General features: G+C 56.4%; 38 protein-coding genes. 6 read left to right on the top strand and 32 right to left on the bottom strand.

Annotated features, from left to right (window positions below; genetic code table 11):
* A partial coding sequence (locus ACOYNV_RS09835; protein WP_422899588.1) for a TRAP transporter large permease subunit occupies positions 1 to 605 on the top strand: 605 nt, incomplete at its 5' end.
* A 429-nt stretch (positions 606 to 1,034) separates the two neighbouring features.
* Here ACOYNV_RS09835 and ACOYNV_RS09830 read toward each other — a convergent pair.
* A complete protein-coding gene (locus tag ACOYNV_RS09830; protein ID WP_422899587.1) occupies positions 1,035 to 2,114 on the bottom strand; it encodes a TRAP transporter substrate-binding protein in 1,080 nt (359 codons plus the stop codon).
* A gap of 135 nt (positions 2,115 to 2,249) precedes the next feature.
* Between ACOYNV_RS09830 and ACOYNV_RS09825 the strand changes: the two genes are divergently transcribed.
* Entirely contained in the window at positions 2,250 to 3,461 is a 1,212-nt protein-coding gene (locus ACOYNV_RS09825; protein ID WP_422899586.1) for an MFS transporter, read from the top strand.
* A 208-nt stretch (positions 3,462 to 3,669) separates the two neighbouring features.
* Here the strand turns inward: ACOYNV_RS09825 and ACOYNV_RS09820 are convergent, their stop codons facing one another.
* The 5 genes from ACOYNV_RS09820 to hemE all read right to left on the bottom strand — a co-directional run bounded on the left by ACOYNV_RS09820 (position 3,670) and on the right by hemE (position 11,793).
* A complete protein-coding gene (locus ACOYNV_RS09820) occupies positions 3,670 to 5,013 on the bottom strand; it encodes an HD-GYP domain-containing protein (protein ID WP_422899585.1) in 1,344 nt (447 codons plus the stop codon).
* Positions 5,014 to 5,772: 759 nt separating this feature from the next.
* Positions 5,773 to 5,973, bottom strand: a complete 201-nt coding sequence (locus ACOYNV_RS09815) for a hypothetical protein (RefSeq protein ID WP_422899584.1) — start codon at positions 5,971 to 5,973, stop codon at positions 5,773 to 5,775.
* A gap of 239 nt (positions 5,974 to 6,212) precedes the next feature.
* Positions 6,213 to 7,967, bottom strand: coding sequence for a PHA/PHB synthase family protein (locus tag ACOYNV_RS09810; RefSeq protein WP_422899583.1), 1,755 nt, complete (start codon positions 7,965 to 7,967; stop codon positions 6,213 to 6,215).
* A gap of 271 nt (positions 7,968 to 8,238) precedes the next feature.
* Entirely contained in the window at positions 8,239 to 10,248 is a 2,010-nt protein-coding gene (locus tag ACOYNV_RS09805) for a primosomal protein N' (protein ID WP_422899582.1), read from the bottom strand.
* Between the two features lie 471 nt (positions 10,249 to 10,719).
* Positions 10,720 to 11,793, bottom strand: coding sequence for a uroporphyrinogen decarboxylase (gene hemE, locus ACOYNV_RS09800; RefSeq protein ID WP_422899581.1), 1,074 nt, complete (start codon positions 11,791 to 11,793; stop codon positions 10,720 to 10,722).
* Positions 11,794 to 12,334: 541 nt separating this feature from the next.
* Here hemE and ACOYNV_RS09795 point away from each other — a divergent pair.
* Genes ACOYNV_RS09795 through ACOYNV_RS09780 form a run of 4 tightly spaced genes read left to right on the top strand, consistent with a single transcriptional unit; the run spans position 12,335 to position 15,851 of the window.
* On the top strand, positions 12,335 to 12,502 hold the full coding sequence (locus tag ACOYNV_RS09795; RefSeq protein WP_422899580.1) for a symporter small accessory protein: 168 nt from the start codon (positions 12,335 to 12,337) through the stop codon (positions 12,500 to 12,502).
* Positions 12,499 to 14,094, top strand: a complete 1,596-nt coding sequence (locus ACOYNV_RS09790) for a sodium:solute symporter family protein (RefSeq protein ID WP_422899579.1) — start codon at positions 12,499 to 12,501, stop codon at positions 14,092 to 14,094. The genes ACOYNV_RS09795 and ACOYNV_RS09790 overlap by 4 nt, the downstream gene beginning before the upstream one ends.
* A 6-nt stretch (positions 14,095 to 14,100) precedes the next feature.
* The gene (locus tag ACOYNV_RS09785) at positions 14,101 to 15,423 is read left to right on the top strand and encodes a phenylacetate--CoA ligase family protein (protein ID WP_422899578.1); all 1,323 of its coding nucleotides are present in this window, start codon (positions 14,101 to 14,103) and stop codon (positions 15,421 to 15,423) included.
* A complete protein-coding gene (locus ACOYNV_RS09780; protein ID WP_422899577.1) occupies positions 15,420 to 15,851 on the top strand; it encodes a hypothetical protein in 432 nt (143 codons plus the stop codon). Before ACOYNV_RS09785 ends, ACOYNV_RS09780 begins: the two co-directional genes overlap by 4 nt.
* Positions 15,852 to 16,210: 359 nt before the next feature.
* Here ACOYNV_RS09780 and ACOYNV_RS09775 read toward each other — a convergent pair whose 3' ends face one another.
* The 26 genes from ACOYNV_RS09775 to ACOYNV_RS09650 all read right to left on the bottom strand — a co-directional run bounded on the left by ACOYNV_RS09775 (position 16,211) and on the right by ACOYNV_RS09650 (position 41,595).
* A complete protein-coding gene (locus ACOYNV_RS09775) occupies positions 16,211 to 17,260 on the bottom strand; it encodes an NAD(P)-dependent alcohol dehydrogenase (protein WP_422899576.1) in 1,050 nt (349 codons plus the stop codon).
* A gap of 813 nt (positions 17,261 to 18,073) precedes the next feature.
* Entirely contained in the window at positions 18,074 to 18,331 is a 258-nt protein-coding gene (locus ACOYNV_RS09770; RefSeq protein WP_422899590.1) for a type II toxin-antitoxin system RelE/ParE family toxin, read from the bottom strand.
* 26 nt (positions 18,332 to 18,357) lie between these two features.
* Positions 18,358 to 18,630: a CopG family ribbon-helix-helix protein gene (locus ACOYNV_RS09765; RefSeq protein WP_422899575.1), complete on the bottom strand. Its 273-nt coding sequence runs from the start codon at positions 18,628 to 18,630 to the stop codon at positions 18,358 to 18,360.
* 309 nt (positions 18,631 to 18,939) lie between these two features.
* A complete protein-coding gene (gene murA / locus ACOYNV_RS09760; RefSeq protein ID WP_422899574.1) occupies positions 18,940 to 20,193 on the bottom strand; it encodes a UDP-N-acetylglucosamine 1-carboxyvinyltransferase in 1,254 nt (417 codons plus the stop codon).
* Complete coding sequence (locus ACOYNV_RS09755; RefSeq protein ID WP_422899573.1) at positions 20,186 to 20,431, bottom strand: BolA family protein; 246 nt, start codon at positions 20,429 to 20,431, stop codon at positions 20,186 to 20,188. The genes murA and ACOYNV_RS09755 overlap by 8 nt, the downstream gene beginning before the upstream one ends.
* A gap of 3 nt (positions 20,432 to 20,434) precedes the next feature.
* Complete coding sequence (locus tag ACOYNV_RS09750; RefSeq protein ID WP_422899572.1) at positions 20,435 to 21,187, bottom strand: ABC transporter permease; 753 nt, start codon at positions 21,185 to 21,187, stop codon at positions 20,435 to 20,437.
* A complete protein-coding gene (locus ACOYNV_RS09745; RefSeq protein ID WP_422899571.1) occupies positions 21,184 to 22,110 on the bottom strand; it encodes an ABC transporter ATP-binding protein in 927 nt (308 codons plus the stop codon). Before ACOYNV_RS09745 ends, ACOYNV_RS09750 begins: the two co-directional genes overlap by 4 nt.
* Positions 22,111 to 22,266: 156 nt before the next feature.
* The gene (locus ACOYNV_RS09740) at positions 22,267 to 22,599 is read right to left on the bottom strand and encodes an STAS domain-containing protein (protein ID WP_422899570.1); all 333 of its coding nucleotides are present in this window, start codon (positions 22,597 to 22,599) and stop codon (positions 22,267 to 22,269) included.
* A complete protein-coding gene (locus ACOYNV_RS09735) occupies positions 22,596 to 23,210 on the bottom strand; it encodes an MlaC/ttg2D family ABC transporter substrate-binding protein (RefSeq protein WP_422899569.1) in 615 nt (204 codons plus the stop codon). The genes ACOYNV_RS09740 and ACOYNV_RS09735 overlap by 4 nt, the downstream gene beginning before the upstream one ends.
* A gap of 41 nt (positions 23,211 to 23,251) precedes the next feature.
* A complete protein-coding gene (locus ACOYNV_RS09730; RefSeq protein WP_422899568.1) occupies positions 23,252 to 23,962 on the bottom strand; it encodes an MlaA family lipoprotein in 711 nt (236 codons plus the stop codon).
* A gap of 39 nt (positions 23,963 to 24,001) precedes the next feature.
* Complete coding sequence (gene mlaD / locus ACOYNV_RS09725; RefSeq protein WP_422899567.1) at positions 24,002 to 24,472, bottom strand: outer membrane lipid asymmetry maintenance protein MlaD; 471 nt, start codon at positions 24,470 to 24,472, stop codon at positions 24,002 to 24,004.
* On the bottom strand, positions 24,472 to 25,254 hold the full coding sequence (mlaE, locus tag ACOYNV_RS09720) for a lipid asymmetry maintenance ABC transporter permease subunit MlaE (RefSeq protein WP_422899589.1): 783 nt from the start codon (positions 25,252 to 25,254) through the stop codon (positions 24,472 to 24,474). The genes mlaD and mlaE overlap by 1 nt, the downstream gene beginning before the upstream one ends.
* 16 nt (positions 25,255 to 25,270) lie before the next feature.
* Positions 25,271 to 26,068: an ABC transporter ATP-binding protein gene (locus ACOYNV_RS09715; RefSeq protein ID WP_422899566.1), complete on the bottom strand. Its 798-nt coding sequence runs from the start codon at positions 26,066 to 26,068 to the stop codon at positions 25,271 to 25,273.
* A 301-nt stretch (positions 26,069 to 26,369) separates the two neighbouring features.
* Positions 26,370 to 27,053, bottom strand: a complete 684-nt coding sequence (locus ACOYNV_RS09710; protein ID WP_422899565.1) for a prepilin-type N-terminal cleavage/methylation domain-containing protein — start codon at positions 27,051 to 27,053, stop codon at positions 26,370 to 26,372.
* Positions 27,054 to 27,234: 181 nt separating this feature from the next.
* Positions 27,235 to 28,302 carry a sensor histidine kinase gene (locus ACOYNV_RS09705; RefSeq protein WP_422899564.1) on the bottom strand — a complete coding sequence of 356 codons (1,068 nt, stop codon included), beginning with the start codon at positions 28,300 to 28,302 and terminating at the stop codon, positions 27,235 to 27,237.
* The gene (locus ACOYNV_RS09700; RefSeq protein ID WP_422899563.1) at positions 28,295 to 28,909 is read right to left on the bottom strand and encodes a response regulator; all 615 of its coding nucleotides are present in this window, start codon (positions 28,907 to 28,909) and stop codon (positions 28,295 to 28,297) included. Before ACOYNV_RS09700 ends, ACOYNV_RS09705 begins: the two co-directional genes overlap by 8 nt.
* A gap of 16 nt (positions 28,910 to 28,925) precedes the next feature.
* Positions 28,926 to 29,648, bottom strand: coding sequence for a type II secretion system protein (locus ACOYNV_RS09695; RefSeq protein ID WP_422899562.1), 723 nt, complete (start codon positions 29,646 to 29,648; stop codon positions 28,926 to 28,928).
* Between the two features lie 25 nt (positions 29,649 to 29,673).
* Positions 29,674 to 30,951, bottom strand: coding sequence for a hypothetical protein (locus ACOYNV_RS09690; protein WP_422899561.1), 1,278 nt, complete (start codon positions 30,949 to 30,951; stop codon positions 29,674 to 29,676).
* Between the two features lie 14 nt (positions 30,952 to 30,965).
* A complete protein-coding gene (locus ACOYNV_RS09685) occupies positions 30,966 to 31,376 on the bottom strand; it encodes a hypothetical protein (RefSeq protein ID WP_422899560.1) in 411 nt (136 codons plus the stop codon).
* Between the two features lie 10 nt (positions 31,377 to 31,386).
* Positions 31,387 to 32,007 carry a hypothetical protein gene (locus ACOYNV_RS09680; protein WP_422899559.1) on the bottom strand — a complete coding sequence of 207 codons (621 nt, stop codon included), beginning with the start codon at positions 32,005 to 32,007 and terminating at the stop codon, positions 31,387 to 31,389.
* Between the two features lie 98 nt (positions 32,008 to 32,105).
* Positions 32,106 to 33,692 carry a hypothetical protein gene (locus ACOYNV_RS09675; RefSeq protein WP_422899558.1) on the bottom strand — a complete coding sequence of 529 codons (1,587 nt, stop codon included), beginning with the start codon at positions 33,690 to 33,692 and terminating at the stop codon, positions 32,106 to 32,108.
* Positions 33,693 to 33,705: 13 nt separating this feature from the next.
* Entirely contained in the window at positions 33,706 to 34,911 is a 1,206-nt protein-coding gene (locus tag ACOYNV_RS09670) for a type II secretion system F family protein (RefSeq protein WP_422899557.1), read from the bottom strand.
* 9 nt (positions 34,912 to 34,920) lie between these two features.
* Complete coding sequence (locus tag ACOYNV_RS09665; RefSeq protein WP_422899556.1) at positions 34,921 to 36,651, bottom strand: GspE/PulE family protein; 1,731 nt, start codon at positions 36,649 to 36,651, stop codon at positions 34,921 to 34,923.
* A 147-nt stretch (positions 36,652 to 36,798) separates the two neighbouring features.
* Entirely contained in the window at positions 36,799 to 38,247 is a 1,449-nt protein-coding gene (locus ACOYNV_RS09660; RefSeq protein WP_422899555.1) for a tetratricopeptide repeat protein, read from the bottom strand.
* Between the two features lie 8 nt (positions 38,248 to 38,255).
* On the bottom strand, positions 38,256 to 40,088 hold the full coding sequence (gene mshL, locus ACOYNV_RS09655; RefSeq protein WP_422899554.1) for a pilus (MSHA type) biogenesis protein MshL: 1,833 nt from the start codon (positions 40,086 to 40,088) through the stop codon (positions 38,256 to 38,258).
* Positions 40,089 to 40,092: 4 nt separating this feature from the next.
* The gene (locus tag ACOYNV_RS09650; RefSeq protein WP_422899553.1) at positions 40,093 to 41,595 is read right to left on the bottom strand and encodes an ExeA family protein; all 1,503 of its coding nucleotides are present in this window, start codon (positions 41,593 to 41,595) and stop codon (positions 40,093 to 40,095) included.
* Between the last annotated feature and the right edge of the window lie 129 nt (positions 41,596 to 41,724).

The raw sequence follows: 41,724 nt of genomic DNA, 5'->3' as shown, positions 1-41,724 counted from the left end.
TCTTCATCCTGGTCGGCGCCCGGGTTTTCTCACTCACTTTCTACGCGGTCGATGGCCACCGCTGGGTCGAGCATCTTCTGAGCGACCTGCCCGGCGGCCAGATCGGTTTCCTGATCGTGACCAACATCCTGATTTTCCTGCTCGCCTTCTTCCTCGATTTCTTCGAACTGTCGTTCATCGTCGTTCCCTTGCTCGGGCCGGTTGCCGACAAACTGGGCATCGACCTGATCTGGTTCGGCGTGTTGCTCGCGGTGAATATGCAGACTTCGTTCATGCATCCGCCGTTCGGTTTCGCGCTCTTCTACCTGCGTTCGGTGGCACCGCCGACGATCAAGACGACGGACATTTACTGGGGCGCCATTCCCTTCGTCTGCATCCAGATCATCATGATCGGGCTGGTGATCATGTTCCCGCAGATGGTGACGTTTGGCTTGACCAAGGATGTGAAGGTCGATCTCGATTCAGTGCAGATCGAAATGCCGTCCTCGGACTACGGCGGATCTTCGACGGCGCCGGGCCAGGAAAGCACGCCGGCAAGTACGGTAACTGCGGAAGAAGCGGCCAACAAAGCGATCATGGATTCGATGAAGGGTCCGGCGAAATAAGCGGTGAGGGTGGTTAGGCCTTAACACCTACCGCAGAGGCACAGAGGCGCAGAGGAACCCCATTGTTTTTATAGGTTTTCTCTGCGTAACCTCTGCGGCTCTGCATTTCCTTCGGTCACCTTTGCGCCTCTGCGGTGGATTTTGAACTTTGCACAGGATATTCGGGGGCGCTTCCAGCCATTCGTGGCATCTCTGCTTCCGTTTATTCTGGCGCATATGGCTCGCAGCCCTTATGGATAGGCGATCTACAGGTGGTATGCTCGAAGAAGCACGTATTCATTGGCTCTCCTGAACTGCACGTGGTAGATGACCTGTTTGAGCGGCGTCCAGAGGTGCTTGTTGAGTATAACCTCAGCAAAGCAAACGGGAGCAAGTGCTCCCGTTTGCTTTGCTGAGAAGCCGGAAAACCGGCCTCTGATCAATCCGAGTTTATCGCTTGCTAAACATATAGTTTGAATAAGCACCTTCGGCGACTCGGTGCCACAGGTTCTGGTCGTCCATGAATTTCTTGTAGTCGTCGTAGACCTTCTTGAACTCGGCGTTGGTCGCCGAAGTTTCTGCGTAAAGTTCCATGGCCGCCTTGTAACAGGCATCCATGACCTCTTTAGGGAACTGGCGAAGCTGCGTGCCGGAACCGACCAGTTGCTTGAGCGCCGTCGGATTCTTGGCGTCGTATTTTGACATCATGTCGACGTGGGCATCGGCACAGGCGAGTTGCAGAATGGCCTGGTATTCCTTCGGCAGTTCGGCAAACTTCTTGGCGTTGACGTAAGCCGATATCTGCGGGCCACCCTCCCACCAGCCGGGGTAGTAGTAAAACTTGGCCACCTTGTTGAAGCCGAGCTTCTGGTCGTCGTAAGGGCCAACCCATTCGGCGGCGTCGATCGTGCCTTTTTCCAGCGCCGGATAAATGTCGCCGCCGGGAATCTGCTGCGGAACAGCGCCAAGCTTGGAAAGGACAGCGCCAGCAAAGCCGCCAACCCGAATTTTCAGGCCATTCAAATCGGCGACCGTCTTGATTTCCTTGCGGAACCAGCCGCCCATCTGCGTACCGGTGTTGCCACAGGGAATCGGGATGATATTGACTTTGGCGAAAAAATCACCCATCAGCTTGGTGCCATTGCCGTAGCGGAACCAGGCGTCCATCTGCCGGTTGGTCATGCCGAAAGGAATCGCGCAGTCAAAGGCGTACGTCGGATCCTTGCCGAAAAAATAGTAGGAGACGGTGTGCCCCATTTCAACTGTGTTGTCCTTGACCGCATCAAGCACGCCGGGACCCGGAACAATTTCGCCTGCAGCAAACACCTGAATCTGGAACTTGCCGCCAGTGGCCTCGGAAACGCGCTTGGCCATGTGTTCGGCGCCACCATAGATGGTGTCAAGACTCTTCGGGAAACTGGAAGCCAGGCGCCACTTGATGGTCGGGGCATTCTGGGCAATCGCGGGCATCGCAACGGCGCCGGCTGCCAGGCCGACACTTGCTTTTTTCAAAAATGAACGTCTTTCCATGTTTCATCTCCTCTTTTGGTTTGATTGCAGTAAGCCTGCTGATTATATCCTGTGAAATCATTTATGTAATGAAGAACTTATAAGGTACTCTTGGTGTTTCGCTTGTTAGTGCTTCAACTTCATCAATAGGCCACCATGCTCTGGGTCAGACTATTCCTGCCGTTCGCCGGCGCCTATTTCCTCTCTTACCACTTCCGCACTGCCAATGCAGTGATCGGCCCGGTGCTGAGTGCCGAACTTTCGCTTGGAGCGGCCGATCTCGGCCTCCTGACCAGCGCCTATTTTCTGGCCTTCGGCGCTGCCCAGTTGCCGCTTGGCGTGCTGCTCGACCGCTTTGGCGCGCGCCGGGTCGAATCAGTGCTGCTGCTGATCGCCGCCGCCGGTGCCGCCGTCTTTGCCTGTGGCGAGGGAATTGGCACGCTAGCTATTGGCAGAGGATTGATCGGCCTGGGTGTCTCGGCCTGTCTGATGGCTTCGTTCAAGTCTTTTTCGCAGTGGTTTCCGCTGGAAAAACAGGCTTCGCTGACTGGCTGGATCATGACTTCGGGCACGCTCGGTGCCTTGGCTGCCTCGGCTCCGCTCGATGCCGCGCTGCACGTCGCCACCTGGCGCGAGATATTTTTCGTCCTCTCCGGCTTGACCCTGGCAACGGCTGCCTGGGTGTTTTTCAGCGTACCCGACAAGCCGGGTAGCCCTCGCCCCGAGCCACTGTCCGCGCAACTGACTGGCGTCAGTCAGGTGTTGGCCAGCCGGCATTTCTGGCGTTTCGCACCGCTCGGCTTCGCCCTTATCGGCGGCTTCATGGCCGTACAAAGCCTGTGGTCGAGCGCCTGGCTGATTCACGTCAATGGCTATTCACGCTCGCAGGCGGCCAATCATCTGGCGGCCATGAGCACGGCGATGGTGGCGGCCTACCTCCTGATCGGGTTGTTGGCGACTTGGCTCGCCCGTCGCGGTATCGGGCCAAACCATTTACTCAGCGGCGGTATGGCGATGTCCCTGCTGACCATGCTGTTGATCATTACGCAGGCTGCTGAGCAGCACTATCTATTGTGGATAGCCTACGGGGTGTTTTCGAGCTTCGGCACGCTGGCTTACCCGCAGATGTCCGCCGGATTCCCGGTCGCGCTTTCGGGGCGAGCCAACGCGACCTTCAACCTGATGGTATTTATCGGTGCCTTCGGCCTGCAATGGGGAATGGGAGTGCTGATCGATCTGCTCCAGGCCAGCGGGTACAGCATTGAAATTGCGCACCGTGACGCCTTTGCCTTTTTATTTGCCGTGCAGGCGGCGGCCTATGCCTGGCTGCTGATCAGCGGAAGACGGGCAGGCACCAAGACGAGCTAGGGGCGCGAGTCAAGGTAAATTTGTTCTAACGCTAACTCATTGATTTACCGTCATTCCGGGCTTGACCCGGAATCTGACCGAAGGAAATGTGCCCCGCAGGAAATACCCTTGGGGTGCAGAGCCAGTTCGTTTATCAAACAGGTCTTTTAACATCTTGATCAGATGGGCGAATCTGGATACCGGCCTTCGCCGGTATGACGGAGGATGGTTAGAACAAATTTACCCTGGGCCGTGCGTGGAGCACGGCGACAAGATCGGTGACATGCGCCAGATCGCTTACGCACCCGCTCTGCTCCGTGCGCAGGTAGACGTTGCGCGCCAGATTGCGCAGTCGCCAGATGATCTCGTCGAGCATAAGGCTGGTTTTGCCCATGCAGGCCGGGTCGTTTTCCAGTGCCTGAATTTGTGAAAACTCATAGACACCGGTTGCCCGCAGGCTCTTGTCGATGCGGCGTATCGTATTCAGTGCGAATCCGCCAACACTGGCAAGGTGTTTGGTTGGCCCGGTGCTGGACAGTGCCTCGGCCAGCAGGCGAGCCGCCCTGAGCTGTTGCAGGGTCGGCAATACCCGCTCCGCGAAATTGCCGGAAACGGCGGGTGCGCCGACTTGGTCGAGAAGCTCAAGCGCCCGGGTGATGAAGGTAACGGCAGGCAGCGGAAATTCATCGGGAACGATGTGCAGGGCAACTGCCACCCGTTCGCCGAGGCCTGCGGCATACCCAGAGTCACACCCCGAGTCGTTACGCATGACGATGGCCGATACTGAATCGGCAACACCGATCAGCTTGCCCAGCGAACTGATATTCGCTCCGGTCACCTGGAACGGATAACCGCTGCCGTCCTGTCGCTCATGATGCTGCAGAACACAGTCGGTAACGGACTGCGGCAAGTCGGTGAACTCCTTGAGAAAAACCCGTCCGACACAGGGGTGCACGACCCTATGTTTCCATTCGGCCGGTTGCAATACGCGGTTGCCGTCCAGATACTCAGGTGCGGTATATATTTGGCCGAAGTCGTAAACCAGTGCCGAAAGAATCAGCAATTCTGCATCACGATCATTCAGGCCGACACCGTCGGCAAGACCGGAGCAAATGATCATTCCGGCCAAGCGGCTGGTGTAGCTTCTCTTGTCGTGCTCTCTGGCCGCCGTGAGCAGCAACTTGACCGGCCCGGGCAGGGGCAGATTGCCTGCCCCGCGCAAGGCCTTTCTTGCCGCGTTCATCCCCCCCAGTACCTCAAGTGCCGGGTTCGCTTTCATTAACTCGAAGCAATCATCAACGATGCTTTTCAGCGATACCCCGCACAAAACATCCAGGCTGACTTCCAAGGGCTGTTGCAAACGCCGCCCCAGCATCCTCCGCTCAAACAGTCTGGTGGCAGGGACTCCCTTGGCCCACAATGTTTCTCCACTTTGATCAAGAATATCGCTGGAAGCCACCACTTCCATCTCGTCAGACAAGTGAACAATGCTCTCCAGCCAGTGAGGATTCACCGCAAGGAAAGCATTCCTCGCATTCGTGACAATTTCAACACCATCTCTCGTGTCCGACATAGATCGCTCCCTGCTTCCACTGCCATCCGGTATTCCCCCACAGGCTGACACCACGACGCATGCCGAGGAATAAAACCAGATACTCTCAAAATCCGGAGAACAAGGAAATCCGTAGTTTCTGCTGAATACTGCGGATACTACGTAGGCGCTCTGGCACTCTCGTTGGCTACCAGAACGCCTGATCGACCTTCAGTAACGAACCCGAACCGCCGTCTTTACGCAGCAAAACACCTGCCGGGTGGATTCAAACAACAACCCGACCATCGGTTTTGCAAAGCGCAAAAGACGCATCTTTCGCGCCGAGATCAAATTACCAACTACCTTTGTTACGCAAGGATTTCAGGATCAATGCTTCGACACCTGCACAGGTGCCTGCGTCTCATACAGGCCTGAAATCACAGCAAAACATCCATCCAGAGGGCAATTACGTCCCGGCGGACATCCATGCTCAAACGCACACTCCCGTTGCGTTTGATCAGTCAGCACTAACGTGTGTTCAGCTTCGCACCGTCCAATTGGGGAATCAAAGTAGCTCATGATGTACTCCTTTCAAATATCACACTACCAGTATAGGCACCCCAAAAACCATATTCAATGTCATGAAAAAGGGAGGCTGTAAGGCAAATTCCTTTGCGCCTCACACCTCCCAAAAAATACTCAAAAACCATACACCAATCACTAACATCACTGAAAAACAACGAACCAAAACCCTTGCGTCCCCTACAAACAACCCGTCAGCGAACCAAACCCTGAACTCTTTCAATCACGCCTGCGAGCCGAAGCATCAACAGCTTTCGGCTTACGTTCTGACGCATGCATATCGGCAAAATATCCCGCCAATGGACAATAACGACCAACCGGACATTCATGCTCTTCAGCACATTGCTCCTGCGTTTGATCAATCAGAACCATCGCATGAGCCTCTTCACAGCGACCAATCGGGGAATCCAAATAGCTCATGGCAATCTCCTTACAAAATTCCACAAACCCACTATAGACCGTGCTGCAAGAGCATTCAATGTCATCAAAATAGGGGGTGTGAGCAGAGACTTGCTGCTTCTGCCGATACCATGAATCTGCAACAATATCTTCGAAAATCCGAAGTGGCTATCTGCTTATTCCAGGGCGGACAGCGAATCGAGACGTCGCTGCTGCTGCGATTGGTCTCAATCCTTGCGGGTCCTCAAGTGAGAAACTGGCTACTTTTCGAAGACGTAAGTGCCGGGTGCCGGGCCGAGATCAGGATAGGAAGCCGCCTTTGGATCAAGCGGCGACACCATCGGCCCGCATTGCGGCGAGAGCCAGGCCAGCCAGTCCTCCCACCACGACCCCGGCTTTTTCTCGGCACGCACGAACCAGTGTTCGTAATGCTCGTTACGTTCGGGTTCGGCCACCCAGAAACTGCGCTTCGGCGGATTGACGACCGGGTTGACGATGCCAAGAATGTGGCCAGACGTGGACAGAACAAAACGCACCCGTGCCTTGACGTTGATGTACTTGCGGATACGGTAGGACTGGTGCCAGGGCACGATGTGATCGTCTTCGGCGCTCACCGCATAGAGCGGCTGACTGATGCGATCCAGGTCGATCGGCTCGCCGGCGATGGTCAGCGCATCGCGCTTCATCAGGTTGTTGTGCAGGTACATCTGGCGCAGGTAGAACGAGTGCATCGCCGCCGGCATGCGGGTGGTGTCCATATTCCAGAACAGCACGTCAAAAGCCGGCAACGGCTCGCCAAACAGATAACTCTTCTCGAAGTAATGCCAGACCAGGCTGTTCGAGCGCAACAGGCGGAAACTCGATGCCATGTCGTCACCGTCGAGATAGCCGACTTGCGTCATCTTCTCCTCAAGCGCACGAATGGCACCCTCGTCGATGAATACGTCAATGTCGCCGGGTTTGGAGAAATCGGTCAGCGTGGTAAACAGTGTCCAGTGCGCCACCGGCGTTTCGTTCTCGCCATAGTGTCGATTGGCCCAGGCCAGGTAGGTTGCCACCAGCGTACCGCCAATGCAGTAGCCGGCCAGATGCACCTGCTGCACCTGGCACAGATCGCACACTTTATGGACTACCTGATCGACGCCCTCGCTCAGGTAGTCATCGAAACCGATATCGGACATCTCGGCGGTCGGGTTTTTCCAACTGGTGATGAACACGCTGTACCCCTGGTCGGTCAGGTACTTGACCATGCTCTTTTTCGGCGTCAAATCGAGGATGTAGAACTTGTTGATCCACGGCATGATGATGACGATCGGTGTTTTGTGCACCTTGGCAGTGGTCGGTGTGTAGTGGATCAACTCCAGCATGCGGTTGCGAAAAACCACCCGCCCAGGCGTGGTCGCCAAATCAGTGCCGACCTTGAACGCATCGGCTTCGACCATCAGGATGTTTTTCGCATCGACATCGCGCATAAGGTTCTTCCAGCCTTTTGTCAGGCTTTCTCCATTGGTCTCGACGTACTTTTTCAGGGCCAGCGGGTTGGTGAAAAAGAAATTGGTCGGCGCCATCGCATTGAGCCACTCCCGGACCCAGAAAGCAGCGCGCCGGCGCTCCTTCTCGGAAAGACCGGGCGTTTCGAAAAGCATGTCTTCGAGCCGGCGAGTGAAGGCAAGATACGATTCCTTGATGATGTCCCAGGTCGGTTCTACGTTCCAGACCGGATCGGCAAAGCGTGCATCATCAGCATTCGGTTTGATCACATCCTGAGCCGGCATGCCGAAGGCACGGCGCATGAGGTGCGTCTGCAAGGCCAGCGCATCGCCTGACATCCCGCTGATGGCGCGCGACAACTCCTGTGGATGCATCAGCCACGCCACCTGTGCATTGAGTATTGAAGTCGTCACGCCAAAGGGATCGAGACGTTGCTGAAGCTTGGTCATCAAACCCTCATAGGTACTGAAACCCGTCAGGTCTAGACTGGAAGCCCCTTTTTCAGTAGAACCGAAACTGCTCATGACCGACTCCTTGTAAATCACAACTTTTTAAATATAGACCCTGAAATAACGGGATTCAATTTCATGAAGGCGGTGGTTGCAGGAATTGTGGCCTTGAGTCGAGTGCCGTTTGACCGTGCTTACTCTGCCCGATGCCAGGCTTGAAGGGTGGCATCGAGCGCAACGAACGATTTGCCCGACGGCGAATCCGTTCTGCTACAGGCTGCAAGGCCCATCAACCTAACCGGTCTAAAAACCTCACCACAAAGGTGAGCAACTGAGGTTTTCAGGATCAAAATTCGAGTGGATCAACCTCCAGATGCCAGCGCAGGCGAGAGGGCGCCTTGATGGCAGCGAGCGCGACACCCCACTCGCTGAGGAAGGCTTGCAGAGCTCGCCGCGATGGCGACTCGATCAGCAATTGCGCACGCTCCAGGTTGGCGCGGCGCGCCAGACGCATCGGCACCGGATCGTAGAGCATCACTTCGGCATGCGCCGCAAGCGGCGGCCAGGCACGCGCCGCTGCCAGAAAAGCCAGGGAATCGGCAATCTGTGGCGCCTCGGCGCGCAGCATGGCCTGGTAGGTGTAGGGCGGAAAGCCGGCCTGCTCGCGCTCCTTGAGTTGCTCGTTGGCGAAGCCCGGGTAGTCGTGACGAACCAGCGAGGCGAACAGCGGATGGTCGGGAAACTGCGTCTGGATCAACACTTCGCCCGGCAGCTCGGCACGCCCGGCACGCCCGGCCACCTGCATCAACTGGGCGAACAAGCGTTCGGGCGCGCGCCAGTCGGAAGCGAACAGCGCGGCATCGGCACCGAGGGCGCCCACCAGCGTCAGTTTCGGGAAGTCGTGGCCCTTGGCCAGCATCTGGGTGCCGACCAGGATGTCGGCCTCGCCACCGTGAATCTTTTCAACCAGCACTTCCCACTGCTTGCGGCTTTTGGCCGAATCGCGGTCGACGCGCAGGATGCGCGCTTGCGGGAAACGCAGGGCCAGCACTTCTTCGAGCCGCTGGGTGCCGCGCCCGAAAGGCAGGATGTCCTGATTGCCGCAACTTGGACAGGCTTTCGGGACACGGCTTTCAAAGCCGCAGTGGTGGCAGCGCAGGCGGCTATCAGCCAGATGCAGGACGAGATTGGCGGCGCAACGCGTGCAGTGTGAAATCCAGCCGCAGTTAGTGCACGCCAGCACCGGCGCATAGCCGCGACGGTTGAGGAAGACCAGGCTCTGTTCGCCGCGCAGCAGACGCATTTCAATGGCCAGCAGCAGGGCACCGGACAGTCCGTCCTGCAATTTCTCCAGCCGGGTATCGATGCGTTGAACAGTCGGCAGGCGGGCATTTTCGACGGCCCGTTCATGCAGCGTCAGCAGCGTGTAGCGGGCCGGTGTGCGGCGGTCGGTGGCGTTCGCCCAGCTTTCCAGCGACGGCGTGGCCGAGCCGAGCACAATCGGCACGCCGCGTTCGCGGGCGCGGAAGACAGCGACGTCGCGCGCCGAGTAGCGCATTCCGTCCTGTTGCTTGAATGAGGAATCGTGCTCTTCATCGACGACGATCAGGCCAAGGTCCGGCAGCGGCGTAAAGATGGCCAGGCGCGTGCCGAGCACAATGCGCGCCGTGCCTTCCAGCGCTGCTCGCCAGTTGCGCGACCGCGCCGCCTCGGTCAGCTCGCTGTGCAGGCTGACCAGTCCGGCGCCCGGGAAGCGCGCAGCTACGCGGGCTTCAAGTTGTGGCGTCAGGTTGATTTCCGGCACCAATAGCAGCACCTGCTGCTTGGCCAGCAGCGCACGTTCGACCAGGCGCAGGTAGACCTCGGTCTTGCCGCTGCCGGTCACGCCGTGCAGCAGATAGGCACGAAAGCCTGTGCCACCATCGGCTATTGTCGCCAGTGCCACCTGTTGCTCGGCCGTCAGTTCGGGCGGCTCATGCGGCGGTGGCAGTTTCTGGGTGTGCTGGCGGGTGCGCGCCTTGGGCGGATCAATACGGCGCAGGCCGGCCGGTAGCGTTGACAGCATGACTTGGCCGAGCGGCGCCTGATAATAGGCGGAACAGAATTCGTTGAGGCGAAACCAGTCCGCCGGCAAGGCGGGAAGGTCGCGCAGCACGGCTTCGATCGATTTAAGCTGGGCGACGGGGAAATCGCTGGACGGCGGAAGGTCGACGACGATGCCGATTCTCGATTTTGTGCCAAAGGGAACACGAACCCGAAGGCCGACATCGGCCGCCGATAATTGCTCGCCTTCAGGAACGAGGTAGTCAAAAAAACGATGCAGCGGAACATCGAGTGCGACACGGGCTATCTGCATGCTGACCTGTCGATTACCTTTGAAATAAATTCAGCGAACGCTTACGGGCATGGCTTTGAAAGGCGCACCAAATTACGAAAGTCATGCCCGTTCCCCTCACCCCCGACCCCTCTCCCAGAAGGCGAGGGGAGGTTCGAGAGTCGCTAGCGCGACTTCAACGCAAATTTGAAAAAGGTTCAGTTAGCTTGCGAAGCTCGCGTCGGTTCTGTAAAAGCGGCGTAACTCATTAACTTGTTGATGTATTCGTACTTGTGCACATTTTCTGTGGATAAGTCTGTGGATCAATCCACAAGTAGCGGTCCAAAGACCCTCGCTGTAAGGAGTATCTTACTGTGCCACAAAATAAGGCACAAAAATTATTCATATAAATCAATAAGATAAAACTAAGTCCATGATTATGAAAGGACTTGTAACTGTTTGTTACAGCGAGCCAATTTCTGTGCATAAGTCAACACGAATGTTGAAAATAGTTTATTTATTTATACGCAGGATTTTGCTGTAATCATGCACCGTCTCAACCAGTGCGGTTACATGCTCTGGCGGAGTAAATTGCGAAATGCCATGGCCAAGATTAAAAACGTGGCCGGTATTGCCGGGTCCATAGCTGTCGAGGACTTTTTTCGCTTCGCTTGCAATCTTGTCGGGCGAAGCGAAGAGCACGTTGGGGTCGAGGTTGCCCTGCAAGCTTACCTTGTGGCCGACACGGCGGCGCGCTTCGCCAATGTCGATGGTCCAGTCGAGGCCGACGGCGTCGCAGCCGATGTCGGCAATGGACTCCAGCCACAACCCGCCACCCTTGGTGAAAACGATCGACGGAATGCGTTCGCCGTCTTTTTCCTTGATCAGGCCGGCGATGATGCGCTGCATGTACTGTAGCGAAAACTCGGGATACGCCGCCGCCGAAAGGCCGCCGCCCCAGGAGTCGAAAATCATCACGGCCTGGGCGCCTGATTCGATCTGGGCATTCAGGTAAGCAATCACGGCGTCTGCGGTTACCGACAGGATTCGGTGCATCAGATCCGGCCGGTCGTAGATCATCGTCTTGACGTGGCGATAATCACTGCTCGAAGCGCCCTCGACCATGTAACAGGCCAGCGTATAAGGGCTTCCCGAGAAGCCGATCAAGGGCACCGAATTGTCGAGCGCACGGCGGATTTCGGAAACGCCATCCATCACGTAGCGCAAGTGCTCGTAGGGATCGGGCGCGGTCAGGTCGCGAATCGCCCATTCCTCGCGTAGCGGGCGCTCGAATTTCGGTCCTTCGCCCTCGGTGAAATAAAGCCCCAGCCCCATGGCGTCGGGCACGGTCAGGATGTCGGAGAAGAGGATGGCCGCATCAAGGTCGTAGCGGGTGAGCGGTTGCAGCGTTACTTCGCAGGCCATCGAAGGGTTCTTGCACAACTGCAGGAAGCTGCCGGCGCGTTTGCGCGTTTGGCAGTATTCGGGCAGGTAACGACCGGCCTGGCGCATCAGCCAGATCGGCGTGTGGTCGGTGGGCTCTTTGAGCAGGGCACGCAGGAAGTTGTCGTTGCGGGGTCGGGTCACGTTATCTCTGCCAAAGAGTGGAAGAAAGGCGAATAGAAGGCAAATACGCGCCGGAAGCGCCAATTATCCCGTGTTCGCCGCGCCAGCGCCACCGGGGCTTCCCACTATTGGAGTTGGCGGTGTCCGAAGGATGGGCTAAAAGGAACTAAAGGAATGGAAATTTCCAGGACTGAAAATCGCTCAGAGGCTGTGAAAAAATACCTAGCCCCCACCGCAAAGGCGCAAAGGAGCAAAGGTTTCGCAAAGAAAATATTTGTAAACAATGGGGTTACTCTGCCCCACGGGATTTGCTTCGCGGCACGTTTTCTTTGCCACTTTGCGCCTTTGCGGTGGATTTTTTTATTTTTCACGGGCTCTCAGACCTGAAAATTCTGCGCCGAACCAACAATAGCAAGCCCAAGCCCGGCATAATTGCTGCGCGCAATGATTGCCGTAACCACGAAATCAGATCGAAACCACAGAACAAAAAAAATGTGAGTTCGCCACCTATTATTGTTTCAATCGACCGACCTGTAAGTCGGCCATTTTCAGGGAGTGAATAATGTTCGGATTGGGAGATTGGGGGGTTAGCCTGGCTTTTCTGCTGACGCTGGGCTCGACCGCGTTTTGCGTGCTCTATGGCCTGGTCAACTGGAACAAGCCAGGTCACGAGGAAGAGATCAGGGAGATCGCCGAAGAAGAAGAATGGGAAAAGAGGGAAAACCAATGAACCCCACCGTTATCATTGCCACGCTGGTTTTCCTCGGGATTACGGCGGGTCTGGGCTATCTCGGCTATATCCAGACGACGAGTTCGAAGGATTACCTGCTCGCCGGAGGCAAGGCCCACCCGGTCATCATGGCCATTTCCTACGGTTCGACCTTCATCTCGACGGCGGCCATCGTCGGCTTCGGCGGTGCGGCCTCCAAGTTCGGCCTGGGGATTCTCTGGCTGACCGTGCTCAACATTATCATTGGAATTTTCATCGCCTTTGTCGTCTTCGGCAAGCGCACCCGGGGCATGGGGCACAAGCTCGACGCGCATACCTTTCCGGAATTCCTCGGCAAGCGCTTTGAATCGAAATTCCTGCAAGTCGCCTCGGCGGCGCTGATCTTCATTGCCATGCCGCTCTATGCCGGCGCCGTGATGCTCGGCGGCGTCAGTTTCCTGACCGTCGCCCTCGGGCTGTCGCAGTCGATGGCGCTGCTGACCATCGTCATCATCGTCGGCCTCTACGTGATGATGGGCGGCATGAAAGGCGTCTTATATACCGATGCTTTCCAGGGCGGGGTGATGGTTGTCGGCATGGTCATCCTGCTCTGGTTCACCTACAGCGCGCTCGGCGGCGTGGTGCCGGCGCATGAGCAATTGACGGCGCTGGTCGACAAGGTGCCGGCGCCGTGGGTCGAGCAGGGGCATCGCGGCTGGACGTCAATGCCTGCGGCCTTCTCGCCGCTCTGGTGGACGCTGATTTCGACCATCGTACTGGGCGTCGGCATCGGCGTTCTCGCCCAGCCGCAGCTCGTTGTCCGTTTCATGACCGTGAAGAGCGACCGCGACTTGAATCGCGGCGTCGTCATCGGCGCCATTTTCATCATGCTGATGACCGGGGTTTCCTACATCGTCGGCGCGCTATCCAACGTCTTCTTCCTCGCCGCGACCGGCAAGGTGGCGATCGCGGCGGCCGGTTCGCCGGACAACGTCATCCCGCTGTTCATCAAGGACAACCTGCCCGAGTGGTATACGGCCGTGTTCATGATCACTTTGCTGTCGGCGGCGATGTCCACCTTGAGCTCGCAGTTCCACACCATGGGTTCGGCCATCGGTCACGACATCATGGAAAAAGGCATGGGCATCAAGTCGGCGAAGCCGGTTCGCATCATGCGCGTGGCGATGGTCGTGGCCATCCTGATCACCACCCTGACCGCGCATTTCCTGCCCAGTTTCTTCAAGGATGGGGCGACGATCATCGTGAACGGCACTTCGTTGTTCTTCGGCCTGTGCGCGGGCAGCTTCCTGGCCATCTACGGATTGGGGCTGTACTGGAAAGGACTGACCCGGGCCGGCGCGGTCAGCGGCTTCCTGAGCGGGTTGCTGGTCAGTCTGCTAGTGCTGTTCTTTGTCTTCGAGAAAGTTTCCAGGCCGCTGGGCTTGTCCAGCCTGTTCTTCGGCGTTCCCTCGCTGGCCGCCGGAACGCCCTTCAAGGACATCGATCCGCTGGTCTATGCGGTACCGGTATCGCTGCTGTTTACGGTTGTCGTCAGCTTCTTCTCAGAGAAACTGAGCGCCGTGCATCTGGCGACCTGCTTCCCGGAGAAATGACAACTTATGTACTGGGAAAAAGAGTTAGAGATTCTTGAGCGGAAAAGCCTGGAAAAGCTTCAGCTTGAGCGCTTGCAGAAGACGCTGCGCCAGGCCGAAAATTCACCGCACTACGGAAGAATCCCGGAAATCAGCCGCTTCGCTGAATCCGGGATGACGTCGATCGAGCAGATTCGCGAGCTCCCCTTCACCACCAAGGAGGAAATGAGGAACGACTTTCCCTGGGGCTTTCTTGCGGCGGATAAACGGGACGTAGTCCGGTTGCACAGTTCGAGCGGCACCACCGGCAACCCCACCGTCGTCTATCACAACCAGCACGATCTCGACAGCTGGGCGAACCTGATGGCGCGTTCGCTGTTTGCCGCCGGCGTACGCGATAGCGATGTATTCCAGAACATCTGTGGCTATGGATTATTTACCGGCGGCCTCGGCTTCCAGTATGGCGTCGAGAAGCTCGGCTGCCTGAGCATTCCGGCCGGAGCTGGAAACAGCCTGCGCCAGATCAAGCTGATGCGCGATTTCGGAACCAGCGTGGCGCACGCCATTCCCAGCTATCTGGGGCGCTTGCTCGACGTGTTCAAGGAAGAAGGGCTCGATCCGCGCCAGGACACGCAACTGCATACGCTGGTAATAGGCGCCGAACCGCACAGCGAAGAGCACCGGCGGCGCATCGAAGAAATGTTTGGCGTCAAAGCCTACAACTCCTTTGGCCTGTCCGAGATGAATGGACCGGGTGTCGCTTTCGAATGCACCGAACAGAACGGTTTGCACATCTGGGAAGATGCCTTTGTTGTCGAAATCATCGATCCCAAGACGCTGCAGCCGGTTGCCGAAGGCGAAATCGGTGAGCTGGTGATGACCACCCTCGACCGCCAGGCGATGCCGGTCATCCGCTATCGGACACGCGATCTGACGCGCTTCCTGCCCGGCCAATGCAAATGCGGGCGCACTCACCGCCGGATCGACCGGATCAGCGGGCGTTCGGATGATATGTTCATCATCAAGGGATGTAATGTTTTCCCGATGCAGATTGAAGGCGTACTGATGAAGCTGCCCGAAGTCGGCGACGATTACCGGATCACGCTGGATACGATTGACGATCAGGACGAAATGGTTGTCGAAGTTGAAGTGAAAAAGGAGTGGTTCAAGGGCGATCTGGCGTTTCTCGACCGGCTGCAGCGACATCTCACCCGCCTCATTCGCGACGAGGTGCTGGTGCGGCCGCTGATCAAGCTCGTCGAGCCGGGATCAATCCCGAAATCGGAGGGCAAAGCCGTGCGGGTTTTTGATCAGCGTAACAAGCAGGGGTTGCGGGAAGGCCAAAAATGACCTATCAGGTTTCAATTTTTCTCGAAAACAAGCTCGGACACCTCGAAAAGGTGACCGCGGTATTGAAGCAAGCCCAGATCAATATCCGTTCCATCCACCTTAACCACACCGCTAACGGCTGGGGCATCTTGAATCTCGTCGTCTCCAACCCGGAGTTGGCGCAGCAGGTGCTTAATGAAAACGGAATGACGGCGGCGCTGCGCGAGATTGTCGTGGTGCAAATGGCCGACAAACCTGGCGGCCTCGACGAACTGCTGAAAGATATCGTCAAAGCCGGCGTCAATTTCGCCAATGCCTACGGACGGGCAGTCAATGAGGGCGACAGCGCTTACTTCGTGATTGACATTCAGGACATTCCTGAGGCCAGAGAGAAGCTCGGGAAGGTTGGCCTCGAGATTGTTGCGGATGCGCTGGTGTACGGCGCTTAGCCCCCCCCACACCGCAAAGGCGCAAAGGAGCAAAGGTTTCGCAAAGAAATACTTTCCAAACAATGTGGTTCCTCTGCGTTTTCTTTGCCCCTTTGCGCCTTTGCGGTGGATTTTTAATACTTTCACAGGCTATAAGTCGAGCCATTTACACCCCTCAATCGGGCTGGAAGCCGCATGCAACGGTTGTCTTCAGTTGATGCACTGAAGATGCCCGTAAACATTGCCTCCCAGGGCATCGTTTTGTAGACCACCGTTTGACGGGCATTGCAGCCTGATTATTTCACCGTCGGCACAAGCAGTGATCGAGGTCAATCATTGACGGTGTGCGCCAGTATCTTGGTCAAGCGATCCTGCTTGCTTTACTTGAGACTCGCCATATCAATGACGAACCTGTATTTCACATCGCTTCTCAGCATTCGCTCATAGGCTTTATTGATGTAGTCCATGGCGATCATCTCGATGTCTGAGACGATGTCATGCTGGGAGCAAAAATCGAGCATTTCCTGGGTTTCACGGATTCCGCCGATGAGCGAACCGGCTAACTGGCGGCGCTTGAAGATCAGATTGAAGACACCTGGAGAAGGGTGCGGCTCTGCAGGAGCGCCAACCAGTGTCATCGTGCCATCGCGCCTGAGCAGTTGCAGATAGGCATCCAGGTTGTGGGGGGCGGCCACCGTGTTCAGAATGAAATCGAGTCGGTTTACATGAGCCGCCATTTGCTCGGGGTCGGTGGAAATGCAGACCTCATCGGCGCCAAGCCGCTTGCCATCCTCGATTTTGCTGGTGGACGTAGTGAATAACACGACGTGAGCCCCCATCGCATGGGCGATTTTGACACCCATGTGGCCAAGCCCACCCAGCCCGACAATCCCGACTTTCTTGCCCGGTCCTGCACCCCAGTGTCGCAACGGAGAGTAGGTGGTGATTCCAGCGCACAGGAGGGGGGCGACACTCGCCAGGTCCTTTTCGTCGTGCTTGATGTGCAAAACAAAGGATTCCTTGACGACTATCGTCTGGGAATAACCCCCGAAAGTGTTTTCACCGCCAAAAACCGGGCCGTTATACGTTCCGGTGAAACCGCCTTCGCAGTATTGCTCCTCACCTTCATCGCAGGAATGGCAATGCCCGCAACTGTCGACCATACAGCCTACGCCAGCCAGGTCGCCGGCCTTGAAGTTGCGAACCTTGTTACCTACGGCAACCACTCGGCCAACGATTTCGTGACCAGGAACTGAAGGGTACAAGGTGTTATGCCACTCGCCCCTGGCCGTGTGCAAATCCGAATGACAGACGCCGCAATAAAGAATCTCGATCTGCACATCTTCTGCGCCGGGGTTGCGGCGATTTACCTCGAAAGGTGCAAGTTCACTCGTTGGACTTTGTGCTGCGTAGGCTTTGGCTTTGATCATGACTTAATCCTTTGCTTTCATTGCCGGGGGAAAGAACCGGCTGGTGCGATATCCGACAACTGTTCAGCAAACAAGTTTTATCGGCTCTCGGATAACGACAGCGTGAAGCCTTGCCAAAGGCAATTGCCGATCATGCTCCGGCAACTCAGGAAGCATTACGTTCGCGTGGCATAACGATCACCAACGACGTGCAGATCTTTGGCGATTTCTACGTTGGCAGTTTCCTGGACAGCGAAGGCAACAAGCTTTGGTTTTGCTCGCCCGCAAATTCTGGTGAGTCGCCAAGGACTTGACCGCCTTCAATCAAGGCGTGTGGCCCGGTACGCCAAGCCGTTTTCCCGGATGCCTCCGCTGTAACAGGGGGGCCGCGTTCTAATGAATGATTTTTACCAACGTACCGCGCAAGATAAAAGTTCTTGTTGGTGACCTGCGGCAACCCGAACCTCTGAACTCCTTTACTTGCCGGGGCTTGTTCGGCCCCCTTGGTCAGGGATTATTGCGGTTGCTCAAGGTTTGGCAGTAGGGTTGGCAACCATCAGCAAACATGAAGGCTACCCGATCGGACAGAATTGCTGCGCTGTGATGATCGGCACTGACAGAGCGACTCGTTTGGAAAGGTGAATTTTGCCGATAGGGGTAGTCAGCCCAACCCCTCTAAATTTCCCGCCAAAGTCGATTCGATGCTCCACTCAAGGGCGAGGCGCTAGCCCATCGTGCGATTGATGATGGCATGGGCATCGCTGATGCCTGCTGCGGCAAGCTGTTGAATTTGTTGCCCCATCCTCGCGGCCAGTTGGCGGAATTCATTCATGCTCATCCGTAGCCTGCCTCTTTCTGGTGCCGGAATGCCAAGACATATACCACATCGTCAGCCGCTTCATGGCGGTACAGGGCCACATAGCCGGAATCCCCGAAGGCAATCACCAACTCGCGCAGCTCTGGCATTTCAGGGAACGGTCGGGCAATGTCGGGGGCTGCTTCCAGCAGCAGCAATTGCCGCTCGATGGGATGGCCGGCCCGCTTGGCTGCTTCCGGGGCCTTGGCGGCCAGGAACTGCCGGCATCGCTCCAAGCCTAACGCCGCGCCTTCGGTGACAATTACTTGTGGCACAAAGGCACCGCCTTTTCGTCATCGGTTCCCCAGGTGTTCAACCATGCGCGTACTTCCTGGCCGGTCAGGTGCTGACCGGTTTCCTGATAGGCCGCCCAAGATGCCAAGGCTTCCTGCTTGAAGTTCTCGCGTGCTTCCTCGCGCTCGACGTATTGCTGGATGGCTTCGAGCATGATCCAGTGGGCCGAGCGGCGGCGCAGGCTAGCGAGGTGCTGAACGCGACCTTTGAGCGTGTCTTCGATCTTGAGGGATGTTGCCATAGTGGGCCTCTTATCACATGGTAATACCAAGTAATAAAGTAGCCTCTCCGCCCTTGTCCGTCAAACGAACGTCTAACGGTCGCAGCCCAATCGACAATCAAAGAAACAATAGGGAATAGACCACGGTTTTCAGAGCCAATGAAACTGAAAATCGCGGTCTATCACTTGTTGCTTTCCTTTCTCTACTAACCTGAGAGGCCCATGAACAGGCGTTCTTTACATGGCCTGCCATGGAAGCCGCATGAATATTGGCTGCCATGGCATTACATTCACAGACGCCCGTATTCATTGGCTTGCAGACCGATGCTGTCAGCGTACGCGCCTGACGCTGGCACCCAGCCTGGTCAGCTTCTCCTCGATCCGCTCATAACCGCGATCGAGATGGTAAATCCGCTCGATCAGCGTTTCGCCCTGCGCCACCAGACCGGCGATCACCAAGCTGGCCGAGGCGCGCAAGTCGGTGGCCATCACCGTCGCCCCGTCGAGGCGCAGCACGCCGGTGACCAGCGCATTGCTGGCGTCGATCTTGATGTCGGCGCCGAGGCGGATCAGTTCGACGGCGTGCATGAAGCGGTTTTCGAAAATCGTTTCGCGGATTACCGCCGATCCTTCGGCCACGCAGTTGATGGCCATGAACTGCGCCTGCATGTCGGTCGGGAAAGCCGGATAGGGCGCGGTGCGAATGCTGACCGCCTTGAGTCGCGGTGGTGCCTTGATTGAAATCACGTCAGGCTCGGCGGATACGTCACACCCGGCTTCGCGCAGCTTCTGGATCACCGAATCAAGGTAGGCGGCTGAAGTGTTGGTCAGGCGAATGTTGCCGCCAGTCACGGCAGCGGCACAGAGATAAGTGCCGGTCTCGATGCGGTCGGGCATGATCGCATGTGTCGCGCCGTGCAGGCGTTCAACGCCCTCGATGCAAATGCTGTCGGTTCCGGCACCCGATATACGTGCGCCCATGGCGATCAGGCAGTTGGCCAGATCGACCACCTCGGGCTCGCGTGCGGCGTTTTCGATGATCGTTTCACCGTCAGCCAGCACGGCTGCCATCATCAGATTTTCGGTACCGGTCACCGTCACCATGTCGGTCACGATGCGCGTGCCGTGCAGACGCTCAGCCTTGGCCAGGACGTAACCGTTCTCGACGTGGATTTCGGCGCCCATCGCCTGCAAGCCCTTGATGTGCTGATCGACCGGTCGGGCGCCGATGGCGCAGCCGCCGGGCAGCGACACCTTGGCCTCACCACAGCGGGCTAGCAGCGGGCCAAGCACGAGAATCGAGGCGCGCATGGTTTTGACCATGTCGTAAGGCGCGGTCGGATTGTCCAGGCCGTGACTATTGAGGATCAGTCCGTCGTTCCCCTCCATCGTCACTTCGACGCCCATCTGCCCGATCAGGCGCAGCATGGTCGAGATGTCGTTGAGGTGCGGCACGTTGGTGAAGTGCACCGGCTCGGCAGACAGCAGGCTGGCGCAGAGAATCGGCAGCGCGGCATTCTTGGCGCCGGAAATGGCTACTTCTCCGGAGAGCACTGCCCCGCCCTGAATCAGCAGCTTATCCACAGAGTGCGCTCCGTTCTTCGGGGGTCAGCGTTTTCATCGACAGGGCGTGCAGTTCGCCGCTATCGAAATAGGGTCGTAGCAGGACATTGACCAGTTGCTGCCGCTGGACACGGCTCTTGCCGATAAATTCGGAGCTGACAAGGATCGCTTCGAAGTGGTCGCCATCACCCTCGACACTGAGCCCTTCGCAAGGCAAGCCGGCAGCGATGATTTTTTTGATTTGTTCGGGTTGCATCATGATTCAGTACCTCAACTTGTAGCCACTGCGCAGCAACGCGAACGTAGCCAGCGCAACGGCAAGAAAACTTATCGCAACGACGGCCAGACTCGTTCCGGGCGCCACGTCGGAAACCCCGAAGAAGCCGAAACGGAAGCCGTCGATCATATAGAACACGGGATTGAAATGCGACACTTGCTGCCAGAACAACGGCAGCGAGTGGATTGAATAGAACACGCCGGAAAGCATGGTCAGCGGCATGATCAAAAAGTTCTGAAAGGCGGCGAGTTGATCAAACTTGTCCGCCCAGATACCGGCAATCATGCCCAAAGACCCCATGATGCCGCCGCCGATAACAGCAAAGGTCAGAATCCAGAACGGTGCAACGAAAGTCAGCGGTGCAAACCAGCCGGTTACCACCAGCACGCCAAGCCCGACCATCAGGCCGCGCAGCATCGCTGCCACGACATAGGCCAGGAAGAATTCGACATAGGAAATCGGCGGCAACAGAACGAACACTACGCTGCCCGTAACCTTGGACTGGATCAGGCTGGATGAACTATTGGCGAAGGCATTCTGCAGCACCGACATCATCACCAGACCGGGAATCAGGAAGGCGGCGTAACGCACGCCATTGACCTGCACCCCAGCATCCAGAACGTGCGAAAAAATCAGCAGATAAAGCAGGGCGGTCAGCACTGGCGCAGCTACCGTCTGGAAACCGACTTTCCAGAAGCGCAGCACTTCCTTGTAGAGCAGGGTGCGAAAACCGATCATCGTGCTACCGCTCCTTCCCGGAGACCCGCCCCTTGCATGACACCGACAAAGACATCCTCAAGATCGGTCTGCGTCAGCCGCAAATCATCGATAACGCAACCGGCCTGGCGAATGCCCGCCAGCAAGGGCTCGATTTCATCGAATCCGGCCAGGCGGAAAACCCGGTAACCGTCGTTTGTCGTTGCGCGGGCGCGCAGCGCTTCCGGCAACAAATCATCGTTTGCCAGGCGCACGTTCAGCGTATGTCCCGAGAAGCGCGCCAGCAGGTTGCTGGTCGTATCGAGCGCCACCACGCGTCCTTGCTTGAGCATGGCAATGCGTCCGCACAGCGCCTCGGCTTCCTCAAGGTAATGCGTGGTCAGGATGACCGTATGCCCCTCGCGGTTAAGGCGCTGCACGAACTGCCACAACCCCTGGCGCAACTCGACGTCGACGCCGGCCGTCGGCTCGTCAAGCACGATCACCGGCGGCTTGTGCACCAGCGCCTGCGCGACCAGCACGCGCCGCTTCATGCCGCCCGACAGCCGACGCATATTCACGTTGGCCTTTGTCGTGAGATCAAGATTCTCCAGAATCTCGTCGATCCAGGCGTCGTTGTTGCGGATGCCGAAGTAGCCGGACTGGATGCGCAAGGTCTCGCGCACCGAAAAGAAGGGATCGAAAACCAGTTCCTGCGGCACCACGCCCAGACGGCGACGCGCCTCGCGGTAATCGGCCAGCACATCGTAGCCCATCACGCTGAGTTTGCCCTGATCCGGGCGAACCAGTCCGGCCAGACAGGAAATCAGCGTCGTCTTGCCAGCACCGTTCGGCCCCAGCAGGCCAAAGAACTCGCCCTCGGCGATCTCCAGAGAAATGCCATCAAGCGCCCGCAGGCTACCGAAAGACTTTACAACCTGCTGAATGGAAACGGCGACGCCCATGGCATTTCAATACGAAAGTCGCGCAAGCGACTCTAGAATCTCCCCTCGCCCTCGGGGAGAGGGGCCGGGGGTGAGGGAAAAGGGCATGCAAGCAACTTTCATGATGTGAAGCAGGGACAAATTCATGCCCGTGGATTCAACGGAAGCGCACGCCGCTCAGGCGAGCGGAAGCGAATCGGAAACGCCGTAAAGGGCCGCCTGGCTGATCATGCTTGCCGGAGGATAGACGATGCGCAGAGGCACGCCACGTTCACGAGCCGTACGCAGCCAGCCGAAAACAACGCTCAGAGCCGAAGAGTCCGTTTCTTCAACAGCGGAAAGATCGAACACGAGCGGGGTTGCCGCCGCGTTTTGTACCGCGTTTGGCGCCGGGTTTGCCACGACGACTCCGCCACGCAAAAAACCACGCCCTGCTTCGAGCAGGGCGCTGGCATTGGCGATCAGCATTGGGCCCGTTACACGCAGCCCGTCACCGTACATTTCGATCATTTTTTTCCAGCTTCAAGCTGTTTGTTCTTGGAAGAGATCATCAGGATAAGCCCGTCGACACCATTGGCGCGAACTTCCTGATTGAAGGTGTCGCGATAGTTGGTCACCAGACTCACGCCGGCCACGACGACATCGTAAACCTTCCATCCCTCGGCCAGTTTCTCCACTGAATAATCGAGCTGGATCGGCTTGCTTCCTGGGTTCACGACTTCAGTCCTGACCACAACATCCGTATCGCCACTTTGCATTTTTGACGGCTTGTAGCGCACGGTCTGGTCTTTGTAGCCGGTCAAGGCATTGGAGTAGGTGCGGACCAGTAGCGTCCTGAACTCGTCGGTCAGGCGCTTCTTCTGCTCGGGTGTCGCCTGTTTCCAGTCCTTCCCCATGGCCAGTGATGTCATGCGCTGGAAATTGAAGTTGGGCAGAACTTTGTCTTCGACCAGTTCAATCGCTTTCCTGGTATTGCCAGCTTGAATGTCCTTGTCCTGGCGAACGATGGTCAGGACATCTTCCGTAACCTTCTTGATCAGGGCATCCGGCGAATCTTCCTGAGCAAATGCAGAAGGACACAGCAGGAACAAGCCAAAAAGCAGCGAAAACAACGATTTCATCTATCTCTCTCTAAATAACCTGGATTACCAACTTGCGTTGGTCAGAAACAGCGACTCTGCTTGCATTCCACTTCGCCCCGGCCTTCAATAACGGTTTTCCCGTCATTGATCTCACTGAAACGGTTTTGCAGATAGGCATCGCGGATGTAGATGTATTTATCGAAGGCAGCCTGGTCTACAATCCTGTCGGTCGGCAGCAAACTGGCGCGAAGATCGATATAGCGCACACCAACCAGCGAATTACGCAAGGGGATATCATTGACATACCAGACCGGATCGGCGTAAGTATCTACGAACCAGCCGAAGGTATCACGCGTCGTACGCGGCCCGATGATCGGCCAAAAGAAGAACGGACCGTCGTCTACGCCCCATTTGCCTAGCGTCTGACCGAAATCTTCGGCATGTTTTTCCAGTCCCATCTCGCTGGCCACGTCGAAGACGCCGCCGATACCAATCGTCGTATTGACCAGCACCCGGCCGAAATCGGAAAGTCCCTGCTCACCCTTGCCTTGCAGGAAATTATTGACCGCGGTCCACACGTCGAAAATATTGCCGAAGAAGTTTCCGATTCCTGCCTTCACGGGCAGCGGCGCAGCGGCGTCATAGCCCTGGGCCATGGGCTTGACAACCACATCAATACCCTCATTCACCTTGAACATGGCACGGTTGAAACCTTCGAAGGGATCCTTGGGATTGTTCTCCGTTGTCGCGCAGCCGCTCAATACCACCGCGATGACTGCCACAATGAGCATGCACTTTGCGCTTTGAGTTTTCACGTACGACCCTCTCTGTTATTTCTTGTCCGAACCTTCGGACGCCTTGCTGAACATGAACTGACTGATCAGTTTCTCCAGCACAACCGCCGACTGCGTTTTGGCGACCACATCGCCAGCCTTCAACATCTTCTCGTCACCACCCGCGTCCAGCCCGATGTACTGCTCTCCAAGCAGGCCAGCGGTCATGATCGACGCAAAAGTATCCTTCGGGAAGCGATAGCGGCTATCAATCGTGAGCGTTGCCACCGCTTCATAGGACTCGGGATCGAAGCGAATCTCCGTTACACTCCCGACAACCACGCCGGCACTCTTGACCGGACCGCGTACCTTCAGGCCACCGATGTTATCAAACTTGGCCGTCAACTGGTAAGTCTCGGCAAAATTGGCTGACGACATGTTCGCAACTCTTAGTGCTAAAAACAACAGAGCGGCGAAACCGATGACCATAAAGAAACCTACCCAGATATCAAGCAACTTGCGACTCATCAAAGCCCCCGGAACATGAAGGAGGTCAAAACAAAATCCAGCGCCAGAATGGCCAGCGCCGAATAAACCACCGTTCTTTTAATCGAACTCGAAACGCCTTCGGCAGTTGGAACTGCGTCATAGCCCTCGAAAACAGCAATCAGGGAAACAGCTACCCCGAAAACGAAACTTTTGACAATTCCATTCCAGATGTCAAAGCGGAAATCAACCGACCCCTGCATCTGTGACCAGAAGGCACCTTCGTCGACACCGATCAGGACAACACCAACCAGATAGCCCCCAAATACGCCGACTGCAGAGAACAAGGCTGCCAGCAGAGGCATTGAGATCACCCCACCCCAGAACTTCGGAGCCACGACACGGGCAATCGGGTTGACCGCCATCATATCCATCGCGGTGAGTTGTTCGGTGGCCTTCATCAGGCCGATTTCGGCCGTAATCGACGAACCGGCGCGTGAAGCGAAGAGCAGCCCGGCAACCACCGGACCCAGTTCGCGCGTAAGCGACAGGGCCACCAGAACGCCGAGCGCTTCGGATGAGCCATAGCGCTGCAAGGTTTCATAGCCCTGCATGCCGAGCACCATGCCGATAAAAAGCCCGGAAACCAGAATGATCAGCAGCGACTGAAAACCGGAAAAGTAGATTTCGCGAATCGTCAGATGCAGACGCCGGAATGATTGCCCGGAATAAACCAGAATCATCACGAAGAAACGTGCGGCAAAGCCGATCCGCTGCAAACCGTCGTTCAAATGATGGCCGGCGCCCCTGATCAGCGCGATCACCCCGGATATGCTTTTTTCAACCACGATTGCCCTCCCGCATCAAATCCTGCTCGAAGGGAGGCGCCGGGTAATGGAAATGCACCGGGCCATCGGCTTCACCATAAACAAACTGATGCACGTAAGGATCGTCAGAAGCGCGAATCTCGTCGGGCGTACCCTGCGCAACGATCTGCCCGTCGGAGACAAAATAAACATAATCGACGATCAGCATCGCCTCCTGAACATCATGGGTCACCAGCAGCGTCGTTGCGCCGAGGGCGTCATTGAGTTTGCGGATTAGCTGACCAATAACGCCCATCGATATAGGATCCAGACCGGCAAACGGCTCGTCGTACATGATCAGCATCGGATCGAGCGCGATAGCACGGGCCAGGGCAACACGCCGTGCCATGCCACCGGAGAGTTCGGAAGGCATTAATTCATGCGCTCCGCGCAAACCGACGGCATTGAGCTTCATCAGCACCATGTCACGAATCATTTCTTCCGGCAGATCGGTATGCTCGCGCATCAGGTAAGCGACGTTGTCGAAAACGGAAATATCCGTAAACAACGCACCGAACTGGAACAGCATTCCCATGCGTCGGCGCATGGCATAAAGCTCGCTGTGGCTCATATCCGGTACCGACTGGCCATCGACCAGCAATTTGCCGCTGGTCGGCTTGAGCTGCCCGCCAATCAAGCGCAATAGCGTCGTTTTACCGCAACCCGAGTTGCCCATGATGGCGACAAGTTGCCCCCGAGGAATCTCCATCGTGATCCCGTTAAGGATCGAGCGCTCGTCGTAAGCAAAATTAATGTCCGTAATCTTGACCAAGCTATCAACCGGCACAGCAGCATCCCATAGGGAAAATTAGTCCGCGATTATACCCGAACGACGGTTGCATCCCGAAAAAATACATGGCTATATCATGCCATGCGAGCCGCATGAATAGGCGATCTTCACGCACTATGCCTGAAGAGTAGCGTATCTATTGGTGCGCAGCGCCAAGGAAGACGACGTGCGCAAATAAAATTTGCACACCCTACCGCGGCTGGCTATCGGCCAAAATATGGCCTCGGCACAAATGAAACAGGCATCCGAAGATGCCCGTCTGATCAAGCGTTTGCTAGCAGGTTTATAACTTCATGCAGACCGTATGCATTCCCGCTTCGAGAGCGGGGGTTGCGGGAACCGCCGGGCCATATACGTTAGCTGTTGCCGCAGCGGTGGCCAAGTTTGTGGCCCCTGAAAGACCCGCTCTCACGTTACCGGTGGCACTGTCCCCATCATCGAGTTGCGCGTCAACAGCTTGAGCGATTTTCCAGGGAACGCTGCCAGCGCAGACTACTGGCCCAGTCATCCCATAGGTTGAACCGCCGGCAGCACTAACTTGTGACTGAACACCAAGAAACCCGCCAGCGGCATTGTTGGGGGGTAGTGCCACGGTGGCGGTGGCACTACCGTTCATGAAGCCGGCCATGCGGGTATGTTGCCAGAAGTTGTTACTTTCGGCTGCCGCGGCAAGTGGCGTTACTGCACTATATACTCCGGTTATGGCACCGTTTCCGCCGCCGTTAACTGCGCCCGTAAAATGAGTGCTAGCTAATATATCGTCGCCTGGAACAGCCTTGTAGCGATCCAGATAAGAATAGTAAGCTGCCGAAACGCCCTTCATGTCATTGACTACGTTTTTAATCTTGGCGTTGTCGACCATTTCCTGCCCCTTCAGCACGCCGCCTAGCAGTAGACCGATGATAACCAGCACGATGGCGATTTCGACCAAGGTGAAGCCGGATTGTTTGAGTTTGATGTTTTTCATTTTTGCTCCTGGGAAAAAGCTGAAGATTCAGCGAGGATTTGAATTTAACAGATCAGGCGCCACCCGCAAGTGTTTAATTTTTTTACATATAAACCGGCTTTGAAAATTTTCGACGATTGGCTGTTGCGGTCTGCTTATTCGAAAAAAACCTGACGCGTTGCTCCGGTTTTTTTGCCAAAGGCTACACCGGCATTCTGGGCAAGCCCACGTTGAAGCGCAGGTGGCCACTTTCGGTCAGCTCTGCCGTCAGCGTTCCGCCGCAGGATTGCAGCGCTTGTCTGGCCTGGTAGAGCCCGATGCCCAGCCCGGCCGCATCGCTACTCCAGAACGGCTCAAAAAGTCTTTCCAACTGCTGCACCGGCAAGGCGTCGGGGGATTCGAGCCTTATCCCGAGGTGTTCGCCAATAGCGGCGATTTCAATTAGAAGCGTTGGCTTAGCGCTGCCATCGCGCCGTGCATTATCGGCGTAATTTTTGAGTATGTTGTCAAAGGCGCGGTCCAGGGTGTTTTCCGGGGCGAGCATTTCCGCATCGCCGCTGATTTCGCAATTCAGACGGTGCAGGCGGCACAGTTGCGCCAGTTCATCGCGCAGGGTGTAGGTTCGCAGAGGCTGATCTTCCGGCTGCCGGCTCTTGAGCGTGCGCACGATGCGATCAGCCCGAATGCGGATCAAGGGCACGGAAGTGCGCAGATCATCCAGCACCTGCGGCGCTCTTCCGGCAGGCACGGCAACGAGCTGGTCGGACATCAACTGGATGTACTGGGCGATGTTTTTCATGTCGTGCTGCAGGAAGGTGTTCAGCTTGGACATCTGCATGAAAGCGACCTGCACCGCACCGGCCTTGATCCACATATCTGTGCGCAGCAGCAAGAAAAACGTTTCCGCGAGCGCCTCATTGAAATAGCGCGGTTCGCCGCGTGAGACCCGTTGAAAAAGAGTAATCACCAGACGGGTTTCCTTGACCTCTATTTCCCGCGTAACACGCTCTCCGGTTTGCTTACCCTCTTGTCCCTCGATGCTGATGCCGAACCAGTCCAGCTTCCAGGAAACACCACGCAGGCCGGCTTGAGCGAGCAGTGCCCACGCCGCCCGCAGGAAAGCCAGCGTATCGAAATCGAGCTGATCGTTAAGCCGGATCAGTGAAACGTTGATCCGGCTGATGCGCAAGGCTTTGCCACGCAGGGCAAACAGCACCCCGCCAATAGTCACACCGACCAGGATCAGATAAGGATAGAGCTGTTCAATCATCCCGCTGGATACCGAATTTCTTCATGAAATAGTAAACATTCTCACGTTTGACGCCGAGCCGCTTGGCGCTTTGCAGGACGTTAAAGCCGGTTTCCTTGAGCACCTGCCGCACCAGACGTTCTTCCGCATCTGTACGCACGCCCTTCAAGCCCTCGCCAATCTGGATATTGAGGGCAATGCGGGTAACGCCCTGGCGACCCATTTCGCGCTCCTTCTCCATGAACAGCAGGGCGCGGCGCACTGACTGCAGAATCGTTGCCGCCGATGCCGGCTTGGCCAGAAAATCGAAGGCGCCTTCGCGAATCGCCTCAAGCGCCGCAGCCTCCTGATCCTGCCCGGTAAGCACGATCACTTTCACCGACATGAACCCGGCCTCGATAGCCCTCAGGGTTTCGATGCCTTCGGTGATGTCATGGGGGTGCGGCGGAAGGCCCAAATCAAGAATAACCACCGCGACTTCCGGCGTGGAGCGAAGCCAGTCGAGCGCCGTCAGACGATCCTCCGCCTCGCTTACGGTGAAGTCGTTAAGTTCCAGAATGCCGCGCAGCATGGTGCGCAACGCCGAATCGTCTTCGACCAGCAGGAGGTGGCGGGAAGCGGAATTCATTGGCGGGGCGGGAGGATCAGGGTAACTGGCCCGCCGTGACCATGCGGTTGAACAGGATGTTGGGGGAAAGCCAGGTGACGATGTCGTCGAACTCGCCGTTGGCTGCAGCCGTAGTGGCCTCTGTATGGCTGACAAAGACTTTGTCGTAATTCAGGTTGGCCGCTTCATCCAGCCCGGTTCCGCCGGCCGGGGCATTTTTACCGAGAGAATAAATAACGGCGACAGCATTGGTGGCCAGGCTGGTAGCCGTTCCACAGGTCGTAGCCGTTATGCCGGTGGCGCTGGCGCACACGTAAAGGTCAGATGACAAGGTGCCCAGGCCGGTGCTTTTAATGAGGCCCGTGGTTGTGAACGCCGAGGAATTACTCGTAGTCACGGCATACCTGATTCTATTTTGAACTACATTCCACGCATCAGTGGCAAAACCCGCGCTATCCACTGGAGATAACCCCAATGTCACCGCAGGCAAAAAACCATTATAGGAATTGGTGCACACACCTCCACCAGGCGGACTTTCCATTCCGTTCGACGCGGCGGTTGCAGGACAAGGCAGACGTCCATTGGCAGCGGCAAAGCCAAGCAGCGCCTCCTTGATCTGCTCCAGATATTTTTCGGTTTCTGCGATTCTCTTCTGCTCAACCTGCGTCGACAGCGGCATCAACACCCCGCCCACCAACAGGCCGACAATGACAAGCACGATGGCTATTTCAACCAGGGTAAAACCGCCAGAAGATTTCATGAGGTGCCTCGCATTGGAATTTTGCCTAGGGAAGTATGTGCATTGTGTCATTCGAGGATGCACTCGGGGTAAGGTAGCTGTCCGCGTTGGCTTGGGTATTCGGCGGAATGGCCGTCCAGCCGTCCTGGTTCGTTGCATCTTCCAGGTAATCACCAAGTATGATGCTTTGATTGGGAGCATTCCTGACAATTGCGCCCTTCGGCGTGCCCGGCATGATGAACAGCCCTTTTGTTCCTGCTATGCCGTTGACCGTCAGGTTTGCGCCACAATTTGCCGGAACCGCCGCAAGATAGCTGGTTCCAACCGCATAATAAATCACCTGACCCCACAAATTGTAGGTGAACCAGCCCGGTGCCGATGATAGTGCTGCTTCCGGCACCCTGCCGCGGCATTGCGCCGGGTAGCTGGGGCTGGGGCAGGCGGTGAAATAGCCTGAAGTGCCGACGTCCCGGCAATCAGGGTCATTGTAGGCAGCCGGATTTGGATATTTACTACTATTCGCGCTGTAATAGTTCCCCAGCAAGGTCTTTAATTCCTTAGCCACGCGTTTTTCAATAACCGGCATGAGGTCGCGCGCGGCAATAACCAGCAGCCTGTCATTTACCACCACATTTCCACTTGCGTCCTTTACGGGCCCCTGGATAAATGGGCCATTGATCGTGGCATTGTTTCGTGGCGTGGGGATGGTCGGTGGGCCGGTGTTGTCCAGATAATTGGAGGCCGTCGTCTGCTGTCCTGCGCCACGTAATTGGGTGGCGAGAATGGCGCCGGGCGAGAAAATGATGGCAACTGCTTCATACCCAGGTGGAGTCAGCAGCGTCGCTCCATCATGGTCATAAATTTGCATGGTGGCGCGGGTGTCGCTATTTATGGGCAGGCTGTTGCTGTTGCGTTTGCGGAATGATCCATCAATGGCATACCACAGGGTTTCACCATAGCCATCTTTGGGCTCTTCGATGCCCAGTGTTTTCCAGGGCAGGCGACCGATTCTGCCTGCCAAGCAAGCGCCCGCTTCGGTTCCATAGTTTGCGCTACCGGGGGCGTTGGTGTCTGGACAGGGCAGTTCACCCGGTCTGGGGTTGCCCGCAATATCACCTCTTGCAGATGACCAGCCGATCAACGCCTCCTTCGCCTGCGCCAGCGCAGCCGTAGTTATCTTGTCCCGTTCGATCTGGCTGTTTGCCTTGTTCAGCGCGCTGACCAGCATGAACGCAGCCCCCAGCCCGATGATGGTGAGCATGATAAGTACCGCCGAGCCGCGTTCGCGGCGATGCCGGTGTTTCGTCTGTTCGATGTGGGTCATGGACTTTCCCTGGCTCAACGGTTCGGGGGCAAGGGTGCGTTGGCACTTTCAAAACCTTCGCGTACCCGGCCCTTGGCGGTGTCGAAGCTTTGCCCCGGCTTCAGGCGAATCTGTTTTCCGGAAGGCAGCATCAGCAGGGTCGATGGTTTAACCGCCGGCCCTTGTACGGTCACGCCTTGGGACGTTTCGTTTTGTGGCAGGCCGTTGATCCATGCGGTGGTTTTTCCGCTGCCGCGCCGGACTAGGCCATCGAGGGTGACGTGTCCGGTCGCACTGACCGTGCTGCCGCTACTTTTTTGCCGCTCCTGGTCGATCAGTGTCCGTTCGTCGGGGCTGAAGAACAGGCGGCCGAGGGGTTCCGCACCGGCGCAAGCGGTGTGACCAAGCAGGAAAAAGATTGTCAGCAGCAGTGTCAGGTGGGCCATTGTTCTCCGCCTATGGCTTGCCGGGCTGAATCGTTTGGCTCTGGCTGGCGGCCGGTTCGCCGAGGGTCAGAAAATACAAGGTGCACTCGGCAGTGAGCCGGGGGGACTGTGCGTTTATCGGCACGGCAGCGGCGCGCTTGAGCGTACAGTCTTGAGGGATATAGAACCCGGTGCGGCTCAAATCACCCAGGAAGTTGAGCAGATCCAGTTCGTGCAGGAGGCCCATTTGGAGTTGCACCTTGCTGCCGTGCAGTTGCAGATCGCCCATCGATACCGCCGGGTCGATCTGAAAAACCTGCTGGGCAGACATTTCGTAAGCAATCGGCAGGAGTTTGCGGCTTTCCCTGATGCGCTGGACAAGTTCGATCCAGTCGAGGCGCTTTTCTTCTCCGATGAATCCGCGCTTGCGCAACTGCAGGTAAGTAGCTTGGTAATCGTTGATTTTCTGCTTGTCTTTTTCGGCCTGGTGGCGTTTGTCGAAGGCATCGCTAAGCTCTGCCTGGGCCTGGGTCATGCCGTCTTGCTGCTGGCGCAGGAAGGCTCTGCCGGTGCCGACCAGCGCCACGCTCGACACCAGGCTGACGACGAGAATGATGACCGCCTTGCGGATAAGCAAAAAATCAGTGTTCATGAAAGCTCGCCCGGTCGCCTTGTTTTTTTCCGTAGCCTGCCCGGTACCTGGCAAAAGAGGCTGATTTTGCTTGAGGCTGGATTCGCTTTTGGCCATCTTCAGCGCTCCGGGCTCAATATCAGCTTCAGGCTGAACCGGGCTTTGCTCTCGGCGTCTTCCTCATCTGCTTTGCCACTCAACTTGGCGCTTGGTGCAATATCCAGGGGCGACTTCGTGATTTCGGTTTTTAGCTGCGGGTTCGTGTCGAGCCCGGCGACGAACTGATACAGGCTTTCGCGGGCGGTTCGGTAGCTTTGCTTGAGCGCGACAATTTCGCCTTCGATGAGAAGTATCTGGAGGGGCTTTTCGGGGATGCCGATCAGCGCGCCGGACGGCTGCTCTTCAATGCCAGGAACTGGCATTGACCTGGGCGGCAATGAACCGGCCGCATCGCCTGCATTTTCGTTTTTTGTGCGCACCTGCCATTGCAACTGGTCGATGCGGATTTGCGGCAGGGTGTCGAGCGCGTGGCTGACCATGCCGAGTAACCGAGCTGGCTCGGGCGCTTGGCGCGATAGCATCCGCTCGATGTTGACCGCCGCTTTCATGTTCTCGGGGGGGATGACGGTCGGCGGCAGGCTGTGGATTATGGCCTGGTATTCGGCTTTGACTGCACTGGCTTCCAGGCTCATTTGCCGGCCCTGCCGATAGTAGCGCAAGGCCTCCAGGCTGTTCGATACCGCCGGCAGCAGCGCGCTGGCGACCAGGCCGGCACTCAGGATATGGCAAACCAGCCGGACTTGTCGCAGACGGTAGAAGCGGGTTTGTTCTGCCTGTGCATAGTGGCGGGCCGGACTAGCGTGACCAAGCAGGAAGAGGAATAAGGAGTCGCACAGCACAGCGGTGTTTTTCAAGCCAAGCCGGGCGGCGGCATCTGCCAGGTCGACGAAGCGGTAGGTGGCAGCCGACGTGTTCCGGCATGCCGCCTGGAGTTGCGGCAAGTAATCGTGGTGCGCCAAGACAATGTTATCGAGGGTTTCATCGCGCGGCAGCAGACGGGTGCTGAGCAGAAATTGCCGAGTATTGGCGGATTCACGCGCCGTGGTGTCGGCAACGGTATCCGGGTTGTGGTCTACCAAGGGCGTCAGGCGGCTGAACTTGAGATCAGTTCCCTGGAAATAGCTCTGTCGCAAACCGCTGGACTGGTGGGTGACCAACAACAGGTGGGCGCTGGCAAGGTCGAGTTTTCTGATCAGTTCGGCACTCATCAGAGCTGGCGAATAAATTCCGGTAAGCGGTGCTTGCTGCGCCTGGATCGCGTTCAGCCAGGGATTCAGCAGATCAACGTTGGTCAATGCACTGAACAGTAGCCGGTCATCCTTACGCCCCTGCGCTTCCCGACCCTGCTGGATGGTCTGACGGTATGGGGTTTCCCGGTAAATCTGGCCGAGGCGTCGCTGGATAAGGGCTTGCCGTGATTTGCCCAGCACGTGGGGCAGGTTGTCGCGCTGAAAATCTTCCTCGACCAGATCGGCCAACAGATAAATCGGGGTATCTTTCGATGCGGCGAGATGACGGGAAAACGCTTCCTGGCCTGCCTCGTCGTTAGTAAATTCCAGCCCCTTGGAATACTCGCCCTTTTCCCACGGATAGGCGGTGAGATGGTCGTTGGTCAGGAAGATCAACTGTCGGCGGAATACATTCATTTTTGCATTCTCGTCAAGTCTTGATCTTGCTGATGGTGTCGTAAATCGGGCCGAGTACGGACAGCATGATCCAGCCCAGAATGGCGCCAAGAATGACGGTCATGATGGGTTCGATCATGACCTGGACTTTTTCGACGGACTCCTTGACTTCGCGATTGTAAAAATAGCTGACATTGCGCAAGGCCTTATCGAGGGCGCCGGTGCTTTCGCCGACTCTGAGCATGCGCACCACCAGGGGCGGGAAGATGCCGACATTCTGAAAACTGGCGGTGATGCTCTGCCCCTCGGAAATAAGTCGCCCGACCCGCTGCAACCCTTCTTCGATAACCTTGTTGGCGACGATCTGCTCTGACAGCCGGAGGCATTCGAGAACGGTGACACCGGAGGCGTACATCAGGGCGAAAAAAGTGGCAAACCGGGCGAGGATGATCTTGTGCAGGATTGGGCCGATCATCCAGACGCGCAGGGTGTAATCGTCGGCCTTGTAACGGGCGCGGGGGTTCGTCTTGATCAGAATGCTCAGACCCGCCACCGACAGCACGGGCAGGGTGATTATCAGATACCAGTAATTGACGAAGATGCCCGAGACAAAAATCAGCACCTTGGTATGTATTGGCAGTTCCTGCCCCATGTTCTTGATGAATCCTGTAAGTTGCGGAACCAGGTAGATCATCAGGAAGAAGGTGACGCCGAGTACGATGGTGCCGACAAATGCCGGGTACATCAGCAGTTTTTTGGTCTGCGATGCCAACTCGTCTTGCCATTTCAGTGTTTCGGTCAGATTGAGGAATACCTCGGCCAGCTTGCCGCTGTGCTCGCCAGCGGCGATCAGACTGACGAAAGCCTGGTCGAAGGTGTCGGGATGCCTGGCCATCGCCTCTGAGAGTTGCAGGCCGCCTTCGATATTTTCGATCAGGTCGGCGACGATTTCGCGGAAGCGCGGGTGGTCGAGACTGTCGCGCAGGTCGCCCAAGGTTTCAAGCATCGGGACGCCGGCGCCACTGAGTTGCTCCATGTAAAAGCAGAAATTGATCAGGTCCGAGCGTTTTACCGGACGCTTGCCAAACGCCCTGGCTCGCCGTTCCCGCGTCTTGCAATCGATCAGATCCAGTTCCATGCGTTTCAGGCGCAACTCGAGATCGGGCAGATTGGAGGCGTCCATCTCGCCACGAATCAGTTTGCCATTGGCGTCCATGGCCTGATAAACGAATTGAGTCATCGCGTGTTTTTAGTGCCCGGATTGCTTGCGGGTGTAACTTCTGACCTTGTCAGTCAGGTCTACCACGCGTGAAACCTCGTCAAGCGAGGTGATTCCCTCCAGTACGCGCCGTATACCATCTGCGGCCAGTGTAATGAAGCCTTTGGTCAACGCGGCAGTTCTGATTTCAACGGCCGGCGCGCGTCGGGCTATCAGCTCATCAAGATCCGAGTCCATTTTGAGCAACTCCATGATTGCAATCCGCCCTTTATAGCCCAGGTAGTTACAATGCTCGCAACCGGTAGCCTGATAAATTTTGACGTCCAACTCGTCACTTTCGATCCCGAGGAGGTGGCCTTCCATCATCTCCGGCTGGTAAGACTGCTTGCAATGGGGGCAAAGTTTGCGCAGCAACCGCTGGGCGACAATGCCGATGATATTTCCAGCAATGATGTCAGGCAGGATTCCAATGTCGAGCAGCCTCGGAATTGCGCCGATGGCGGAGTTGGTATGCAGTGTGGAGTAGACCTGATGCCCCGTCATGGCGGCGCGAAAAGCCATGTCCGCCGTTTCGGCATCGCGGATCTCGCCGATCAGGATGACATCCGGATCCTGACGCATCATCGACCGGATGCCGTTGGCAAAATCCATTTTGGCCGCTTCGTTGACCGAGGTCTGGCGGATCATGTTCATCGGGTATTCGACCGGGTCTTCCAGCGTCATGATGTTGACGCTTTCGGTATTGATGTGATTGAGGATCGAATACAGGGTGGTGGTTTTCCCGCTGCCGGTTGGGCCGGTCACCAGAATGATTCCATCCGGTCTGGCCAGCATGAGTTTGAGCAGTGTCAACTCACTGCCCTCAAGTCCTAAGCTGTCCAGAGGAACGATGCCTTTTTGCCGGTCAAGAATGCGTAGCACAATGTTCTCGCCATGCGCCGTTGGCTGGCTTGAAACGCGAAAATCAATTGCACGACCCGAAAACGAGATGGAAATGCGGCCATCCTGCGGGGCGCGTGTTTCGGCAATGTTCATCTTGCTCACCACCTTGAGACGCACGGCCATAGCCGCCCAGTAGGTTTTGTGCAAGCTGCGGATCTGGCGCAGCACTCCGTCAATGCGATAGCGAATGCGAAGAAAGAACTGCTCTGGCTCAAAGTGAATGTCGGAGGCGCCGAGTTGCACAGCATCGGCAAGCAACGCATCGATCAAGCGTACCAGCGGCTGGCTATACTCATCGGAAACTGTCTGCAGGCTCTGGTAATCGACTTCCCCGGTTTCGATTTCGTGCAGGATGCCATCAATCGACAACTCGAATCCAAAATACTGCTCGATTGACCGCATGATATCGGACTCGCCGGCCAGCATGGGCTCAACGACGATCTCTTTGCCGAGCGTGGCTCGAATCTGGTCGAGTGCGACGATGTTGTTGGTGTCTGACATCGCCAGCTTGAGCACAAGACGTTCCTTGTCGAGCTCTAGCGGGAATACACGGTAACGCTTGGCGACATCCTTTGAAATGAGTTTGAGCGCTGATGAGTCCACCACCATATGCGACAAATCGGCGCTCTGTTGATTCAAGTTTTCGCTCAGTGCCGCGAGCACCGTGGCTTCAGTGACGAAACCGAGAGTGGTGAGCAGTTTCCCGAGCGGCAGCCTGGAATGCTGTTGCTCGAGCAGAGCGATGCGCAGCTGGTCTTGACTGATAACGCCCTTGTCTACCAGCAGGCTCCCTAAGGGAAGTGTCTTTTGTTCCGTCATGGCTAGTCGTTAGTCTTCGTCAGTCTATTGGCTAAAACAAAACTCTTCCTCATTTCCGCGCAAACGGGAATCAAGAAGGGCGACACATGAATCAGGAGCAAACACTGATTGAGAAAGTTTGTATATTGCTGTTTCCTGCATGACTGACTACTGATTTTCTGCCGCTTGGAGCAGTTCGGAGATACGGATTTGAGCTGAGGGTTTGTCGAAGTTTGCCGGCCCAGGCTGCGCAAGGGCGCGTCGATAATAGTCGAGCGCCAGCTTCCCCTGGTTCAGATGATCGAGGCTGACGGCCAGATTGAAGGAGTAGTCGGCGTTGTCGGGCGCGCATCCGTAAGCGCGAAAATAGGACTGTTGAGCCTCCGCCCAGCGTGATTGCTGCATATACAAATTACCCAGAGCAAAGTGGGCTGCGTCTGCCTGCGGATTTTGTGCCAGCAGTTTCTTTAATCGGCTTTCACTTTGTACTGGATCGGTCTGCCCTTGCAAGTTTATCAACGCGGCCAAGGCTTCCGGATCAGCCGGATCGAGTTCAAGCAATTTCCCGTACCAGGCTAGCGCCTGACCTGTCTGTTGCTGGTTGAGTGCGACTGCCGCCATGCCTAGAAGTGCATCGCGGTTGTTTGGCTCTTGTCGCAATACCTGCTTGTAAAGCTGCCGCGCCGCCACGACATCACCAACGAGAAAGGATTGATATGCCTTGCCAAGCATTGGATCAAGTTGGTTTGTTGGCGCATTTTGCCGGATCTGGATGGCCGGATTCTCCTTGAAGAAGTTGGGTTCTCGAGGCGGCTCGGAGCGTGCGGATTCGTTGAAGGCGGCGGCGGGTGGGCTAACCACCGTTGCAGCTACAGGTGCTGGCTTGCCGATCATGTCCGGAAGTTGTGACACTGTCGACGTGTTTTGCGGCTGGGGTACGCCGACATCGGCTGGGACGTCAGGTGTTGCGGCTTTGATCGGCAACGGGGTGCTGGCCGGGAGGACTGTGCTACTGAAAAGTTCAATCTGCCAAAAATAATAGCCGAAGCCGAATAGAGCGAGCAAAACCGAAGCTGCGGAGCCGGCGATCACCAGAGTACGCAACCGGTCAGGAACGGACTGCTTGGCAGTGAAGACCTTTTTGGCCTTTTGCTGCGCGGCCGCAACTCTCCCGTCATCTTGTGGCTGCGCCTTGCTGTGATCTTCAAGGTGAGTCGCTAGTGGACTGTTGGCCCCGGTCATGGCGCTTGTGGCAGGGCGTGGGTCATCACTTGGCGCAGCGTTGGGTGTGGGGTCGGCCTGCACGTCAAATTCCAGCTCCAATTCTAGTGGAGCGGGCTCAACACTGATCGCCGCAAAGTTCTTGACTTCGATTGGCGGGGGAGCCAAATCCGGCATGGTGAAGATCGTCTTCTGAGTTACTGCAATGGCCGGAGTATCCGTTTTGCAGATCGAATCGATGAGTTCTTCAGCCACATCAAAAGGAAGTAACGAAGGCCATGAGTTTGGCGTTGTGGCCGGATTTGGCGTTTCCGCAACCTTGGGCTGACTGCTTTGACTTGCCGATGGCTTCGTTTTCTCCCGCTTGGATATCTCGGCTTTTTTCAACGCCTCCATCAGCAAGCTCATGGCTTCATCACCTGGCTGGGTGCCGCGCTATACGGTGCCTTGAGTGCGCTTTCACCGGGCAGGAAGTGGCTGTAATCCTTGTAATCGCCATCAAGGCCGGCATCCTTGACGACGATCGGGCGCAAGAAGATAACCAGTTCAGACTTGGTGCTGGTTTCGTTCCGGTAGGAAAAGACGTTGCCGATAATGGGCAGGCTGGATAAGCCAGGAATGCCATCCTTGAGGTTGTCGACGGAGTCCTGCATCAGCCCGCCCATTACCGCGATTTGACCGCTGCCTACCTTGAGAATGGATTCTATCTCGCGCGTCTGAATCTCCGGAATCCGGCTTACCACGCCAGCTTCGGCAAGAGGTGGGCTAGGATCATTGACGTAGCCGGTGATACGGGAAATGGTGGGCCTCACGTTGAGAGTTACCGTGTCGGTTTCGTCGATCTGGGGAGTGACGCTCATCACGAAGCCGACCGGAACGGTATTTACGATGGTGTTATAAACGATCAGTTGTGCGCTGGTCGCGGTGGCCGGTGTAATGGTTACGTTGATGGTGAAGTAAACCTTGTTGTCCACCACCTTGAGCATCGCCGTTTGATTATTCAGCACGTTGATTTTCGGACTGGACAGCACTTTGACGTTGCCGAAAGACTCCAGAAGCTGGATGGTTGCGGCGATATTTCCTATCGCCGTGACCGGATTGGCATAGTTTAATATGAAGATTCCGGGGGAGACGCCAGGAATGACGCCCGTTGGCAAGGTGCCAACCCCGCCTTGGGTGATTTTGAACCCGTCGGTGCCAATACGCAGGCCAGACCAATTGATCCCTTGTTGATACTGGTCGGAAAGTCGCACCTCGACCACCGTCGCCTCGATCAGCACTTGACGCTTGGCGCTGGCCATTATCTGATCGATGAATTCGCGAATTTTTTCATGCTGGCGGCCGGTGGCGCGCACACTAAGAAGACCGTTTTCCGGGTTGGCGATAACCGATGAAGCCTCGCGGAAGGTAGTGCGCCGGGTTACGGTGATGTTGTCAGTTGTAATCGTCGCTGCCTTGGGGCTGCCGGCCAGATTGGTCTGAGATGACCCGCTACGACTGCTCGATTGCACGGGTGCCGTGACGGCACCCGTGCCGGTTGTGCTCTGGTTGCCCGCCTGTTCTGTAGTGGTCTCGGAAGAACCTTCAGGAAGTATTTTGTCGGTTTCCCGAAGGATGTCCTTCAGGTTTTGCGTTAGCGTTTCCCAGAACCTGTTGTTGGATTTGTTGGTGACAGAGGTTGTGGAATTGTTGTTGCCCGTGCCGCTGGCAGTAGTGCCGGCACCACTGCCGGCGGTTTGAATCTGGGTGGCGATGCTGACGTTGCTGATGGCATCCCGCGAGATGTTGAGGTAATCCACCTTGTAGTTGCGCAGGAAAGGGGAATCCGGCATCACGGCCAGGTTCGGGCCGTCCAGTTCATAGCGCATGTCCACCTGTTTGGCGATGCGCGCCAGCAGTTGCGGCAATGTCTGGTTGAGTGCGTTGAGCGTGACGGCACCTTCGATGCCGGGGTGGATGTCGACATTCACCTTGGCATCACGCGCCAGTGCGAAAAGCAGTTCCTGCACCGGCACTTTATTAACCACAACGCTGTAGGTTTCGATCTTGGTGGCGGGTTTTGGGGGTTGGAGAGATGCGGCTTGCTGGACGGTTTTCGGGATATTACCGGCGGGTCGCGGCTCATACGTAATGTGCCCTGCAGGTGGCCCTATCGATTGCGGAGTGCATGCGGAAAGCATAGCGCAAGCGACAATGGCGAGCATGACTTTATTGATGCACGTACGATTATTATTCATTGTTTCAGGAGGTTGTTTCGATATGAGAAGCTTGGGGGCGATGATTCTGTGTTCGTTGTTTTTCAATTTCATCCCTGATGCCCTTGACCGTGCGCAGCATGGGCCGATGAATCATATAGTCAGTCGGCAATTTGGCAAGTGCTGCGAGAGCTTGTTGCCGCGAGGAAAAACTGCCGAATGTGATGCCTAATTGGTTGTCTGCCGTGATACGGGTCGGGTAGACGAAAATTTGCTCCAGCCCGAATTGCTTGTCCAGCGCATTTAGAACGCGCTCTGACCTAGGTTTCGTGCCGTTCTCGGTTAATAGCATCAATTGAACGGTGAAGTGGCTGCCGTCTTCATCGGCCAGCCATGCCTTGGTGGCGTCGAGCCTTTGCTGTAGTTGATTGTGAGAGCCAATTGGAACATCAACGCTGATAAGTTGCTGCTCCACAAGACTGTTTTTATGCGCCGCATTTTCAGCATCAACTGTCGGTGCGGGCACATATTCAGCTTGTTCGGGTACTTGTGTGGGTGCGGAGGTTTCCCGAACTGTGGGGGGGCCTAGGAACAACAACGGGGCGGTATGCTCTGCGGATGCGAATTCTCCGGACTGAAGCGCCAAGCTCTCAACATGCGGCCAGCCGGCCCCAATGGCGATTCCCAGTCCAAGCAGGGAAACCGCTAAAGCAATCTGTTGCACCGGCAGAGCTCGGGAAGGGACGGCAAAATGACTGTCTTCGATTGCGGCCTTGACGTGTTTTGGCCGGATGTTATGGGTGTTGTCCGAAAACGCAGCCAACAACGCCTTGTCGGCAAGTACATTGATGCGCCGGGTGATGCCCTTGGATGAGGTGGTGATAAGCTTGATGGCGCCGGTGCTGAAGATATCTGGCCCATGATAACCGGCAGCGCGCATGCGGAACATCAGGTATTCTGGGATGTCTTTCGGGCCAAGCGGCGGCACATTGAAACCGTGGGTGATGCGTTCCTTGAGTTGTCGCATTTGCGGCAGGTTGAGATGATCATCCAACTCGGGCTGGCCGAACAGAATGATTTGAAGGAGCTTGTGGTGAGAGGTTTCCAAGTTGGACAGCAGGCGGACTTCTTCCAGCGTATCGAGCGGCATGGCTTGAGCTTCCTCGACCAGCAACACCATCTGCTTGCCGGCTGCATGTTTTTCGATCAGGCAGTTCTGCATCAAGCGCATGATTTCACCACCACGCTTGTTCTCGGTGGCAAGCCCTAATTCGCCAGCGATAGCGTGAAATACCTCGTCCCGGCTCAGGCTGGGATTAGCCAAATAGATCGCCTCAACATTGCCAGGGAGAATACTCTCCAGCATCCGGCACAGCATGGTTTTTCCACTGCCAATTTCGCCAGTAACCTTGACGATGCCCTCGCCGTGAATGATGGCGTAGAGTAAAGCCTCGAGAATGGCGCCGCGATTGCCGCCCGTGTAGAAGAATTCGGTATTCGGCGTAATTTTGAAAGGTGGATCGTTCAGTCCAAAATAACCTATATACATTAGGATAATTTAATTATAAATGTGTATTGTTTTTAACAATATATTGTAATATATTGTAGTAAATAATTAGAGGATAGAGGATAGGCATTTCAAAGACCCAATCCCAAGTATTCTCGTCCGCAGCATACC

Origin of the sequence: Propionivibrio sp., assembly GCF_049316945.1 — a bacterium.
In the GTDB taxonomy this organism is placed as follows: domain Bacteria; phylum Pseudomonadota; class Gammaproteobacteria; order Burkholderiales; family Rhodocyclaceae; genus Propionivibrio.
This window is presented reverse-complemented; position numbering and strand designations above follow the sequence as displayed.

What these genes read in the sequence shown, in the direction of transcription:
- ACOYNV_RS09830 (WP_422899587.1), bottom strand. Translation starts at nt 2,114, where the DNA reads ATGGAAAGACGTTCATTTTTGAAAAAAGCAAGTGTCGGCCTGGCAGCC.
- ACOYNV_RS09825 (WP_422899586.1), top strand. Translation starts at nt 2,250, where the DNA reads ATGCTCTGGGTCAGACTATTCCTGCCGTTCGCCGGCGCCTATTTCCTC.
- ACOYNV_RS09820 (WP_422899585.1), bottom strand. Translation starts at nt 5,013, where the DNA reads ATGTCGGACACGAGAGATGGTGTTGAAATTGTCACGAATGCGAGGAAT.
- ACOYNV_RS09815 (WP_422899584.1), bottom strand. Translation starts at nt 5,973, where the DNA reads ATGAGCTATTTGGATTCCCCGATTGGTCGCTGTGAAGAGGCTCATGCG.
- ACOYNV_RS09810 (WP_422899583.1), bottom strand. Translation starts at nt 7,967, where the DNA reads ATGAGCAGTTTCGGTTCTACTGAAAAAGGGGCTTCCAGTCTAGACCTG.
- ACOYNV_RS09805 (WP_422899582.1), bottom strand. Translation starts at nt 10,248, where the DNA reads ATGCAGATAGCCCGTGTCGCACTCGATGTTCCGCTGCATCGTTTTTTT.
- ACOYNV_RS09795 (WP_422899580.1), top strand. Translation starts at nt 12,335, where the DNA reads ATGTTCGGATTGGGAGATTGGGGGGTTAGCCTGGCTTTTCTGCTGACG.
- ACOYNV_RS09790 (WP_422899579.1), top strand. Translation starts at nt 12,499, where the DNA reads ATGAACCCCACCGTTATCATTGCCACGCTGGTTTTCCTCGGGATTACG.
- ACOYNV_RS09785 (WP_422899578.1), top strand. Translation starts at nt 14,101, where the DNA reads ATGTACTGGGAAAAAGAGTTAGAGATTCTTGAGCGGAAAAGCCTGGAA.
- ACOYNV_RS09780 (WP_422899577.1), top strand. Translation starts at nt 15,420, where the DNA reads ATGACCTATCAGGTTTCAATTTTTCTCGAAAACAAGCTCGGACACCTC.
- ACOYNV_RS09775 (WP_422899576.1), bottom strand. Translation starts at nt 17,260, where the DNA reads ATGATCAAAGCCAAAGCCTACGCAGCACAAAGTCCAACGAGTGAACTT.
- ACOYNV_RS09765 (WP_422899575.1), bottom strand. Translation starts at nt 18,630, where the DNA reads ATGGCAACATCCCTCAAGATCGAAGACACGCTCAAAGGTCGCGTTCAG.
- ACOYNV_RS09755 (WP_422899573.1), bottom strand. Translation starts at nt 20,431, where the DNA reads ATGATGCAACCCGAACAAATCAAAAAAATCATCGCTGCCGGCTTGCCT.
- ACOYNV_RS09750 (WP_422899572.1), bottom strand. Translation starts at nt 21,187, where the DNA reads ATGATCGGTTTTCGCACCCTGCTCTACAAGGAAGTGCTGCGCTTCTGG.
- ACOYNV_RS09745 (WP_422899571.1), bottom strand. Translation starts at nt 22,110, where the DNA reads ATGGGCGTCGCCGTTTCCATTCAGCAGGTTGTAAAGTCTTTCGGTAGC.
- ACOYNV_RS09740 (WP_422899570.1), bottom strand. Translation starts at nt 22,599, where the DNA reads ATGATCGAAATGTACGGTGACGGGCTGCGTGTAACGGGCCCAATGCTG.
- ACOYNV_RS09735 (WP_422899569.1), bottom strand. Translation starts at nt 23,210, where the DNA reads ATGAAATCGTTGTTTTCGCTGCTTTTTGGCTTGTTCCTGCTGTGTCCT.
- ACOYNV_RS09730 (WP_422899568.1), bottom strand. Translation starts at nt 23,962, where the DNA reads ATGCTCATTGTGGCAGTCATCGCGGTGGTATTGAGCGGCTGCGCGACA.
- mlaD (WP_422899567.1), bottom strand. Translation starts at nt 24,472, where the DNA reads ATGAGTCGCAAGTTGCTTGATATCTGGGTAGGTTTCTTTATGGTCATC.
- ACOYNV_RS09710 (WP_422899565.1), bottom strand. Translation starts at nt 27,053, where the DNA reads ATGAAAAACATCAAACTCAAACAATCCGGCTTCACCTTGGTCGAAATC.
- ACOYNV_RS09705 (WP_422899564.1), bottom strand. Translation starts at nt 28,302, where the DNA reads ATGATTGAACAGCTCTATCCTTATCTGATCCTGGTCGGTGTGACTATT.
- ACOYNV_RS09700 (WP_422899563.1), bottom strand. Translation starts at nt 28,909, where the DNA reads ATGAATTCCGCTTCCCGCCACCTCCTGCTGGTCGAAGACGATTCGGCG.
- ACOYNV_RS09695 (WP_422899562.1), bottom strand. Translation starts at nt 29,648, where the DNA reads ATGAAATCTTCTGGCGGTTTTACCCTGGTTGAAATAGCCATCGTGCTT.
- ACOYNV_RS09690 (WP_422899561.1), bottom strand. Translation starts at nt 30,951, where the DNA reads ATGACCCACATCGAACAGACGAAACACCGGCATCGCCGCGAACGCGGC.
- ACOYNV_RS09685 (WP_422899560.1), bottom strand. Translation starts at nt 31,376, where the DNA reads ATGGCCCACCTGACACTGCTGCTGACAATCTTTTTCCTGCTTGGTCAC.
- ACOYNV_RS09680 (WP_422899559.1), bottom strand. Translation starts at nt 32,007, where the DNA reads ATGAACACTGATTTTTTGCTTATCCGCAAGGCGGTCATCATTCTCGTC.
- ACOYNV_RS09675 (WP_422899558.1), bottom strand. Translation starts at nt 33,692, where the DNA reads ATGAATGTATTCCGCCGACAGTTGATCTTCCTGACCAACGACCATCTC.
- ACOYNV_RS09670 (WP_422899557.1), bottom strand. Translation starts at nt 34,911, where the DNA reads ATGACTCAATTCGTTTATCAGGCCATGGACGCCAATGGCAAACTGATT.
- ACOYNV_RS09665 (WP_422899556.1), bottom strand. Translation starts at nt 36,651, where the DNA reads ATGACGGAACAAAAGACACTTCCCTTAGGGAGCCTGCTGGTAGACAAG.
- ACOYNV_RS09660 (WP_422899555.1), bottom strand. Translation starts at nt 38,247, where the DNA reads ATGGAGGCGTTGAAAAAAGCCGAGATATCCAAGCGGGAGAAAACGAAG.
- mshL (WP_422899554.1), bottom strand. Translation starts at nt 40,088, where the DNA reads ATGAATAATAATCGTACGTGCATCAATAAAGTCATGCTCGCCATTGTC.
- ACOYNV_RS09650 (WP_422899553.1), bottom strand. Translation starts at nt 41,595, where the DNA reads ATGTATATAGGTTATTTTGGACTGAACGATCCACCTTTCAAAATTACG.